At 45.3% G+C, this 57,671-nt stretch carries 48 protein-coding genes (1 of these 48 running past the window's edge); 47 read left to right on the top strand and 1 reads right to left on the bottom strand.

Going from position 1 to position 57,671, the window contains the following annotated elements; translation table 11 throughout:
* The 44 genes from dxr to FQV28_RS07970 form a co-directional block, all read left to right on the top strand.
* Positions 1 to 814 carry the 3' portion of a 1-deoxy-D-xylulose-5-phosphate reductoisomerase gene (gene dxr, locus FQV28_RS08185; RefSeq protein ID WP_146495390.1) on the top strand. The gene continues 332 nt to the left of window position 1, outside the view, so only the last 814 of its 1,146 coding nucleotides appear in the window; the start codon falls outside the window, past its left edge; its stop codon occupies positions 812 to 814.
* A 43-nt stretch (positions 815 to 857) separates the two neighbouring features.
* Positions 858 to 2,117: an RIP metalloprotease RseP gene (gene rseP, locus FQV28_RS08180; protein ID WP_146495388.1), complete on the top strand. Its 1,260-nt coding sequence runs from the start codon at positions 858 to 860 to the stop codon at positions 2,115 to 2,117.
* 168 nt (positions 2,118 to 2,285) lie between these two features.
* Entirely contained in the window at positions 2,286 to 3,989 is a 1,704-nt protein-coding gene (locus tag FQV28_RS08175) for a proline--tRNA ligase (protein WP_146495386.1), read from the top strand.
* 212 nt (positions 3,990 to 4,201) lie between these two features.
* On the top strand, positions 4,202 to 8,509 hold the full coding sequence (locus tag FQV28_RS08170; RefSeq protein WP_146495385.1) for a PolC-type DNA polymerase III: 4,308 nt from the start codon (positions 4,202 to 4,204) through the stop codon (positions 8,507 to 8,509).
* A 252-nt stretch (positions 8,510 to 8,761) separates the two neighbouring features.
* Positions 8,762 to 9,262 carry a ribosome maturation factor RimP gene (gene rimP / locus FQV28_RS08165; RefSeq protein ID WP_146495383.1) on the top strand — a complete coding sequence of 167 codons (501 nt, stop codon included), beginning with the start codon at positions 8,762 to 8,764 and terminating at the stop codon, positions 9,260 to 9,262.
* A gap of 7 nt (positions 9,263 to 9,269) precedes the next feature.
* Positions 9,270 to 10,400 (top strand): transcription termination factor NusA, encoded by a 1,131-nt coding sequence (gene nusA, locus FQV28_RS08160; RefSeq protein WP_146495381.1) that lies wholly within the window; start codon positions 9,270 to 9,272, stop codon positions 10,398 to 10,400.
* A gap of 20 nt (positions 10,401 to 10,420) precedes the next feature.
* On the top strand, positions 10,421 to 10,699 hold the full coding sequence (gene rnpM / locus FQV28_RS08155; RefSeq protein WP_146495379.1) for an RNase P modulator RnpM: 279 nt from the start codon (positions 10,421 to 10,423) through the stop codon (positions 10,697 to 10,699).
* Positions 10,699 to 11,016, top strand: coding sequence for a YlxQ family RNA-binding protein (locus FQV28_RS08150; protein ID WP_146495377.1), 318 nt, complete (start codon positions 10,699 to 10,701; stop codon positions 11,014 to 11,016). Before rnpM ends, FQV28_RS08150 begins: the two co-directional genes overlap by 1 nt.
* 4 nt (positions 11,017 to 11,020) lie before the next feature.
* The gene (gene infB / locus FQV28_RS08145) at positions 11,021 to 13,306 is read left to right on the top strand and encodes a translation initiation factor IF-2 (protein WP_146495375.1); all 2,286 of its coding nucleotides are present in this window, start codon (positions 11,021 to 11,023) and stop codon (positions 13,304 to 13,306) included.
* Positions 13,303 to 13,581, top strand: a complete 279-nt coding sequence (locus FQV28_RS08140) for a DUF503 domain-containing protein (RefSeq protein WP_146495373.1) — start codon at positions 13,303 to 13,305, stop codon at positions 13,579 to 13,581. Before infB ends, FQV28_RS08140 begins: the two co-directional genes overlap by 4 nt.
* Before the next feature lie 18 nt (positions 13,582 to 13,599).
* Positions 13,600 to 13,956 (top strand): 30S ribosome-binding factor RbfA, encoded by a 357-nt coding sequence (rbfA, locus tag FQV28_RS08135; RefSeq protein ID WP_146495371.1) that lies wholly within the window; start codon positions 13,600 to 13,602, stop codon positions 13,954 to 13,956.
* Between the two features lie 71 nt (positions 13,957 to 14,027).
* Positions 14,028 to 14,957, top strand: coding sequence for a tRNA pseudouridine(55) synthase TruB (truB, locus tag FQV28_RS08130; protein ID WP_146495369.1), 930 nt, complete (start codon positions 14,028 to 14,030; stop codon positions 14,955 to 14,957).
* Position 14,958: 1 nt separating this feature from the next.
* A complete protein-coding gene (gene ribF / locus FQV28_RS08125; RefSeq protein ID WP_146495367.1) occupies positions 14,959 to 15,909 on the top strand; it encodes a riboflavin biosynthesis protein RibF in 951 nt (316 codons plus the stop codon).
* Positions 15,910 to 16,044: 135 nt separating this feature from the next.
* Entirely contained in the window at positions 16,045 to 16,314 is a 270-nt protein-coding gene (rpsO, locus tag FQV28_RS08120; RefSeq protein WP_146495365.1) for a 30S ribosomal protein S15, read from the top strand.
* Positions 16,315 to 16,462: 148 nt separating this feature from the next.
* A complete protein-coding gene (pnp, locus tag FQV28_RS08115) occupies positions 16,463 to 18,577 on the top strand; it encodes a polyribonucleotide nucleotidyltransferase (protein ID WP_146495363.1) in 2,115 nt (704 codons plus the stop codon).
* A gap of 65 nt (positions 18,578 to 18,642) precedes the next feature.
* Positions 18,643 to 19,866, top strand: a complete 1,224-nt coding sequence (locus FQV28_RS08110; RefSeq protein ID WP_146495361.1) for a M16 family metallopeptidase — start codon at positions 18,643 to 18,645, stop codon at positions 19,864 to 19,866.
* A 122-nt stretch (positions 19,867 to 19,988) separates the two neighbouring features.
* Complete coding sequence (locus FQV28_RS08105) at positions 19,989 to 21,023, top strand: aspartate-semialdehyde dehydrogenase (protein ID WP_146495359.1); 1,035 nt, start codon at positions 19,989 to 19,991, stop codon at positions 21,021 to 21,023.
* Positions 21,024 to 21,160: 137 nt separating this feature from the next.
* Positions 21,161 to 22,828 (top strand): ribonuclease J, encoded by a 1,668-nt coding sequence (locus tag FQV28_RS08100; RefSeq protein WP_146495357.1) that lies wholly within the window; start codon positions 21,161 to 21,163, stop codon positions 22,826 to 22,828.
* Positions 22,829 to 22,972: 144 nt separating this feature from the next.
* Positions 22,973 to 25,237, top strand: a complete 2,265-nt coding sequence (locus tag FQV28_RS08095; protein WP_186763837.1) for an FtsK/SpoIIIE family DNA translocase — start codon at positions 22,973 to 22,975, stop codon at positions 25,235 to 25,237.
* A gap of 199 nt (positions 25,238 to 25,436) precedes the next feature.
* Positions 25,437 to 26,165: a GntR family transcriptional regulator gene (locus FQV28_RS08090; protein WP_146495353.1), complete on the top strand. Its 729-nt coding sequence runs from the start codon at positions 25,437 to 25,439 to the stop codon at positions 26,163 to 26,165.
* Positions 26,166 to 26,214: 49 nt separating this feature from the next.
* Positions 26,215 to 27,291: a BMP family lipoprotein gene (locus FQV28_RS08085; RefSeq protein WP_146495352.1), complete on the top strand. Its 1,077-nt coding sequence runs from the start codon at positions 26,215 to 26,217 to the stop codon at positions 27,289 to 27,291.
* A gap of 160 nt (positions 27,292 to 27,451) precedes the next feature.
* The gene (locus FQV28_RS08080; RefSeq protein WP_146495350.1) at positions 27,452 to 29,023 is read left to right on the top strand and encodes an ABC transporter ATP-binding protein; all 1,572 of its coding nucleotides are present in this window, start codon (positions 27,452 to 27,454) and stop codon (positions 29,021 to 29,023) included.
* The gene (locus FQV28_RS08075) at positions 29,013 to 30,059 is read left to right on the top strand and encodes an ABC transporter permease (protein WP_146495348.1); all 1,047 of its coding nucleotides are present in this window, start codon (positions 29,013 to 29,015) and stop codon (positions 30,057 to 30,059) included. Before FQV28_RS08080 ends, FQV28_RS08075 begins: the two co-directional genes overlap by 11 nt.
* Position 30,060: 1 nt before the next feature.
* A complete protein-coding gene (locus FQV28_RS08070) occupies positions 30,061 to 31,020 on the top strand; it encodes an ABC transporter permease (protein ID WP_146495346.1) in 960 nt (319 codons plus the stop codon).
* A gap of 266 nt (positions 31,021 to 31,286) precedes the next feature.
* Positions 31,287 to 32,561, top strand: coding sequence for an EF-P 5-aminopentanol modification-associated protein YfmF (gene yfmF / locus FQV28_RS08065; protein ID WP_146495344.1), 1,275 nt, complete (start codon positions 31,287 to 31,289; stop codon positions 32,559 to 32,561).
* A complete protein-coding gene (yfmH, locus tag FQV28_RS08060; protein WP_146495342.1) occupies positions 32,554 to 33,855 on the top strand; it encodes an EF-P 5-aminopentanol modification-associated protein YfmH in 1,302 nt (433 codons plus the stop codon). Before yfmF ends, yfmH begins: the two co-directional genes overlap by 8 nt.
* Complete coding sequence (ymfI, locus tag FQV28_RS08055) at positions 33,852 to 34,571, top strand: elongation factor P 5-aminopentanone reductase (protein WP_146495340.1); 720 nt, start codon at positions 33,852 to 33,854, stop codon at positions 34,569 to 34,571. The genes yfmH and ymfI overlap by 4 nt, the downstream gene beginning before the upstream one ends.
* Before the next feature lie 112 nt (positions 34,572 to 34,683).
* On the top strand, positions 34,684 to 35,481 hold the full coding sequence (locus tag FQV28_RS08050; protein ID WP_146495338.1) for a DUF3388 domain-containing protein: 798 nt from the start codon (positions 34,684 to 34,686) through the stop codon (positions 35,479 to 35,481).
* A gap of 17 nt (positions 35,482 to 35,498) precedes the next feature.
* On the top strand, positions 35,499 to 36,371 hold the full coding sequence (locus tag FQV28_RS08045; protein WP_146495336.1) for a helix-turn-helix domain-containing protein: 873 nt from the start codon (positions 35,499 to 35,501) through the stop codon (positions 36,369 to 36,371).
* A gap of 49 nt (positions 36,372 to 36,420) precedes the next feature.
* A complete protein-coding gene (pgsA, locus tag FQV28_RS08040) occupies positions 36,421 to 36,999 on the top strand; it encodes a CDP-diacylglycerol--glycerol-3-phosphate 3-phosphatidyltransferase (protein WP_146495334.1) in 579 nt (192 codons plus the stop codon).
* A 72-nt stretch (positions 37,000 to 37,071) separates the two neighbouring features.
* Positions 37,072 to 38,325, top strand: a complete 1,254-nt coding sequence (locus FQV28_RS08035) for a competence/damage-inducible protein A (protein WP_146495332.1) — start codon at positions 37,072 to 37,074, stop codon at positions 38,323 to 38,325.
* Positions 38,326 to 38,499: 174 nt separating this feature from the next.
* Positions 38,500 to 39,564 carry a recombinase RecA gene (gene recA, locus FQV28_RS08030; RefSeq protein WP_146495330.1) on the top strand — a complete coding sequence of 355 codons (1,065 nt, stop codon included), beginning with the start codon at positions 38,500 to 38,502 and terminating at the stop codon, positions 39,562 to 39,564.
* A gap of 319 nt (positions 39,565 to 39,883) precedes the next feature.
* Positions 39,884 to 40,096, top strand: coding sequence for a hypothetical protein (locus tag FQV28_RS08025; RefSeq protein ID WP_146495328.1), 213 nt, complete (start codon positions 39,884 to 39,886; stop codon positions 40,094 to 40,096).
* Positions 40,097 to 40,224: 128 nt separating this feature from the next.
* Entirely contained in the window at positions 40,225 to 41,784 is a 1,560-nt protein-coding gene (rny, locus tag FQV28_RS08020; RefSeq protein ID WP_146495326.1) for a ribonuclease Y, read from the top strand.
* A gap of 65 nt (positions 41,785 to 41,849) precedes the next feature.
* Positions 41,850 to 42,647, top strand: coding sequence for a TIGR00282 family metallophosphoesterase (locus FQV28_RS08015; RefSeq protein WP_146495324.1), 798 nt, complete (start codon positions 41,850 to 41,852; stop codon positions 42,645 to 42,647).
* Positions 42,648 to 42,747: 100 nt separating this feature from the next.
* Entirely contained in the window at positions 42,748 to 44,286 is a 1,539-nt protein-coding gene (miaB, locus tag FQV28_RS08010; RefSeq protein ID WP_146495322.1) for a tRNA (N6-isopentenyl adenosine(37)-C2)-methylthiotransferase MiaB, read from the top strand.
* Between the two features lie 4 nt (positions 44,287 to 44,290).
* Positions 44,291 to 44,719 (top strand): YlbF/YmcA family competence regulator, encoded by a 429-nt coding sequence (locus tag FQV28_RS08005; RefSeq protein ID WP_146495320.1) that lies wholly within the window; start codon positions 44,291 to 44,293, stop codon positions 44,717 to 44,719.
* Positions 44,720 to 44,838: 119 nt separating this feature from the next.
* Positions 44,839 to 47,364, top strand: coding sequence for a DNA mismatch repair protein MutS (gene mutS / locus FQV28_RS08000; protein WP_146495318.1), 2,526 nt, complete (start codon positions 44,839 to 44,841; stop codon positions 47,362 to 47,364).
* 4 nt (positions 47,365 to 47,368) lie between these two features.
* Positions 47,369 to 49,234, top strand: a complete 1,866-nt coding sequence (gene mutL, locus FQV28_RS07995; protein WP_146495316.1) for a DNA mismatch repair endonuclease MutL — start codon at positions 47,369 to 47,371, stop codon at positions 49,232 to 49,234.
* 199 nt (positions 49,235 to 49,433) lie between these two features.
* Positions 49,434 to 51,098: a glycerol-3-phosphate dehydrogenase/oxidase gene (locus FQV28_RS07990; protein WP_146495314.1), complete on the top strand. Its 1,665-nt coding sequence runs from the start codon at positions 49,434 to 49,436 to the stop codon at positions 51,096 to 51,098.
* Positions 51,095 to 52,015 (top strand): alpha/beta fold hydrolase, encoded by a 921-nt coding sequence (locus FQV28_RS07985; protein WP_146495312.1) that lies wholly within the window; start codon positions 51,095 to 51,097, stop codon positions 52,013 to 52,015. Before FQV28_RS07990 ends, FQV28_RS07985 begins: the two co-directional genes overlap by 4 nt.
* A complete protein-coding gene (miaA, locus tag FQV28_RS07980; RefSeq protein WP_146495310.1) occupies positions 52,008 to 52,964 on the top strand; it encodes a tRNA (adenosine(37)-N6)-dimethylallyltransferase MiaA in 957 nt (318 codons plus the stop codon). The genes FQV28_RS07985 and miaA overlap by 8 nt, the downstream gene beginning before the upstream one ends.
* Positions 52,965 to 52,975: 11 nt before the next feature.
* Positions 52,976 to 53,200: an RNA chaperone Hfq gene (gene hfq, locus FQV28_RS07975; protein ID WP_146495308.1), complete on the top strand. Its 225-nt coding sequence runs from the start codon at positions 52,976 to 52,978 to the stop codon at positions 53,198 to 53,200.
* A gap of 107 nt (positions 53,201 to 53,307) precedes the next feature.
* Positions 53,308 to 53,607 (top strand): rhodanese-like domain-containing protein, encoded by a 300-nt coding sequence (locus tag FQV28_RS07970; protein WP_146495306.1) that lies wholly within the window; start codon positions 53,308 to 53,310, stop codon positions 53,605 to 53,607.
* A 60-nt stretch (positions 53,608 to 53,667) separates the two neighbouring features.
* On the opposite strand, the gene FQV28_RS07965 is transcribed toward FQV28_RS07970, so the two are convergent.
* Positions 53,668 to 54,273, bottom strand: coding sequence for a trimeric intracellular cation channel family protein (locus FQV28_RS07965; protein WP_146495304.1), 606 nt, complete (start codon positions 54,271 to 54,273; stop codon positions 53,668 to 53,670).
* Positions 54,274 to 54,381: 108 nt separating this feature from the next.
* Between FQV28_RS07965 and FQV28_RS07960 the strand changes: the two genes are divergently transcribed.
* The 3 genes from FQV28_RS07960 to glnA all read left to right on the top strand — a co-directional run bounded on the left by FQV28_RS07960 (position 54,382) and on the right by glnA (position 57,493).
* Entirely contained in the window at positions 54,382 to 55,614 is a 1,233-nt protein-coding gene (locus FQV28_RS07960; RefSeq protein ID WP_146495302.1) for a methionine gamma-lyase family protein, read from the top strand.
* A gap of 121 nt (positions 55,615 to 55,735) precedes the next feature.
* Positions 55,736 to 56,119: a MerR family transcriptional regulator gene (locus FQV28_RS07955; protein ID WP_146495300.1), complete on the top strand. Its 384-nt coding sequence runs from the start codon at positions 55,736 to 55,738 to the stop codon at positions 56,117 to 56,119.
* Positions 56,120 to 56,158: 39 nt separating this feature from the next.
* Entirely contained in the window at positions 56,159 to 57,493 is a 1,335-nt protein-coding gene (gene glnA, locus FQV28_RS07950) for a type I glutamate--ammonia ligase (protein WP_146495298.1), read from the top strand.
* Positions 57,494 to 57,671 lie beyond the last annotated feature (178 nt).

Below are 57,671 nucleotides of genomic sequence, written 5' to 3'. Positions count from 1 at the left end.
GCTTGGACGGATTATTGCCATCGCCAATAAAGAAACTTTGGTAACAGCAGGGCATCTGGTAATGGATAGCGCGAAAAGATACGGCGCGACCATCTTGCCAGTGGACAGTGAGCATTCCGCATTGTTCCAATCATTGAATGGCGAAAAAAGAGAACAAGCGAGCCGCCTTATCTTAACTGCATCCGGTGGAAGTTTCCGTGACCGGACGCGCGCTGAGCTTCAAAACGTTACAGTGCAAGATGCCTTGAATCATCCAAATTGGTCAATGGGCTCAAAAATCACTATCGATTCAGCTACTATGGTCAATAAAGGCCTAGAGGTGATAGAAGCTCACATTTTGTTTGATTTTGACTACAAAGATATCGGGGTTTTGCTGCACAGGGAAAGCATTATCCACTCGATGGTGGAATTCCAAGACACAAGTGTCATGGCACAGCTAGGGACGCCGGATATGCGGGTTCCTATCCAATATGCACTCACTTATCCGGAGCGGTTGCCGCGTTCACAAGCGAAGCGCTTGAACTTGGCAGAAATCGGCAAATTGCATTTTCAGGAAATGGATTATGAACGATTCCGCGCCTTGAAGTTGGCTTTTGAAGCGGGGAAAGCAGGCGGGACTATGACAACTGTTTTGAACGCAGCGAACGAACAAGCAGTTGCCATGTTCCTTGAAGAACAAATCAATTTCTTGCAAATAGAAGAGTTGATTGAGCGGGCGATGGACAAGCATGCGGTAATTTCTTCTCCAGATTTGGAAACGATTTTGCACGTGGATGCTGAAACAAGAAAAACTGTTGAAAACATGATAAAATAGCTAAAGATTAAAACCGAAAACTGGTTTATAAGGATGGGTTCGAATGGAAACAGTTATAGCGTTTATAATAATTTTCGGTGCTTTAGTATTTTTCCATGAATTGGGGCATTTCATTTTTGCCAAGCGTGCAGGCATCCTGGTCCGGGAGTTTGCAATCGGAATGGGGCCGAAAATACTGGGCATTACAAAAGGCGAAACGATTTATACACTTCGCCTGTTGCCAATAGGCGGTTATGTGCGTATGGCCGGTGAAGATTTGGATTCCATTCAGATCCAGCCAGGGCATCGAGTCGGCGTTTTGTTGAACAAAGACGGCCTTGCCGAAAAAGTGATAATGAACCAGAAAACCATGTATCCGGAAATATTGCTTTTGGAAGTGGAAGAAGCCGATCTTGACAAAGAGCTTTACATTAAAGGGTACGATGAAGAAGAAAAATTTGTCAGAATCGGTGTTGCACGTGATGCAGTGATCGAAGAAAACGGCAAAGATACCATTTTAGCTCCATATGACCGCCAATTTGGTTCGAAAAGTGTTAGCCACCGGTTCATGACAATCCTTGCTGGACCGTTGTTCAATTTTATTCTGGCGTTTTTTATCTTTTCAGCTATCGGTTTGATGCAAGGAATTCCGACGAATGAACCTGTTGTAACAGAAGTGACCGAAGACAGCCCTGCTTCAGAGGCGGGCATGCAAAACGGTGATTTGGTAAAAGAAATTGACGGGAAAACTATCGGTACTTGGGATGAACTGGTTAATACCGTCCAAGTGAACGCTGGTAATCCGTTGGCCTTTGAAGTGGAGCGGGAAGGCGAACCGCTCGAGTTTACCATTACACCGGAAGTTTCGGAAGAATCTCCTGAAAAAGTGGGGGTAATCGGTGTGCTTTACCGAAGCCCTCTAGAAAAAGATTTCCTCGGCTCTTTCGCATATGGGGCGGAGCAAACTGTTTTCTGGTTTAAGGAAATTTTCCGTTTGCTAGGCATGCTGGTTACCGGCCAATTTACGATAGATGCATTATCCGGCCCTGTCGGCATTTACAAAACGACGGAAGAAGTAGCAAAATACGGCATCTTTACCTTAATGAGCTGGGCAGGCATGCTGAGCATCAACTTAGGAATTATGAACTTATTGCCGCTGCCGGCATTAGATGGCGGCCGCCTGATGTTCTTTATTGTCGAGGCTGTCCGAGGAAAACCGGTGGATCGCCAGAAAGAAGGAATGGTCCATTTTGTCGGCATCATGCTTCTTATGCTATTGATGATCGTCGTTACTTGGAACGATATTCAAAGATTCTTCTTTTAAAGGAAAAGCACAGGTGGCTGTTTCAGCCCCGGCAAGCTAGGCGCCTCTCTTTGACCCACAAGCGTTGCGGGCTTGAAAGATGGCGCCTTTGCAATGCCCAATAGGTTTAATTGAAATCATATTGCTTTTGCAGTAAAAAAATAATAGTCAGTTGAGGTGTATTTTGGAATGAAACAATCAGCAACTTTTATCCCGACTTTAAGAGAAACACCAGCAGATGCAGAAGTTAAATCGCATCAGCTGTTATTGCGTGCCGGATTTATCCGCCAAAATACGAGCGGAATTTATTCGTTCTTGCCTCTTGGAAAACGTGTCCTCCAAAAAGTGGAAACGGTTATCCGCGAAGAAATGGAAGCTGTCAACAGTGTAGAAGTTTTCCTTCCGGCTATGCAGCAAGCGGAATTATGGCAAGAAACAGGCCGATGGTATTCTTACGGCGATGAGTTAATGCGCTTGAGGGACCGAAATGGACGCGAATTTGCTCTTGGCGCAACGCATGAAGAAGTCATCACTAGTTTGTTGCGCGATGAAGTAAAGTCTTATAAAAAGTTGCCGCTGAATTTATTTCAGATTCAATCGAAATTCAGAGATGAAAAACGCCCGCGTTTCGGTTTATTGCGCGGCCGGGAATTTTTGATGAAAGACGCTTACTCTTTCCATGCGACTCCGGAAAGCTTAGATGAAACATATAACAATATGATGCAAGCCTATACCAACATCTTTACGCGGCTTGGTTTGAATTTCCGTGCAGTTATCGCAGATTCCGGTGCGATCGGCGGAAAAGACAACCATGAATTTATGGTGCTATCGGAAATTGGGGAAGATACCATCGCTTATTCCGACTCATCTTCTTATGCGGCCAACATAGAAATGGCAGCTGTCAATGTCGATTATCCAGCTTCGTCGGAAACACCGAAAGAAGTGGAAAAAGTTGAAACGCCTGACCAAAAAACGATTTCCCAGGTAGCTGAATTTTTGGGAACTGCTGAAGGCCAATGCATCAAGACGCTTGTCTTTAAAGCGGATGAAGATTTGGTGGTTGTCTTGTCCCGCGGCGACCATGACATCAACGAAGTTAAAGTCAAGCATGCAACAGGTGCCAAGATGGTTGAACTAGCCTCTCCAGAAGAAGTGAAGGAGCTGTTGGCTTGTGATATCGGTTCAATCGGGCCGGTGGATCTGCCATCCTCAATCCGAGTATTTGCAGACCATGCAATTAAAACAATTGTTAATGGTGTGGCTGGAGCGAATGAGGACGGATTCCATCTTATCAATGTAACGCCGGACCAAGATTTCACTGTTGAAGCATATGCAGACCTTCGTTTTGTGCAAGAAGGAGACCCATCGCCCGACGGTGAAGGAACAATCCAATTTGCAAAAGGAATTGAAGTGGGGCATATTTTCAAACTTGGTACAAGATACAGTGAAGACATGAAAGCAACTTTCTTGAACGATCAAGGAAGAGCGATGCCTTATATTATGGGATGCTACGGCATAGGTGTTTCTCGGGTCATGGCTGCTGTCGCTGAGCAGTTCCAGGACGACAATGGATTCACATGGCCGGATGCAATTGCGCCATATGAAGTCCATATTGTTCCTGTCAATATGAAAGACGAAGCGCAGCGCGAACTTGGACAAGATTTGTATAAAGAACTCAAAGCTAACCGCTTTGAAGTGCTTCTCGATGACCGCACAGAACGTGCCGGGGTTAAATTCGCCGATGCTGATTTGATCGGTTTGCCACTCCGCATTACTGTCGGTAAAAAAGCTGCTGAAGGAATTTTAGAAGTGAAGAACCGCAGAACTGGCGAGACTTTCGAATGGAAACGGGAAGAATTGCTTGAGCAAGTGCAGCAATTCTTTAAAAAATAATCACAAAATCTGATATGATAGAAAGGAAAGTACTCGTGTACTTTCCTTTCTTTTTCTTCTGCTTGAAGATGGGCGATGTTGATATTTCTTTAAGGAATATGGAGCAATACAAATGAGGCTCCTGCGAAGAAAAAAACTTTAGAATTAGAAAAAATGTTCTATAAGGACCTTTACTATTTTTTATTTTAAATACTGTAACGAAGGGGATTATTATGACCAACCAGCAAGATTCTAAGATGCGATTCAAACTCCTTCTTCAGCATCTCGATTTAACGGACGATGTACATATGCCCTTTTTTGAAGAGGCTGAACTGACACGGATGACCGTCCATAAAAAAGAGCGGACATGGCGATTTATCGTTAAACTGAATAAAGTCCTGCCGCTGCAATTATATCTTCTGCTTAAAGAGCGGCTTCATGCCACCTTTTCTCCTATAGCTTCGATTCAATTGAATATCGAGTGCGATGATGACAAAACAGATAGCCAGCTGATCCAGGATTACTGGAAGCATGTGGTCGATGAATTCTCTGACATGGCGCCGCCGCTTCGCGAACGCCTGCTGACACAGGCTCCTAGCTGGAGCGGCAGCAAACTGATGCTGAAATGTGGCCATGAACATGAAATGATGGCGTTAAAATCGAAATACAGCGAAAAATTAGCGGCTGTTTACCAGCAATTCGGATTCCCTCCTATTGCGGTCGATTTCCAGCTATCTGCTGAAAGCCAAGAAGAAGCACATAACGCATTTATGGAAGAGCGCCGTCTGCAAGAAGAGGAAATGGCGAAAAAAGCGCTAGCGGATATGAAAAAGAGAGAAACAGACCGCAAGGAAAACGGAGCGCCTGTTGGGCCTTTCCAGATGGGGGTTGCCATCAAACCGGATGAGAAAATATTCGAGATCCAGTCGATTGTGGATGAAGAACGCCGGGTAACGATCGAAGGTTATGTGTTTGACGTAGAGGTAAGAGAACTCCGGAGTGGACGTTCATTGCTAACTGTGAAAATGACTGATTACACCGACTCGATCCTTGTAAAGATGTTCTCACGTGATAAAGAAGATGCTGAGTTGATGGCCAATGTTAAAAAAGGCATGTGGCTAAAAGCGCGCGGATCTATCCAAATGGATACATTTGTCCGTGATTTGGTCATGATGGCGCAAGACATGGCTGAAATCAAGCCGGAACTTCGCCAAGATACAGCAGAAGAAAAGCGGGTAGAGTTGCATCTTCATACACCGATGAGCGCAATGGATGCTGTTTCTTCAGTAGATTCACTTGTTGCCCAAGCGGCAAAATGGGGGCACCCGGCAATAGCGATCACAGACCACGCCGGCGTACAGTCATTCCCGGACGCTTATGCAGCCAGTAAAAAGCATGGCATTAAAGCGATTTTCGGTTTAGAAGCCAATCTTGTAGATGACGGGGTGCCGATCGCGTATGAAGAACGGCACGCGCTGCTTGAAGAAGAAACATTTGTCGTATTCGATTTGGAAACGACTGGCTTATCCGCAGTTTACGACACAATAATCGAACTTGCCGCTGTAAAAATCAAAGGCGGCAACATCATTGATAAATTCGAAAGCTTCGCTAATCCGCACCATCCATTGTCCGCAACGACGATTGATCTTACGGGCATCACTGACGACATGGTGAAAAATGCGCCGGAAGTGGAAGAAGTTATCCGCAAATACCATGAATGGGCAGGCGACCACATCATGGTTGCGCACAATGCCTCGTTCGATATGGGCTTTTTGTATGTTGCTTATAAAAAATACGGGATTGATCAAAAGCATGCAACAATCGATACGCTTGAACTGGCCCGTATGCTGCATCCGGAATTGAAAAATCACCGGTTGAATACATTAGCGAAAAAATTTGGCATCGAATTGACCCAGCATCACCGGGCAATTTACGATACAGAAGCGACCTCTTATCTATTGACGCATTTGCTAAAAGAAGCTTACGAAAAAGGCATCCTGTATCACGACCAATTGAATGATTATGTCGGTGCAGGCGACGCATACAAGCGTTCGCGTCCGACCCATTGCACACTGTTGGCCCAAAATGATGAGGGGTTAAAAAATCTGTTCAAGCTAGTGTCTGCGTCACATATAGATTATTTTTACCGCGTCCCGCGTATTCCACGGTCTTTGCTGCAGCGCCACCGAAAAGGGTTATTGGTCGGTTCGGGCTGCGATAAAGGTGAAGTGTTTGAAGCTGTGATGCAAAAATCGATGGAAGAAGTCGAACAGACAGCACAGTTTTACGATTATTTAGAAGTACATCCAAAAGAAGTGTATTCACATTTAATCGAACGTGAATTGATTCGCGATGAATGGAATTTGGAGGACGTCATCCGGAAACTCGTCAAAGTGAGCCGAAAATTGGATTTGCCGCTTGTTGCAACGGGCAATGTCCATTACCTGGATGAAAATGACGCGATTTTCCGGCAAGTGCTAATCGGTTCTCAAGGCGGAGCCAATCCATTAAACCGCCACAAGCTGCCAAAAGTCCACTTTAGAACGACTGATGAAATGCTGGATGCATTCGACTTTTTAGGAGCTGAAACAGCTCATGAAATCGTTGTGGCCAATTCGAATAAAATCGCTGATATGATTGAAACGGTTAAACCGATCAAAGACGATTTGTATACGCCGAAAATTGAAGGAGCGGATGAAGAAGTCCGTGAACTCAGTTATCAAATGGCACATAAAATATACGGTGAGAAGCTTCCAGAAATTGTCGAAGCGCGGATAGAAAAAGAACTCAAGTCGATTATCGGCCACGGATTCGCGGTTATTTACTTGATTTCGCATAAACTTGTTAAAAAGTCGCTGGATGACGGTTATTTGGTTGGTTCGCGGGGATCGGTTGGGTCATCATTAGTAGCGACGTTGACCGAAATCACGGAAGTTAACCCTTTGCCGCCTCATTATATTTGCCCGCAATGCAAGCAATCGGAGTTTTTCGATGATGGTTCCGTCGGTTCCGGATTTGACTTGAAAGACAAAGATTGTCCAGATTGCGGCATCCCGTACAAAAAAGAAGGCCAAGATATTCCGTTTGAAACGTTCCTAGGATTTAAAGGGGATAAGGTCCCCGATATCGATTTGAACTTCAGTGGTGAATATCAGGCACACGCGCATAATTACACGAAAGAATTGTTCGGCGAAGACAATGTATTCCGCGCAGGGACAATCGGCACCGTTGCTGAAAAAACTGCGTATGGATATGTGCGGGGCTATGCGAACGACCATAATATGACGATCCGCGGAGCGGAAGTTGACCGCTTGGTACAAGGCTGTTCCGGCGTAAAGCGGAGCACTGGCCAGCATCCAGGCGGGATCATCGTTGTTCCGGATTATATGGACATTTATGATTTCTCGCCGATTCAGTTCCCGGCGGATGCACAGGATTCGGAGTGGAAAACAACTCATTTTGATTTCCATTCCATCCATGACAATTTGCTGAAACTGGATATTCTCGGGCACGATGATCCGACGGTGATTCGGATGCTGCAGGATTTGTCCGGCATCGACCCGAAAACCATACCAACGGATGATCCGGAAGTTATGAAGATTTTCTCCGGCACCGAATCCCTTGGCGTGACCGAAAAGCAGATCGGCTGTAAAACCGGCACGCTTGGCATTCCGGAATTCGGGACGCGCTTCGTCCGCCAAATGCTTGAAGAAACAAAACCAACCACGTTCTCGGAGCTTGTCCAAATCTCGGGACTGTCCCATGGGACGGACGTATGGCTGAGCAATGCACAGGAACTGATCCAAAACGGCACATGCCAGCTGTCCGACGTAATCGGCTGCCGGGATGACATTATGGTTTATCTGATTTATCAGGGATTGGAATCTTCGCTGGCATTTAAGATTATGGAATCCGTACGTAAAGGTAAAGGGCTGACACCTGAAATGGAAGAAGCGATGAAAAAAGAAGGCGTGCCGAATTGGTATATCGAATCATGTAAAAAGATTAAGTACATGTTCCCGAAAGCCCACGCTGCCGCTTATGTTTTGATGGCGGTGCGCATCGCTTACTTTAAAGTGCATTTCCCGATCCTTTATTACGCAGCTTACTTCACGGTCCGTGCGGAAGACTTCGACGTTAATGCGATGGCGAAAGGATCGCATTCCATCAAAGCGAAAGTCGATGAAATCAACGCCAAAGGATTAGAAGCGTCGACGAAAGAGAAAAACTTGCTGACGGTCATGGAATTGGCGCTTGAAATGGTTGAACGAGGCTACACGTTCCAAAAAGTCGATTTGTACAAATCGTCGGCTGATCAGTTCATTATCGAAGGCAAAACGCTGATCCCTCCGTTCAATGCCATTCCAGGACTCGGAACGAACGCAGCCAAATCGATTGTTGCGGCACGCGAACAAGGCACGTTCTTGTCGAAGGAAGATCTTCAGCAGCGCGGCCGTGTTTCAAAAACGATCATTGAATACATGGATGAACATGGCTGCCTAGAGGGCATGCCGGATGCCAATCAGCTGTCCCTGTTCTAGTCATTTGCATTGTGCCGGGCTCTATGGTATTATTGTAGTAACATTTATTGATAGCTCTGTCGCAGAAGAGTGGGATTTCCCGCTCTTTTCTGTTGTTATGGCATAAAGTTAAACTCGTCTCAGTGGAAGTTTTTCTCGTTTTACACTGAGCGGCAATTGAACCAATCAGCTTTTAAGGTCTGTTGATTTCCCGCTTTTGAAAGTGTGAAGCTACTGACCGTTGAAGCGGGACAAAATTGGCAGGAGGCATGTATGAGCAAAATCACAGAAACTGTCGAACAAATCGCTCAGCCGATCATCGACGAACTAAATTTAGAACTTGTTGACGTAGAGTTTTTGAAAGAAGGCCGCAATTGGTTTTTGCGGGTATACGTAGACAATCCGGAAGCGCCCATTGATATTGACCAATGCGCATTGGTGAGTGAAAAGTTGAGTGAAGTATTGGACAAGCAAGATCCGATTGAGCAGAACTACTTTTTGGAAGTTTCTTCGCCGGGTGCTGAACGGCCGTTGAAGAAAGAAAAAGACTTTGCAAAGGCTCTAGGCCGGTATATTTACATCAAAACTTATGAACCGATTGAAAATGTGAAAGAATTCGAAGGCTATTTGATTTCGTACAATGATGAAGAAGTTGAAATTGAGATCAAAATCAAGACAAGAAGAAAAACAATTGTGGTTGAAAGAAAGAAAATTGCAGTCATCCGGCTCGCCATTGATTTTTCTGCAAAACCTGATTTAAGAACTTGGGAGTGAATATAAGATGAGCAGTGAGCTATTAGATGCTTTAGATGCATTGGAGAAACAAAAAGGGATTTCACGCGATGTACTGATTGAAGCGATTGAAGCGGCGTTGGTAACTGCGTACAAGCGCAATTTCAACCAAGCGCAAAACGTGCGGGTCGATTTGAATTTGAACACAGGCACGATGCTTGTTTATTCCCGTAAAGACGTTGTAGAAGAAGTGGAAGACGAACGCCTGCAAATTTCCCTGGAAGATGCACAAGCGATCAACCCTGCTTATGAAGTAGGCGATGTTGTGGAAGAAGAAGTGACGCCTCGCAATTTTGGGCGCATTGCTGCCCAAACAGCAAAGCAAGTGGTGACACAACGAGTGAGAGAAGCAGAACGCGGATTGATCTTTGAAGAATTCGTCGACCGCGCCGATGATATTGTCAACGGAATCGTTGAACGCATGGACGCACGCAATTTGTATGTCGGCTTAGGCAAAGTGGAAGCGGTTCTTCCGCAGACTGAGCAAATGCCGAACGAATCCTATCAGCCGCATGACCGCATCAAAGTGTATATCACGAAAGTGGAACGCACAACGCGCGGGCCGCAAGTGTTTGTGTCGCGTACCCATCCTGGTTTATTGCGCCGCCTTTTTGAAACAGAAGTTCCAGAAATCTATGACGGCATTGTTGAAATCAAATCAATTGCTCGCGAAGCAGGCGACCGCTCGAAAATTTCGGTTGTCGCACACCGCGAAGATATTGATCCGGTAGGTTCTTGCGTAGGAGCTAAAGGTGCTCGTGTCCAAACAATCGTCAATGAACTTAATGGTGAAAAGATCGATATTGTTGAATGGTCCGAAGAGCCGGTGGTATTTGTCGCAAACGCGCTTAGCCCGTCCAAAGTACTAGATGTACAAGTCAACGAAGAAGAAAAATCGACTACTGTTGTTGTACCGGATTACCAATTGTCACTGGCAATCGGCAAACGCGGTCAAAACGCACGTCTCGCTGCGAAGTTGACAGGCTGGAAAATCGATATTAAAAGTGAAACAGATGCCCGGGAAATGGGCATCTATCCGAATCCGAACGCTAGTATTGAGCTAGTGGAATCGGACGAAGAAGATCTTGACGATTTTGATTTTTACAACGAAAAAGAATAACAGAGAAAAGGTGATGTCCGGTGGCTCTGCAAAAGAAAATTCCGCTTCGGAAATGCGTAGCAACAGGCGAGATGCATCCTAAAAAAGAAATGATCCGCGTAGTCCGGTCAAAAGAAGGCGAAGTATTTGTCGATTTGACTGGGAAAAAATCAGGCCGTGGGGCGTATGTCTCTAAGACGGAAGAAGCCATCGCGGTTGCACGCAAAAAGAAAGTGCTGGAAAATCAGCTGGAAGTTAAAATTCCAGAAGCAATATACGATGAATTGATTCGCGTCGTTCTCAGAGAGCAGCTGAAATAATGATCAAACAAAAAATTCTTCAATTTTTAGGTTTAGCTACGCGCGCCCGAATGACTGTGACCGGGGAAGAACTGGTAGTCAATGAAGTGCGCAGAGGAAACGCGAAAATGGTCATATTAGCAGAAGATGCTTCTGCCAATACGAACAAGAAATTGCATGATAAATGCAAAACATACGGTGTCAAAGTACATGTTTTTGGCACAAGGTTTGAACTTGGCCAAGCAATCGGCAAAGATGAACGAGTCGTTATCGCAATAACAGATGCAGGATTTGCTAAAAAATTGACTAGCTTATTCGACGAAAATAACCGGGGGTGAGCAGATGACCAATATTCGAGTACATGAATACGCCAAAAAAGTAAACAAGCCGAGCAAAGAGATCATTCAAGAGTTATCCAAGCTAAACATTGAAGTGGCAAACCATATGGCTACATTAGAGCCTACTGCTATTTCAAAATTGGACAGCATTTATAAAAACTCTGCCAATGGACAAGGTTTGCAAACACAGACACGCCAACAGCACCAAAGCCAGAACCGTCCTACAGGCGGCGGGAACCGTCCGTCACAAGGGCAAAACCGTCCTGCTGGATCTGGGCAAGGCAATCGCCCATCTGGACAAGGCCAGTCACGTCCATCTGGCTCAGGGCAAGGACAAAACCGTCCTGCTGGACAAGGCCAGAACCGTCCGACTACAGGATCGAATTTTACGCCAAAAGCGGCGAAACCGACTGCTGGCCCAGGCCAACGTTCGAACAACCGTCCAGGCGGCAACCGCAACAATCAAAACCGCAACAAAAACAGACAACAGGCACCGGTAAATCCGATGCCGCCAATGCCAAGAAAAGAAAAAGAATTGCCGGCGAAAATAACGTTCTCCGAGTCTTTGACTGTAGCGGAACTGGCAAAAAAATTAGGACGCGAACCATCAGAAATCATCAAAAAATTATTCATGCTCGGCGTGATGGCGACCATCAACCAAGAATTGGATAAAGATGCGATTGAATTGGTTTGTGCAGAATATGAAGTGGAAGTAGAAGAAGAAATTCTGGTCGATAAAACAGACCTTGAAGTTTACTTCGAACCTGAAGACGAGGACCTTCAACAAGAGCGCCCACCGGTTGTTACGATCATGGGCCACGTTGACCACGGTAAAACGACGTTGCTGGACTCTATCCGCAATACGAAAGTAACTGCAGGCGAAGCAGGCGGCATCACGCAGCATATCGGCGCTTATCAAGTTACGGAAGCCGGCAAAAAAATTACATTCCTGGACACTCCAGGGCACGCAGCGTTTACGACAATGCGCGCACGTGGAGCCAAAGTCACTGACCTTGCGATTATCGTAGTAGCAGCTGATGACGGCGTTATGCCACAAACAGTTGAAGCAATCAACCACGCAAAAGCGGCTGAAGTTCCGATCATTATCGCGGTCAACAAAATGGACAAGCCAAGCGCAAATCCGGACCGCGTAATGCAAGAGTTGACTGAACACGGATTAGTGCCGGAAGCTTGGGGCGGCGATACAATTTTCGTTCCAATTTCGGCTTTGAAAGGCGAAGGCATCGATTCGCTTCTTGAAATGATTTTGCTTGTTTCAGAAGTTGGAGAACTGAAAGCGAACCCTGCACGACGTGCAATTGGTACCGTTATTGAAGCGGAGCTTGATAAAGGCCGCGGCTCGGTAGCTACATTGCTAGTGCAAGATGGAACGTTGAATGTTGGAGACCCAATTGTTGTCGGCAACACGTATGGCCGTGTCCGCGCAATGGTCAATGACCTTGGGCGCCGCGTTAAAGATGCAGGCCCTTCAACTCCGGTTGAAATTACAGGATTGAACGATGTTCCACAAGCAGGAGACCGTTTTGTTGTTTTTGAAGATGAAAAGACAGCGCGCCAAGTGGGCGAAACCCGCGCCGCTTCAGCGCTTCAAGTTCAGCGTTCAGAGAAAACACGTGTTACGCTTGATAATTTGTTTGACCAGATGAAACAAGGGGAAATGAAAGAACTAAACTTGATTGTTAAAGCTGACGTTCAAGGTTCAGTAGAAGCCATGGCTGCTTCCCTTATGAAAATTGATGTAGAAGGCGTAAATGTGAAAATTATTCACACCGGCGCTGGCGCAATTACTGAATCGGACATCGCCCTTGCTGCTGCATCCAATGCAATCGTCATCGGCTTTAACGTCCGGCCGGATGTAAACGCGAAGCGTGCTGCAGAAGCTGAAGGCGTAGATATTCGTCTGCATCGCATCATTTACAAAGTGATCGAAGAAATCGAGTTCGCAATGAAAGGATTGCTTGATCCTGAATTTGAAGAAAAAATTATCGGCCAAGCAGAGGTCCGCAGCACATTTAAAGTATCGAAAGTCGGTACAATTGCCGGCAGTTATGTAATAGAAGGCAAAATCACAAGAGATAGCGGCGTTCGTGTTATCCGTGAAGGCATTGTTGTTTTCGAAGGTGAAATCGATACGTTGAAACGATTTAAAGATGACGCTAAAGAAGTTGCTCAAGGATATGAGTGCGGGATTACCATCAAAAACTTCAATGATGTTAAAGAACTTGATATTATTGAAGCTTACGTAATGGAAGAAATCAAACGGAAATGATCGTTTACATGGAATGCGAATTTTTCATTCCAACCGCACATTCCTTGAAAGAAAAACGGGCAGTTTTAAAAAGCATGTTAACCCGTTCAAAGCAAAAATTTAACGTTTCCGCTGCGGAAGTCGACCACCAAAATGTATGGCAGCGAACGCGCATCGCTTTTGTCACTGTTTCTTCCTCGAAAGAAATGGCGGATAAGGAAATGGAGCAAGTGCTGCACTACTTGGAAAGCAATCCGGAATGGGAATGTTTAGAGATTCAAAAAGAATATTTGTGAGAACGAGGTGAAATAGTGATGACGATGCGTTCGAATCGTGTAGGTGAACAAATGAAAAAAGAGTTGAGCGATATCATCAGCCGCAAACTGAAAGATCCAAGAATCGGTTTTGTAACCGTAACGGATGTTGAAGTAACGGGTGACCTGCAAATGGCTACAGTCTATATCAGTGTTTTAGGCGATGATAAGACAAAAGAGCAAACATTGCTCGGGTTATCCAAATCCAAAGGGTTTATCCGTTCGGAAATCGGACAACGGATCCGGTTGCGGAAAACTCCGGAATTATCGTTTGAATTTGATACTTCTGTAGCATATGGCAATCGCATTGACTCTTTGTTGCGCGACATAAAAGAAGAACCTAAAGAAGAAGAATAAAACTCGAGCCTGCGGTCTATTTTCTTAGATTAGCAGGCTTTTTTTACATAGAAATTAAGGGGCTGAAATGGATGGCGATCAACGGCATTTTGCCATTATGGAAAGAACGTGGCATGACTTCCCATGACTGTGTGTTCAAACTGCGAAAAATTTTAAAAACGAAGAAAGTCGGCCATACAGGCACACTCGATCCTGAAGTGGACGGAGTTTTGCCGATTTGCATCGGAAATACCACAAAAGTGGCTGAATACATCACGGACCAAGGGAAATCGTATGAAGCGGAAGTGACCATCGGCTATTCGACTGAAACAGAAGACGCGACAGGAAGTGTTGTGGCAACCGATGACAGCGAAAAGCATATTACGAAAGAGCAATTGCTTGATGTGTTTGAAAAATTAACTGGAGAAATCACTCAAATTCCACCGATGTATTCAGCGGTTAAAGTGAAGGGCAAAAAGCTCTATGAATATGCGCGGCAAGGCATCGAAGTGGAGCGGCCTTCGCGCATCGTCCGCATCGACGCTATTGAGCTGCTGGATGACCAGCAGGAGTGGACTGGCAAAAGCATAAAGTTCAATATACGGATCCGCTGCGGCAAAGGAACGTACATCCGGACACTGGCTGTTCAAATTGGACAGGCACTGGGTTATCCGGCTCATATGTCTAGGCTGACAAGGACACAGTCAGGAAAATTCAGCCGTGAAGATTGCGTAACACTTGCTCAAGTGGCTGAACTTGCGCAAAATGATAATGTAAATACTATCTTGAAACCGCTAAGTTATGGCCTCAGTGTCTTTCCTTTTGTCGAAATCGAAGAAAAAAATATATTTGCGATCAAAAACGGCCAGGTGCTCGAGCGCCACTCGATTCTTGCCGAACAAGAATTTGTAGTATTTACTGTCAAGGGGCATCCGTTAGCATTATACAAAAGGCATCCTGAAAAAGCGGATAAGATGAAGCCGGAAAAAATGTTTAGCATACCGACAATGGACGAGGTGTAAAATGAAGATTTTTTACTTGAACTATCCAAACCAAATGAAAATCGAAGAAGATTTAGGAGCTTTGTCTATGGCTCTTGGTTTTTTTGACGGTGTACATAAAGGGCATCAACGCGTTATCGGCGAAGCTATCGAACGGGCGAAAGAACAAGGCATCAAATCTGCGGTCATGACATTTGATCCGCATCCATCGCTAGTTTTAGGGGGGAGAAAAGAAGAAGTCTTCTATATAACTCCTCTACGGCAAAAAATGGAAATATTAAAAGAAATCGGAGTCGACGTTTGCTTTATCGTGCGCTTCACATCGGAATTTGCCCAGTTGACGCCGGAGCAGTTTATTCAGCATTTTATCAAGGACCTTAACGTTGTCCACGTTACTGCCGGATTTGATTTTTCATTCGGCAATTTTGGCAAAGGCGATATGGAGACAATGAAAGAGTGCAGCGAAGGTGCATATGGCATCACAGTCATTCCAAAGCAAGAAGATGGAGAAGAGAAAATCAGTTCGACGCGCATTCGCGGTTTATTGAAAGAAGGCGCAGTCGGGGAAGTTTGCCGTCTTCTTGGCCGTCCGTTCAAAATCGTCGGCACTGTAGTCAACGGGGATAAGCGAGGACGGACGATCGGGTTTCCAACTGCGAATGTCGAACCGGAACTCGGAACTTTTGTGCCAGGCCGCGGCGTTTATGCTGTCCGGATCCGTGTACAGGAAAACCTCTACGATGGTGTCTGCAACATTGGCTACAAGCCGACGTTCAACAATCCAGAAGTGAAAAAGCTGAGCATTGAAGTGTATATTCTTGATTTCAACAAAGATATCTACGGGGAACAAGTGACGGTCGAATGGCATCAGCGAATCCGCGACGAAAAGAAATTTTCAGGAATCGACGAATTAAAAGCGCAAATTCAGCGGGACAAAGAAACAGCAATCCGGTTTTTCGAGAGCTTAAACTAAACGGAGCAGTTGATTTTGAAAAAGCGATATGCTATGATTTACAAGTACTAAAAGTACGAACCATTGCTTGGCAATACGAATCACCAACGTTTGCTCGGTAATTGGGGATATTCGAAATTAGGAGGTGGAAACAGTATGGCTATCACTCAAGAGCGTAAAAATGAATTGATCAATGAATTTAAAGTGCATGAAACAGATACTGGATCTGCAGAAATTCAAATCGCCATTCTTACAGAAGACATCAACAACTTGAACGAGCACTTGCGTACCCACAAAAAAGATCACCACTCACGTCGTGGACTTTTCAAAATGGTAGGACGCCGTCGTAACTTGCTTAAATACTTGCGCGAGAACGATGTACAGCGCTACCGTGAGTTAATCTCAAAACTAGGCTTACGCCGATAATAGCAACTAGCAAAAGCGGGACTTGTCCCGCTTTTTCTTTATGCATAAAAGTTTTAACATTCAATCGCACTAAAGGTGCTTTTTTGATACACTACTAAAAGATACATAAAGTAGTTTTTGAAAGATTGTAAGAGAGAGGAGCTCGATTATGGAGCAAACGAAAAAAGTTTATACACTTGATTGGGCAGGCCGGAAATTGCAGGTCGAAGTCGGTCAATTGGCAAAACAGGCAAACGGAGCAGCATTGATCCGTTATGGCGATACGGCAGTACTTTCTACAGCAACAGCTTCAAAAACACCGAAAGCGACGGATTTTTTCCCGCTTACAGTTAACTATGAAGAACGCCTTTACGCCGTCGGCAAAATTCCAGGCGGTTTTATTAAACGCGAAGGGCGTCCATCAGAAAAAGCGACTTTGACGAGCCGTTTGATCGACCGTCCGATTCGCCCACTATTTCCGGATGGTTTCCGCAACGAAGTACAGGTCATCTCCATGGTCATGTCCGTAGACCAGGATTGCCCTTCTGAAATGGCAGCAATGTTTGGTTCTTCACTTTCTTTGATGATCTCCGATATTCCGTTCGATGGACCAATTGCGGGAGTAATCATCGGAATGATCGACGATGAATTTATCATCAACCCGACAAACGAACAGTTGGAGCAAAGCTTGATCAACTTAACGGTTGCGGGAACGAAAGACGCTATTAACATGGTTGAAGCAGGTGCAAAAGAAGTATCTGAAGAAACGATGTTAGAAGCAATTATGTTCGGCCATGAAGAAATTAAGAAATTGATTGCGTTCCAAGAAGAAATTGCGGCAGAAGTAGGAAAAGAAAAAACGGAAATCCAACTTTATGAGTTAGATGCCGATCTTACCGAAACAATCAGAGCCGCAGCTGAAACCGATTTGAAAACAGCGGTTCAAGTAAGTGAAAAACAAGCACGTTCTGAAGCAATCAACGTTGTCAAAGAACGCGTTCTAGTTACTTACGAAGACGCTGATGATGATGTCAAAAAACAAGTCAACCAAATCTTGGATAAAATGGTCAAAGAAGAAGTCCGCCGCTTGATCACGGATGAAAAAATCCGTCCCGACGGCCGCACGCCTTCTGAAATTCGGCCACTGTCTTCAGAAGTCGGCATCTTAAACCGTACCCATGGTTCGGGCTTGTTTACTCGTGGACAAACTCAGGCAATGAGCATTTGTACGTTAGGGGCTCTTGGCGATGTCCAGATCATTGACGGCCTTGGAATTGAAGATACAAAGCGCTTTATGCACCATTACAACTTCCCGTTGTTCTCAGTAGGGGAAACTGGTTTTCTTCGTGGCCCAGGCCGGCGCGAAATCGGCCACGGGGCTCTTGGTGAACGTGCATTGGAAGCTGTTATTCCGAACGAAAAAGACTTCCCTTACACAATTCGCTTGGTTGCTGAAGTTCTTGAATCGAACGGTTCGACTTCACAGGCGAGTATTTGTGCATCAACTTTGGCAATGATGGATGCAGGGGTGCCATTGAAAGCGCCGGTTGCCGGCATTGCCATGGGTCTTGTGAAAAAAGGCGATAACTATACAGTGCTTTCAGATATTCAAGGCATGGAAGACCATCTTGGCGATATGGACTTTAAGGTGGCTGGTACTGCAAAAGGCATCACGGCACTTCAAATGGACATCAAAATCGAAGGCCTGTCCCGCGAAATTCTGGAAGAAGCATTAACACAAGCTCAAATTGGGCGTATTCATATCTTGGATTCGATGTTAGCGACGATTTCTGAACCGCGTGAACGTTTATCACAATATGCGCCGAAAATCATCATGGTGAAGATTAATCCGGACAAGATCCGTGACGTAATCGGGCCTGGTGGCAAAGTCATCAACAAAATTATCGATGAGACTGGCGTTAAAATTGATACAGAGCAAGATGGCACAATCTTTATCTCTTCCGTTGATCAAACAATGAACGAAAAAGCGAAAGCGATGATTGAAAATATTGTCCGCGAAGCGAAAGTCGGAGAATATTATGAAGGCAAAGTAAAACGAATTGAAAAATTCGGTGCATTTGTCGAATTGTTCCCTGGCAAAGATGGCCTTCTCCACATTTCTGAAATCCAGGAAGAACGGACAAAAGAAGTGGAAGATGTGTTAAAGCTGGATGATGTCGTGAAAGTAAAAGTGATTGAAATAGACCGCCAAGGCCGTGTTAACTTGTCACGGAAGATTGTTTTAAAAGAAGAAAAAGAAGAGGCTGAAAAAGCCAACCAATAAAATTAAGAAATACGGGAAATTGCCAGCTTCTGTTGGCAATTTTTTCGTATGGGAGGACGGTTAGAGTGGTTACAACACATACTTGCGAAAATGGATTGCGCATCGTGTCAGAACATATTCCGCATTTTCGCTCGGTGGCTGTCGGCGTTTTTGTGAAAGCGGGATCGCGCGATGAATCGCCTGAAGAAAACGGTATTACACATTTTATCGAGCATATGTTGTTCAAAGGAACCGAAACGCGTACAGCTAAACAAATTGCCCGTGAATTTGACCGCATCGGCGGAGACATCAATGCTTACACATCAAAAGAATATACGTGCTACTATGCGAAAGTTCTTGACCATCATGCAGAGCATGCGGTACAGGTAATTGCAGACATGTTTTTCAACTCGGTGATGGACCCCGCTGAAATTGATAAGGAACGGCAAGTGGTTTTGGAAGAAATCAGTATGACCGAAGACATGGCGGATGACGATGTCCACGAACAGCTATGGAAAGTGATGTATCCACACCACTCAATCGGTGCTCCCATTCTAGGGACCACTGAAACGCTTCCAAGGTTTACTAAAGAAAAAATCATAGAGTTTATGGACCGCTTCTATACGCCGAAAAATACGGTCGTCTCCATAGCGGGAAATATCACGCCGCAATTGTTAAAAGTGGCCGAAACTCTTTTTGGTTCATTTAAAAAACCGGAAAACAAAAAAATTCATATGCTGCCGGATTTTTCTGCCGGATTTTCCTATAAAAATAAAGACACGGAACAAGGCCATCTATGTTTAGGGTATCCAGGACTTTCGTTGAACGACCCTAATATTTATAGCTTGTCGGTGTTAAACAATATATTAGGCGGTTCGATGTCTTCGCGCCTGTTCCAGGAAATCCGGGAAGAGCGGGGGTTGGCCTATTCGGTATACTCCTATCATTCAGCCTATTCCGACCATGGCACATTAGCCATTTACGGCGGTACGGCTGATGAGCAAATCCCCGAATTGCAGGAAGTGATTCTGCAATCGCTTGAAGAAATGCGCTTGCAAGGACTAGGGCGGGAAGAAGTTACGGATTCCAAGGAACAGCTAAAGGGCAATTTAATGCTTGGCCTAGAAAGCACGAGTTCACGCATGAGCCGCAATGGCAAACAAGAATTGATGCTTGGCCGGCATTTGGACTATGATGAAGTATTAGCACAAATTGATGCGGTCTCCCAAGAAAAAGTGGAATCGCTGATGAGCTTGATCACCGGTCAACCAGCAATTTCAATCATTCGGTCAAAAGAAGCTTCCTCTTAACGAGGGAGCTTCTTTTATTTTTTCTTCCAACGGTATTTGCCCGAAGCTTTTTGTTTAATTCAATACTGCAGTAGGCTAAATTATGGTACAATTACGCCAATATCATTGAAGGAGAGAAGCTTGTGAAATCGTATAATATAGCAATTATGGGGGCCACTGGAGCAGTCGGCCAACAAATGAAAGAACAACTTGAAAAAAGAAACTTTCCAGTTAAAACTATCGTATTTTTGGCATCCAGCCGTTCTGCTGGCCAGGAAATAGCTTTTAAAGGCGAAACATATATCGTTCAAGAAGCAGTGCCGGAATCATTTGAAGGCATTGATATGGCCTTATTCAGTGCTGGAGGCAGCATTTCCGAAAAGTTTGCGCCGGAAGCCGTTAAACGTGGAGCAGTTGTTATCGACAATACCAGTGCTTTTCGCATGGACAAAGAAGTGCCGCTTGTTGTGCCAGAAGTAAACAAAGAGGACATTCATGCCCATAAAGGGATTATCGCGAATCCGAACTGTTCTACAATACAAATGGTTTGCGCCCTTCAACCCCTCAAAGAACAGTACGGACTATCGAAAATTGTCGTTTCAACTTACCAAGCCGTATCAGGTGCAGGCGTAAATGCCATCAACGAGTTGAAAAACCAAAGTGCCGACTTTGATAATGTGAAAAATGCGGAAGCGAGTGTATTGCCGGTGAAATCGGCAGACCGCCATTATCCGATCGCTTTTAATGCAATTCCGCAAATTGATCAATTCACTGACAATGGATACACGTTTGAAGAAATGAAAATGATCAACGAAACGAAAAAGATCATGCACGATGAAAACCTATCGGTAGCCGCTACTTGCGTCCGCCTTCCAGTCGTGACTGGCCATTCGGAATCGGTGTATGTCGAGCTTGAAGGAGTTCCGACGGTTGAGGATGTAAAACAGTCGATCGCACAAGCACCAGGCGTAGAATTGATGGACGATCCAGCAAACCAAGTATATCCGATGCCCCTAATGGCTGCTGGGAAAGACGAAGTTTTTGTCGGCCGGATTCGCCAAGATCTGGACAATCCAAGAGGCTTCCATCTATGGGTCGTATCCGATAATTTGGTAAAAGGAGCAGCGCTGAACTCGGTTCAAATCGCTGAAGCTTTAGTAAAAGAACAAATCTTATAATTGTACGAAACAACTGGATACAGCTTGGTAGATGAACCGGGGCTTGCCCCGGTTTGTTTTTTCTTTGGACTGTTTCCTATAATTCCCGTATAATAATATCCATGGATATGTACGGGTAAATTTTAGGAGGAAATTAAGTGGCTAAAATAAAAAATGAATTGATTAGAGTAATACCGTTAGGCGGAGTCGGCGAAATCGGCAAAGCAATGTATGTCATTGAAATTGATGAAGACTTATTCGTAGTGGACAGCGGATTGATGTTCCCGGAAGATGAAATGTTCGGAGTCGATATTGTTATCCCGGATATGAGTTATTTGGAAGAAAACAAAGAGCGGGTCAAAGGGATTTTCTTGACACATGGTCATGAAGACGCGATCGGCTCGATTGCTTACCTATTGAAAAAAATCCAGGCGCCGGTTTACGGATCAAAGTTGACGATTGCGTTAGCGAAAGAACACGTTAAAGAGCAGGGCTCTTTGAAGCATGTGAAGTTTTTTGAAGTTACAAATAAAAGCCGTATGAATTTCGATACTACACATGTAACTTTTTTCCATACAACACATAGCATTCCGGATGCTTTGGGAATTGTATTCCATACGTCGGAAGGTGCGATTGTGCATACAGGCGAATTTAAGTTTGACCAATCGGCGAAAGGCAGCTACAGACCGGATATCGCGAAAATGGCCAAATTGGGAGAAGACGGCGTTCTCATGCTCTTATCAGATTCGACCGAAGCTGAACGTCCAGGCCATACAACTTCTGAGACAGTGATTGCTGATCATTTGTTGACGGCATTCCATGCTGCTGAAGGAAGAATTCTTGTTTCTCTTTACTCTTCAAACTTCATCCGCATTCAGCAAGTGTTTGATCTTGCCAAAATGACCGGGAAAAAAGTGGCGGTTGCCGGAAGAAGCCTGGAGAGCAGCTACGAAGTGGGCTTGCGCCTCGGCTATCTGACGGTTGATGAAGATACCGTCATTTCGTTGAAAGATCTGGAGCAATACCGTGATGACGAAGTTGTCATCATCGTTACCGGCAATCAGGGCGAACCATTAGAAGCGCTTGACAAGATGGTTCGCAAACAACATAAAGACGTGAAGATCAAGGATACGGACACGGTATTAATCACGTTTACGCCATCTCCTGGAATGGAAGTTCCAATGTTCCAGACGATGAACAAATTGGCGAAAGCTGGCGCGAACGTATTGACTTCCAGCAAGAAAGTCCACGTTTCCGGCCATGGCAGCCAAGAAGATTTAAAAATGATGTTGAATATGATGAAACCCAAATACTTTATTCCAATTCAAGGCGAATACAAGATGCTGATCGCCCATTCGAAATTGGCCCAGCAAGTCGGCCTGCAAAAATCGGAAATCTTCATTGCGGATAAAGGCGATATTGTTGAATACAAAAATGGCAAAGTACGCATGAGCGGACGCGTAACAGCAGGCAATGTACTGATTGACGGCATTGGAATCGGTGATGTAGGCAACATCGTTCTTCGTGATCGCAAGCTTTTGTCGCAAGATGGTATTTTCATCGTAGTGGTCACTTTGAACCGCAAAGAAAAGAAAATTGCATCCGGCCCAGAAATGATTTCCCGCGGATTTGTTTATGTGCGTGAATCTGAACAGTTGATGGATGAATCGGCTCAATTGGTCCGTAAAATTGTAGATAAGTATGTAGCGAAAGAAACGTTCGAATGGAATAACATCAAACAGGAAATTCGTGATGCATTAAATTCTTACCTGTTCCAACAAACAAAACGCCGTCCGATGATCATCCCGATTATCATGGAATATTAAGAGAGAAAAAAGTGAAAGGATTTCCAAGCCGACCGATCGGCGGAAATCCTTTTTCGATTATCTGAGAAATGAGGGATTAGAGTGCCACGGACTCGTCCAAAGAAAAAGCAACAAGTGAAAACAAAAACAAAAAAGAAACAGCCGATGCCGATGATCGCATTTGAAGTGATTGGCCTCGTATTGATTGGGCTTTCCGCATTCATGGCTTTTCAGCTTGGAATTATTGGGAAGATGCTCTACAATACGGCCGAACTTTTTGCGGGTTATTTGGCTTTCCTAGTGCCGATCGCATTACTGTTTACAGCTGTCCACGTCATGATCAAGCGCAGCTGGCCGCGCCCTAAACTGAAAGCGGCAGCAGGCGCCTTTTTCCTATTAACGGGGACATTACTGATTTGCCATTTGATTTGGGCCGCAGGGTCCATATTGCCGATCACATCGGCTAATGTCATGGCTGAAACGATCAGGTCGACGAAAGTGACCGGGACAATATGGGAAAGCTACTCAGCGAGCGGCGGCGGGTTTTTAGGAGCTATCCTATATTCGATATTCCACGTATTGTTCGCTACTGCAGGCACTTGGATCATTGCGCTTATTTTATTGTCTATCGGCGCCATTATCTTGACTGGCAAAACAGCAGCTCCATTTATTGCAGAAAAAGTTCCTAGCCTGAAGCCGTTAATGCTTTCGGCTCTTAACCGCTTTAAAAAGAAAAAGCCGAAACGGAAAAAGATCTCATCCACGCGCAGCAAGCCGGTTCTTGACCAGCCTCTTGAAGTTGACGAAGAGCTGGATGACTATGAAGAAGATCCATTAGTTGTGCCGATGGAGCACCATGAAGAACCGATCATTTCGGCGTTCACAGAAAACGTGAAGCCGAAAAAAGTGGAAGTGATGGAAGAACCGGATGAAGTAATAACCGGAGAAGCGCCCCCTCGGGAAGACGGGGATATCACGTTGATGTCGGCTACAGAAGAAATGGAAAACGAAGAATATCAATTGCCTCCGATCAATTTGTTGGCCTTGCCGCCCCATAGCGACCAAAGTGGGGAATATGCAGGCATCCAAAAGAATGCAAAAAAATTGGAGAAAACATTTCAAAGTTTCGGCGTCCGCGCAAAAGTGACGCAGGTCCATCTTGGGCCAGCTGTAACAAAATATGAAGTCCTGCCTGACACAGGCGTTAAAGTCAGCAAAATTGTCAGTCTCTCCGACGATTTGGCACTCGCTTTAGCTGCTCGGGATATCCGGATCGAAGCGCCGATCCCTGGAAAATCAGCAATCGGAATTGAAGTTCCGAACAGCGAAGTGGCCGTTGTTTCTTTAAGAGAAGTGCTGGAATCGGAGGAAAACGACAAACCCGACAAAAAACTGCTATTCGGTTTGGGAAGGGACGTATCTGGCCAGGCGGTTATGACTGAACTCAACAAAATGCCGCATTTATTGGTTGCTGGCTCTACGGGAAGCGGGAAATCGGTATGCATCAATGGCATCATCACCAGCATCATCATGCGGGCAAAACCGCATGAAGTGAAAATGATGATGATTGACCCGAAAATGGTGGAATTGAATGTCTACAATGGTATTCCGCACTTGCTTGCACCGGTTGTCACTGATCCTCGAAAAGCGGCTCAGGCGCTAAAGAAAATTGTTTCGGAAATGGAGCGGCGCTACGAATTGTTTTCCCATACCGGAACGCGCAATATCGAGGGCTATAACGATTATGTCCAAACCTTTAATGATGAAAATGAAGAAAAACATCCGAAATTGCCTTACATTGTCGTCATTGTTGATGAGTTGGCGGATTTAATGATGGTTGCATCAAACGAAGTTGAAGATGCCATTACACGTATAGCCCAGATGGCGCGGGCGGCAGGCATTCATTTGATCATTGCGACACAGCGCCCAAGCGTCAATGTCATCACTGGAGTAATCAAGGCGAACATCCCTTCACGAATTGCGTTTGCTGTTTCTTCATCAATTGACTCACGCACTATTTTGGATATGGGCGGAGCAGAGAAATTACTCGGACGTGGCGATATGCTGTTCCTCGGCGCAGGCCAATCAAAACCCGTCCGCGTGCAAGGCGCATTCTTATCAGATTCAGAAGTGGAAAAAATTGTGGATTTCTGTATTGAGCAACAAAAAGCGCAATACCAGGAAGACATGATTCCAACCGAAGTTGATGAAACCAAACTGGAAGAAGAGACTGATGAAATTTACGACGAAGCTGTACAATTGGTATCTGAAATGCAAACAGCTTCCGTTTCAATGCTGCAACGGCGCTTCCGGGTTGGTTATTCCCGCGCTGCGAGAATTATTGACCAAATGGAACAGCGCGGCGTAGTCGGTCCGTATGAAGGCAGCAAACCAAGAACGGTTCTTGTTCCAAAACAAGAGGACTATTAAACTGAAAAATTCAGTTAGAGTAGCATATATATTGGTTTTTTTGTGTCAGAATATCACATTAAAGAAATAGTATGTTATATTAATTCGCAAATTTCGACAAAAGGCTATTTATTTCCACTAAATTTAGTGTTATAGTATTTCTGGTTAGTAGGAATGTTTTACATCAGATGTCTGATCTCTGTCATTGGTGGTGAATCTCATGACAATTAAATCGGATCATCGTGCATTGTATCTCCAAGTGATCGATCGAATGAAGCAAGATATTGCAGCTGGTGTCTACAAAGAAAAAGAGAAGTTGCCATCAGAATTCGAATTGGCCAAATCATTGGGAGTAAGCCGCGCCACTCTTAGAGAAGCGCTGCGGCTATTGGAAGAAGACAGTATCATTATCCGGCGCCATGGAGTGGGTACATTTGTCAACCCGAAGCCTGTTTTTTCATCAGGCATTGAGCAATTGACCAGTGTGTCCGACATGATTCGCCAAGCGGGAATGGAACCAGGGGCCATTTATTTGAGCACCACGGAGTCCATTTCTTCGGAAGATGATATAAAACGCTTTCAATGCAATAGCGATGATACTATTATTAAAATTGAACGGGTCCGTACAGCAAATGGGGAACCGGTCGTTTATTGCATCGACACAGTTCCATCGGGCTACTTGCCTGAAAACTATTTAGGACGGACTGAAAGTTCTATTTTCTCTGCGTTAGAGGAATCTGGAGATACCCATATTGCTTATGCAGTATCGTTCATTGATGCAATTGGGTACCATGAAGATGCATCTCCGATACTCGAATGTGATCCAGAAACCGCATTGTTGGTGTTAAAACAAATCCACTATGATGAAAACGATCAAGTGGTGCTGTATTCTAAGAACTATTTTAAAGCTGATAAATTCAGTTTTCATGTAGTTCGAAAACGTGTGTAAAACTGAAAATTCCTGCTACTATGAAAAAAATACCTTGGGGGTTATTACATTGACAAAACGTAAATTTGGTCTGGGTCTATCATTAATGCTTGCTGCGGGAACAATGCTTACAGCTTGCGGCAGCAGCAGTGATGAAGGTTCTTCTACTAGTGGTTCTTCAGAAAGCGGCGGCGGAGAAGCAAGTGATTTTTCTGTAGCGATGGTTACAGATGTCGGCGGCGTGGATGATAAATCGTTCAACCAATCTGCATGGGAAGGGCTTCAGCAGTTTGGAGAAGAAAACGGACTTAAAAAAGGAGATGGCGGTTTCGACTACCTGCAATCTGCTTCAGACGCGGATTACAACACCAACTTGAACAACTTGATCCGTCGTGACTTTGATGTTGTATTCGGTATTGGTTTCTTAATGGAAGGCGCTGTTAAGGAAATCGCTGAGCAGCAGAAAGACGCTCAACTTGCGATTATTGATGCAGTAGTTGATGCACCAAACGTAGCTAGCGTATTGTTCAAAGAACAAGAAGCTGCCTATCTTGCAGGTGTTGCTGCAGCATTGATGACTGAAACGAATAAAGTTGGATTTGTCGGTGGCCAGGATATTCCGGTTATCGAGCGTTTTGAAGCCGGTTTCCTTGAAGGGGTTGCCGCTGTAGACAATACGATTGAAGTCGATGTGCAATATACAGGTGCTTTTGATAAAGCGGAATTAGGTAAAACAACTGCAAACCGCATGTACTCAGCTGGAGCAGACATTGTATTCCACGCTGCTGGCGGTACAGGAAACGGCGTGTTTACTGAAGCAAAAGAACGTAAAGAAGCAGATCCAGATGCAAACATTTGGGTTATCGGGGTTGACGCTGACCAATACGATGAAGGCCAAGTTGGCGATGCAAACGTAACGTTGACTTCAGCTTTAAAAGAAGTTGACCAAGCGGTAATCGATATTGCCAACAAAGCGAAAGCTGGAGAATTCCCTGGCGGTGAAACGATTGTTTATGGTTTAGCAGAAGACGGAGTCGGTCTTGCTGATTCACGCGGAGCTATTCCAGAAGACAAAATGGCTCAAATCGAAGAATACAAAGAAAAAATTGCAAGCGGTGAAATCACAGTTCCAGAAACAGTAGAATAAGCCACATTTACTTGCGGTCATCATAAAGACCGGTTCAGCCGGTCTTTATGATTTTTTTTCGTCTAATTTTAGAAGATTAATAGACGAAAGGCTTTAACCAATAGAAGCCTTTCCTGTATTAATTAATACAAAAGTACCAGTTTTCAAGGGAGTGAAAACCGTGGAATATGTAATCGAAATGCTCAATATCCGAAAAGAATTTGGAACGTTCTTAGCTAATGACAACATTACGCTGCAATTGAAAAAAGGCGAAATCCATGCCTTATTAGGTGAAAACGGAGCAGGAAAATCAACATTGATGAATGTACTCTTTGGCTTATACCAGCCAGAAGGCGGAGAAATTCGGGTGCGTGGGGAGAAAGTCAATATTACCGACCCCAATGTTGCGAATGATTTAGGGATTGGGATGGTCCATCAGCATTTCATGTTGGTTGAAAACTTCTCAGTTACAGAAAACATTATTTTGGGAAGCGAGCCGACCAAATACGGCGTCACCAACAAAAAAGACGCCGCGAAAAAAGTGCAGGCACTTTCTGAGCAGTATGGGCTAAATGTAGATGCGAATGCCATCATTGAAGATATTTCTGTGGGTATGCAGCAGCGTGTTGAAATATTAAAAACCCTATACCGCGGTGCGGAAATTTTGATTTTTGATGAACCTACAGCTTCACTCACACCTCAAGAAATTACTGAATTGATCCAAATCATGAAACGGCTTATTGCAGAAGGCAAATCGATTATTTTGATTACCCATAAGCTGAAAGAAATTATGGATGTTTCTGACCGAGTTACAGTGATTCGCAAAGGGCAAGGGATTGGTACAGTGACAACAGCTGAAACAAATCCGGATGAGTTGGCGGCGCTTATGGTTGGCCGCCAAGTAGAATTTAAAACAAACAAAGGCAAGGCTTTCCCGAAAGAGAATATTTTAATGGTTAAGGACTTGACGGTGGAAGATTACCGAGGCGTGGAAAAAGTTAAAAATTTGAGTTTGAACGTCCGTCAAGGAGAAATTGTCGGAATTGCAGGAATTGACGGCAATGGACAAACTGAATTGATCGAAGCGATTACTGGATTGCGAAAAATAAAACGTGGAACCGTTTCAATCCATGGGAAAGATATTACAAATCTTAAGCCGCGCCAAGTAACAGAATCCGGGGTTGGCCATATCCCGCAAGATAGACACAAGCATGGATTGGTACTGGATTTTCCAATTGGCCACAACATTTCTTTGCAGACATATTATAAAGGACCGATTTCGAAATCGGGCATCATCGATTACAACAAAATTGATAAAAAAGCGTTGGATATCATTGAAGCTTATGACGTCCGGACACAAGGGCCGCACACTCCAGCACGCGCTTTATCTGGTGGAAATCAGCAAAAAGCGATTATCGGACGCGAAGTCGACCGCAATCCTGAATTATTGATTGCGGCACTCCCGACACGTGGACTTGATGTAGGAGCAATTGAATTTATCCATAGCCGCTTGATTGAGCAGCGTGACAATGGAAAGGCCGTTCTTTTAATCTCATTTGAGCTTGATGAAGTTATGAACGTTTCCGACCGTATTGCAGTAATCCACGATGGTGAAATTGTGGATGTCGTTCTTCCGGAAGAAACGACCGAGCAGCAGCTTGGTTTGTTGATGGCAGGCCATCATATCCGCAATGACGATGATAATAATGGTAATGGTTTGACGAAGAGAGGTGAGGGTCAGAATGTCGAATAGAGCAATAAATCTCCTGGTCCCGATCGTTTCCGTTATTTTAGGGCTTGTGGTAGGCGCAATTATCATGCTTGTCAGTGGCTTTAGCCCAATTGCAGGCTATTCAGCTCTTTGGAACGGGATCTTTGGAGATCTGTATACAATCGGAGAAACAATCCGGCAAATCACACCGTACATTTTAGCTGGCCTAGCGGTGGCATTTGCTTTTCGCTCTGGGCTGTTCAATATCGGAGTTGAAGGGCAATTGATCGTCGGTTGGTTTGCGGCCGCATACGTAGGGATGGCAGTGGAATTGCCGAAAGTCATCCACTTGCCATTGGCCATTCTAGCGGCAGCAGTGGCAGGGGGGCTTTGGGGGTTTGTGCCAGGGCTGCTTAAAGCCAAGTTCCATGTCCATGAAGTTATTGTAACGATTATGATGAACTATATCGCGTTACATACTACGAACGCATTGATTAAAACTGTATCGGATGGCGGAGACAGCACGGAACCAGTTTTTGCAAGTGCTTCTTTGCGCTCTGAGTTTTTCGAAAACTTAACGGATTTCTCCCGTCTCCATTATGGGATTTTCGTTGCTTTGTTAATGGTTATGGTGATGTGGTTTATTTTGGACAAAACTACGCTCGGTTTTGAATTGAAAGCAGTAGGCTTTAACCAAAATGCTTCTCAATATGCTGGGATGAATGTCAACAAAAACATTATTCTTGCCATGGTTATCTCAGGTGCTTTTGCCGGCCTTGGCGGGGCGATGGAAGCTCTTGGTACATTTGAATATGTTTCATCTAAAGGTGGATTTACCGGTATTGGCTTTGATGGTATCGCGGTTGCCTTGCTTGGAATGAATACACCGCTCGGCGTTATTTTTGGGGCCACATTGTTCGGCTCTTTGAAATACGGTGCGTTAAATATGCCAAATGCTGCTGGAATCCCAATTGAAATTGTTGAAATTGTTATCGCAGTCATTATTTTCTTCGTAGCGTCTGGCTACATAATCCGCTTGCTCTTGCTGCGGGCGGCTACTAAGAAGGAGGCGAAGTAATATGAGTTTCTTGGAAGTTTTGTATTTCATCGTTCCTTCAGCGATATTTTATGCAGCTCCTCTTATTTTTGTAGCAATTGGCGGGGTATTCTCAGAAAGATCGGGAGTCGTCAATATCGGGCTTGAGGGACTTATGGTTATCGGTGCCTTTATCGGTATTTTGTTTAATTTGTTTTTTGCAGACACGTTCGGTGGCGCAACGCCATGGCTGGCTTTAATTGCGGCGATGGTTGCTGCGTTGCTGTTATCGCTTTTCCACGCGGTCGCTTCTATTTCTTTCCGTGCTGACCAAGTGGTGTCGGGGGTTGCCATCAACTTATTGGCAATTGCTTTGGCGTTGTATTTGGTACAAAAAATATTCGGGAAAGGCCAAACGGATTTCATTACAGAGCGATTTGGACGCTACAACGTCCCGTTCCTGCAAGATATTCCAGTTATTGGGCCAATGTTCTTTAAATCCGTTTATAATACATCGATTTTGGCAATTGTGGTTGCCATTATTGCCTGGTTCGTGATTTACAAAACACCATTCGGTTTGCGTCTGCGTTCAGTAGGAGAACACCCGATGGCTGCTGATACAATGGGAATCAATGTCAGCAAAATGCGTTATATCGCAGTGATGATTTCCGGGGCATTGGCAGGAATCGGCGGGGCGATTTACGCGCAGACCATTTCTGGAGACTTTGGCCATGCAACAATTAATGGACAAGGATTCATGGCGCTTGCAGCAATGATTTTCGGCAAATGGCACCCGCTTGGCGCGATGGGAGCAGCCATTTTCTTCGGATTTGCTCAATCATTGAGTATTGCTGGCCCATCCATTCCTTACGTTCAAGATATTCCAAGTGTGTTTTTATTAATTCTTCCTTATGTGCTTACGATTCTAGCGCTTGCCGGTTTTATTGGACGTGCCAATGCACCAAAAGCGAGTGGGAAACCGTATATTAAAGGGGAACGTTAATTCCTAGTAAAAGCCGTCCTTCCGACGGCTTTTTTTTATGGCGGAAAAGTCGGCCCACTACGGAAATCAGGATTTCCTGCGTGTTCTGCCCAAAACCGTTGTGTTCCTGCATCGCTTCACTGCTTCGTCGCAAAGAGATGGCCCAAACTGCCTTTGGTCCATCTCTTGCCTGTCGGGGCTAGGCGGCTGCTTCCGCTTTTCTTTATTTGCATTTAGTTGAAAAGGTTCGGTATAGTTAGAAGATGAACGATGAGAGGGGATTTTGCATGTTTCAGACGATAAATGTGGCTAAAGGCGTGAATGTGCACGTTAACAAAACTACACAATTCAAGACGATAAATTTTTCAATCCGCTTCAAAGATAAATTGACGAAAGAAAAAGCGTCTGCACGATCGATTTTGGCGAATATGCTTCAGCATAGCAACGAAGTCTATCCTTCTCATACCGCGTTGCGGATGGTATTAGATGATTTGTATGGAACTTCTTTGTACATGGACTCGACAAAAAGAGGAAATGAACATATCGTCACGCTTAATGTGGAAACGGTAAATGATGAGTATTTGTCGGAAACTGGAGTTTTGGAAAAAGTAATGAATTTGATGTATATCGTCTTGTTCAAACCGAATTTCGAAGACGGTTTGTTCAAACAATCTATATTCGAGCGGGAAAAAAGCGCCATCAAAGAGCGTATTGAATCGGTATTTGATGAAAAGACCCGCTATGCGCAACAGCGTATGTTGGAGCATGCTTTGCCAGACCACCCGGCTTCAATCAGCCCGAACGGCACAATTGATGATGTGGAAAGCGTGACTAATGAACTGCTGGTGGCGGAATACCGTACTATGATTGAAGAAAATGAAATTGAAATTTATGCTGTCGGCGATATTGAGCCGGAAACAGTCGCTTCTTACATCCGGGAATTTTTCCATTTCGGTGACCGTGAAAAGTCCATTGCAGCGCCTCCACTTGAATTGAAAAAGCCGGAAGAGCCGCACGTGCGGGAATTTGAAGTTATGAAGCAAGGAAAACTTCATTTGGCATTCTATACGCCTATTACCTTCAAAGATGAAAAATTTCCAATCATGCAATTGATGAATGGTGTTTTGGGCGGTTATGCCCATTCTAAATTGTTTGTAAATATCCGTGAAAAAGAAAGCATGGCTTATTATGTTTCCAGCTCTTATGCTTCTCAGTTCGGCTTGTTGTTTGTTCTTGCAGGAATTGATGCGAATCTGGAGGAAAAAGCGGTCAAGTTGATTCTTGAGCAGTTGGAAGAAGTGAAAAAAGGCAATATAACCGATACAGAACTCGATCAGACAAAAGCGTTATTGACCAATCAACTAAAAGAAGCGCTCGATTCGGCTCGTGGCCAAATCGAAATATACGACCAATACATGGAGTTGTCTGATTCTTTTGAACCGGACGACCTCATTATAAGATGGAAGAACGTCACAAAAGAAGACATTGCCGCAGTGGCTCGGGACATTTCGTTGGAAATGACCTATTTCTTATCAGGCAAAGAGGAGGATTCGAATGAATAAAGTCCAATTCGAACAATTAGACGAAACACTTTATCATGAAAAGCTTGAAAATGGGCTTGAAGTATACATCTTGCCGAAAAAAGGTTTTTCGAAGACCTACGCCACATTCACAACCAAATACGGGTCGATCGACAATAATTTTGTGCCGCTAGGTGAAACAGAACCGATCAAAGTTCCTGACGGCATCGCCCACTTTCTTGAACACAAAATGTTTGAAAAAGAAGAAGGGGATATTTTCCAGCAGTTCAGCAAGCAAGGCGCATCCGCAAATGCATTTACATCGTTTACCCGGACGGCTTATTTGTTCTCAGCAACAGGAATGATCAAAGAGAATGTCGAAACCTTGCTCGATTTCGTGCAAGAACCGTATTTCACGGAAAAGACGGTAGAGAAAGAAAAAGGGATCATTGCACAAGAAATCACCATGTACGATGATCAGCCCGATTGGCGTTTGTATTTCGGCATCATTGAAAATCTCTACAAGAATCATCCGGTGAAAATTGATATTGCAGGAACAGTCGAATCCATACAAGATATTACGGCAGAGCATCTTTACACCTGCTACCACACGTTTTACCACCCATCCAACATGATGCTATTCATCGTTGGAGCAGTTGAACCGGAAAGCATGATGGCTTTTGTTCGAGAAAATCAAATGAAAAAAACGTTCGAAAAGCCGGAAAACATCCAACGCATTTTCCCGGACGAACCGGTCGAAGCTGCCATAAAAGAACGCACGCTTGAAATGAGCGTCCAAAAACCGAAAGTCTTTGTCGGCATTAAACCGGAAGCGGTAAATTTGTCAGGCCCAGAAATGTTAAAACACGAACTGGCTGCCCAACTAGCGTTCGAATTGCTGTTTGGCCGCACGTCTGACTTTTATCACCATACGTACGAGAGCGGTTTAATCGATGAATCGTATTCGTTCGACTATTCACTGGAGAATGGTTTTGGCTATGCCCTTATCGGATCTGATACACAAAAACCGGAACAGCTAGCTGAAGAAATCCAGAATACGATCGAGCGTGCAATAGAAATGTGGCCGTTCGGTCAAACGGATTTGGATCGGGTACGGCGGAAAAAGATCGGCTTTTTCCTGAGAGCGCTAAACTCACTTGAATACATTGCCAACCAGTTTACGCGTTATGCGTTTAATGAAATGAATTTATTCGATGTTGTCCCAACACTTGAAGCGTTAAGCGTTGAGGATTTACAAGCCGCCTTTTATACAGTCAGCAGAGAGAGCCAGCGTTCCGTTTTCACTATCGTCCCGCCGAAAAAGGACAGCGAATGAAAAAGTTTGCCGTTATTCTCGGGGCTTCCGGGGAAATCGGAGAACAGATAGCCCGTCAACTTGCAGATGCCGATTGGTCTTTGTATTTGCATTGGAACTCCAAGTCTCTCGACAACTTGGCAGAAGAAATGAAAGCCAGTTATCCAAACCAGGAGTTCATTCCCGTGAGAGCGGATTTTTCAAAAAGCGATGCAGCGGATAAATTAGCGGAGCAGGTTTTCGATGCATCATGCGTCATCATAGCAAGCGGACATGCGCTATATAAAATGCTGATTGATACAACAGATGCGGACTTAGAAGAGCTCTGGCAAGTGCATGTGAAAAACCCCATGAGTGCCGTTCGGCTTCTTTCCCCTTATTTTCATCGGCATTCGAAATCGTATGTGGTTTTCATTTCTTCTATTTGGGGAGAAATAGGGGCTTCGATGGAAACAGCATATTCAGCGGTAAAAGGGGCGCAGCTATCGTTCGTTAAAGCATATGCGAAAGAAATGGCGGCATCCGGAACACGTGTCAATGCAATTTCGCCAGGATTTATCAGGACAAAAATGAATCGGGCATGGTCTGAAGAAGAGCTGGCTGCAATTGAAGAAGAAATTCCGCTTGGGCTTGGGACTCCGCAAGATGTCGCTAATGCAGTGGACTTTTTAGTTAATGGTAAAGCGGATTATATGACGGGCCAAACTTTGCGGGTCAATGGCGGCTGGCATACATGAAAATGGCAAAGCATTGCTCCTATAGTCCCCCTTTTCTTGAAGCGGTAAATCCGCTATTATAAGAGAGGGGAACTAGAAGGTTGATACTCCGAAGTGAAAGGACGGATTAGCGATGATAGAGTGGTATTTTGAATATGAGATCCAAGTGAACCGTCCTGGTTTATTAGGAGATATTGCTTCGCTTCTCGGTATGCTGCGAGTTAATATTGTGACCATTAATGGCGTGGACCAAGGCAGGCGCGGAATGCTGTTGCGTGCGGAACATTACGTTCAATTGGAGCGCTTTGAGCAAATTGTATCTACGATTGAGACTATTGTCGTAACCAAGTTCCGTGAACCGAAGCTGCGCGATATTCTGGCTGTGCGCCACGGACGGTATATCCAACGGGATGTTGATGACCGCAAGACGTTTCGTTTTGTGCGGGATGAACTCGGTCTTTTGGTGGATTTTATGGCTGAAATCTTTAAACAGGAAGGCCATAAATTAGTCGGATTGCGGGGAATGCCGCGGGTCGGAAAAACCGAATCCATTGTCGCTGCAAGCGTCAGCGCGAACAAGAAATGGATTTTCCTGTCTTCGACGATGATTAAGCAAACAGTGCGCAATCAGCTGATGGGCGATGAGCGCAGTGACAACAATATTTTTATTTTGGATGGCATCGTAACACGCAAAGCGTCAGATGAACGCCATATGCAGCTTGTCAGGGAAATGATGCGAATGCCAACCATCAAAGTAGTTGAGCATCCGGATATGTTTGTTCAGCAATCAGATTACAGCATTGAAGATTTTGATTACATTATTGAGTTGCGCCATCATCCTGACGAAAAAATTACATACGAAGTATTGGAAAAAAATGATTTTATGAACGAAGAGAACCAAGCAGATATGTTTGGTGGATTTAACTTTTAGGTAGGCAGGTGGTTGTGTTGAGCGAATTAGGTACTCGTTTGAAAGAAGCGAGAATCGCAAAAGGATATAGTTTAGAGGATTTACAAGGTGTTACGAAAATACAAAAGCGCTATTTGGCTGGAATCGAAGAAGGCGATTACAGCATGATGCCAGGTCCGTTCTACGTACGGGCTTTCATCAAGCAATATGCAGAAGCAGTCGGCTTGAATTCGGATGAACTGTTGGAGCAGCATAAATCAGAAGTGCCTGAAAAAGTGAAAGAAGATGTTCGGCCGCCAATGGCACCACCGACACCTTCACGCAGGCAAACTTTTGCAAGAAGTTCTTCAAGTGGCATCGGTGAAGTGATGCCGAAAATCATTGTTGCACTATTTATTGTTGTTATCATTGGTGTTGTCTGGTTTTTTTATCAGTTTCTTGCGACAAACAATCCTACGGAAGAAGTAGCGGAAGACGGCGGCGTTCAATACGAAGAGCCGGCAACTTCTGAAGAAGAGGAAGCTCCGGCAACTGAGGAAGAGCCGGCTGAAGAAGAAGCAGCACCTGAAGAGCCAGAAGAAGAACCTGAGGCAAGTTTAGCAGAAGAAGGCACTCAAGGCGAAACGACGACATATGTGTATACAGGTCCTGCAGAACGAGAATTGCAAATTGAGGCATCTGGCGCTTCATGGGTATCGGCGACTGATCAAAACCAAAAGGAATTGATGGAGCCGGCCCGTACGATGCAAGATGGTGACAGTGAAACCATCGATTTGGAAGGAGTCACACAAGTCCGTGTCCGGATTGGTGCAACATCTAACGTGACGTTGACAGTGAATGATGAACAGGTTGAGTACGCACAAAACGCTATTACCCAAAATATTGTGATTCGTTTTGAAGACGAAGAATAGCCATCAACAGATGGCTATTTTTCTTGAAAGGCAGAAAGGAGATGCATCTATGAATATTCCAAACAAGATTACCATATCCCGCATATTGCTGATCCCCCTTTTCATGGCAGTCATGTTGATTGATTTTAATTGGGGGACGATGACGCTTTTCGGAGCAACTATGCCGGTCGCACATTTTATAGGGGGAATGATTTTCCTCTTCGCTTCTTTGACTGACTGGGTGGATGGCTATTATGCAAGAAAATACAATTTAGTGACGACGTTCGGCAAATTTTTAGATCCGTTGGCAGACAAGCTGCTGGTTTCTGCAGCTTTAATTATTTTGGTGGAACTTGGATTTGCCCCTTCTTGGGTCGTTATCTTGATCATTAGCCGTGAATTTGCTGTTACTGGGCTCCGCTTGGTGCTTGCTGGAGAAGGAGAAGTAGTGGCGGCAGGGGGCCTTGGGAAAATCAAGACTACGGCTCAAATCGTTGCCATTATTACGTTGCTGCTTCACAATATCGTTTTCACAGCAATCAATATCCCGTTCGCGGAAATCATGCTCTATATCGCTTTGATTTTCACGATATGGTCCGGCTGGGATTATTTTTATGCAAACCGGCGTGCATTGCTGGCTTCAAAATAAGTTTTGTATGGCGGAAGTGCTTTATCAAGCAATTGATTTCCCCTTTGGACGGGGCAGAAGGAGTGGTTATGGGTGAATGCAGAAATTATTGCTGTTGGATCTGAACTATTACTAGGGCAAATCACAAATTCAAATGCGCGTTTTTTGTCGAGCCATCTTGCAGAACTTGGCATTAATGTTTACTATCACACCGTCGTTGGAGACAATGCCGATCGGTTGAAAAGTGCCATTGAGATTGCGGAACATCGGGCAGACTTGATCATCTTCACCGGTGGGCTCGGACCCACAAAAGACGATTTAACAAAGGAAACCATTGCCCGGCATCTAGGCACCACTTTAGCAATGGACGAAGAAGCGCTTGAATCCATCGTTGCGTTTTTTGAGCGTGCCGGCCGCTTCATGACGGAAAACAATAAAAAACAGGCACTCGTTTTATCAGGCAGCGAAGTACTCGTCAACCACCATGGAATGGCACCTGGCATGCTGTATAAAACCGACAGCCACCTGTATATGCTGCTTCCTGGGCCGCCAAAAGAAATGGAGCCAATGTTCCAATTTGAAGCGAAGCCGAAGCTTGCAAAAATCTTAAACAAAGAAGACGTTATTTTATCGCATGTACTGCGTTTTTATGGCATTGGCGAAGCGGAACTTGAAGACCGCCTTCAAGACATATTAGACAGTCAGACCAATCCGACTATTGCGCCGCTGGCTTCAGATGGAGAAGTGACACTGCGGATCACGGCGAAAACAAATACGGAACAAGAAGCGTGGACATTGATCGACGGCGCCAAAGCTCAAATCCTGGAACGGGTTGGCCAGCACTTGTATGGCTATGACGACGATTCGCTAGCTTCAAAAGCCGTGGAGCTTTTAAAAGAACAAGGTAAAACAATTTCGGCGGCAGAAAGTTTGACCGCAGGGTTGTTTCAATCAGAACTTGCTTCTGTGCCAGGGGCCAGTGCTGTTCTGGCAGGCGGCGTAATCACTTATAATGAAGAAATGAAAATCGCGCACCTCGGATTACCACAAGAGTTGCTGACGGAGTACGGTGTGGTAAGCGAACAGACCGCACTGGCTATGGCAGACGGGGCGCGGGAGAGATTCAACACCGATATCAGTGTCAGTTTGACAGGAGCCGCTGGGCCGGATGCTCATGGCGACCAGCCGGCAGGAACCGTTTGGATCGGCATAGCGACAGCAGAAGAAACAACAGCTTACCGCCTTCAGTTATCGGGAATGCGCAACACCAACCGCCTAAGAGCAGTTAAATTGGCCCTTTCATATGTAATCCGATCGCTTACAGACGGCAACGCACGCAAAATTTAATTTTGCGTGCGTTTTTTCGTCTAAATCCTGATTTTGCCCCGCAAATCCAGGGTAAATATAATATATGCAAATAAAAAACCGAATAAACGTTCGCTTTTTTCTTGTGTATTTCTCAATAACCTAGTATACTAGAGACAGGTAGAAAAAATGGTTTTAATTAGAGGAGGATTTCTTTTGAGCGATCGTAAAGCAGCGTTAGAAATGGCTTTAAAAGGTATAGAAAAACAATTTGGTAAAGGCTCAGTCATGAAATTGGGCGAAAAAAGCGACCGTAATGTATCTTCGGTTTCAAGTGGTTCACTGGCGCTTGATTCTGCGCTTGGAATAGGCGGATACCCGCGCGGACGTATTATTGAAGTATACGGACCTGAAAGTTCAGGTAAAACAACAGTATCTCTTCATGCAATTGCAGAAGTTCAGGCAACTGGCGGAACTGCTGCTTTCATCGATGCGGAGCATGCACTAGATCCGCTTTATGCCCAAAAACTTGGCGTGAACATCGATGAATTGCTGTTATCTCAGCCAGACACTGGAGAGCAGGCGCTTGAAATCGCAGAAGCTCTTGTGCGAAGCGGTGCGATTGACATCGTAGTAGTCGACTCTGTAGCGGCACTTGTGCCAAAAGCGGAGATCGAAGGGGAAATGGGCGACTCGCATATGGGCTTGCAAGCACGCTTGATGTCCCAAGCTCTTCGTAAGTTATCAGGAGTAGTCAACAAGTCAAACACAATCCTTATTTTCATCAACCAGATCCGCGAAAAAATCGGCGTTATGTTCGGTAACCCGGAAACAACACCAGGCGGCCGCGCGTTGAAGTTCTATTCGTCTGTCCGTTTGGAAGTGCGCCGTGCAGAAGCGTTGAAATCCGGAGCAGAAATCATCGGTAACAGAACGAAGATCAAGATTGTGAAAAACAAGGTTGCGCCGCCGTTCCGCACAGCGGAAGTGGACATTATGTACGGAAAAGGGATTTCGCGTGAAGGTGAAATTGTCGATATCGGTTCAGAATTGGATATTATCCAAAAGAGCGGTTCTTGGTATTCTTATAATGAAGAGCGCATCGGCCAAGGCCGCGAGAACGTGAAGCAATTCTTGCTTGCGCACCCGGAAATCCGCAATGACATCGCAAATAAAATCCGTGAATCTTATGGCATGGCAGCTGCTTCATACACGATTGCAGCCAATAATAAAGAAGAAGAACCGGAAGATTTCGGTCTATTGATCGATGACGAAGAATAAGAAAAGAGTCAGCACAACCTGACTTCACGGAAAAGCCGTTCAGCCTATGCTGAATGGCTTTTCTGCATTTCTTTTGAAGTAGCCGCCGGATATCCGGACGGAGTTTGAAGTTTACTGAAAACCTGCACGGCCGCCTGCGCTTTTCAGTGTTGTCTAGACTCCAGTGCCTGGCTCCTCGAGTCGTTTCGGTCTTGAAGCCATGGCAAGGGACGCCATGGCTTCAAGACCTCCAACGCTTGCCGCAACTGGCCAGGCGCTTCCGCTTTTCAGTGTCTAGACTCCGGCGGCCAGATTCTCGGGGTCATAAGCCGTTTCGGCTATGCGGCAAAACGCGCCGCTTCGCCGAACCGTCTTATGCCCGTCGAATCTGCACGGCCGCCTGCGCTTTTCGGTGTTGTCTAGACTCCAGTGCCTAGCTCCTCGAGTCGCTTCGGTCTCGAATCCATGGCAAGGAACGCCATGGCTTTCAAGCCCTCCAGCGCTTGTCGGAGCTGACCAGGCACTTCCGCTTTTCCATCGCTCCATGGGTTGACATGGTATAAGTCCATCTATACAATTAAAATTGTATAATTTAATTTTTTTTAAACGATTTATAGGTAAAAAATCTTTTATTATTCATCTTTTGAAAAGGTAATACGAATAGCAAGAGGAGGTGTCCGAATGGGTTTTACTGAGATCATCTTCGCTTTGCTTGGCATCATTGTCGGTGTAGTTGTTGGATATTTTGCGTTGAAAAAATCAAATGATTCCAAAGTGGCAGGCGCCAAAAACTCCGCAGAGCAGATTCTTGAAGATGCGAAACGAGAAGCGGAAGCGCTGAAAAAAGAAGCCTTATTGGAAGCGAAAGACGAAAATCATAAATTGCGTACTGAAACAGAATCTGAAATTCGGGAACGCCGATCTGAACTTCAAAGACAAGAAAATCGGTTGTTGCAGAGAGAAGAAAATTTAGATCGCAAGGATGATGCTTTAAACAAAAGAGAAGCGAGTCTTGAACGCAAAGACGAAGCGCTCGCAGAAAAACAACAGCATATTGTACAGATGGAGAGCAGAGCTGAAGAGTTAGTCCGTCAGCAACAGGCCGAAATGGAACGCATTTCAGCTTTAACACGCGAAGAAGCGAAAGGCATCATCTTGCAGGAAGTTGAAAATGAACTTTCAACCGATATTGCAGCAATGATCAAAGAAACTGAAGCGCGTGCAAAAGAGGAATCGGACAAAAAAGCCAAAAACATTCTTTCATTGGCAATGCAGCGTTTTGCTGCAGACCATGTTGCAGAAACTACTGTTTCTGTAGTCAACTTGCCGAACGACGAGATGAAAGGCCGGATTATCGGACGTGAAGGACGGAATATCCGGACGCTTGAAACCTTGACTGGCATCGATTTGATTATCGATGATACACCAGAAGCGGTTATCTTATCCGGCTTCGATCCAATCCGCCGAGAAACAGCGCGTCTGGCACTTGAAAAACTAGTGTCTGATGGCCGTATCCACCCGGCACGCATTGAAGAAATGGTTGAGAAGTCAAGACGAGAAGTAGACGAACAAATCCGCGAAATTGGGGAACAAACCACTTTTGACGTAGGCGTCCACAATCTGCATCCGGACTTGATCAAGATTCTAGGCCGTCTGCGTTACCGCACAAGCTATGGACAGAATGTCTTGAAGCATTCTGTCGAAGTAGCCTTCCTCTCCGGCTTAATGGCAGCAGAACTTGGCGAAGATGTAACTTTGGCAAGACGTGCTGGCCTTCTTCACGATATAGGGAAAGCCATCGACCATGAAGTAGAAGGAAGCCACGTGGAAATCGGCGTGGAACTTGGCACGAAATACAAAGAGCATCCGGTTGTCATCAACAGCATCGCTTCCCATCACGGAGACACAGAACCGACATCAATCATTTCGGTGATTGTCGCAGCAGCTGATGCCTTGTCGGCAGCGCGCCCTGGTGCACGAAGCGAGACTTTGGAAAATTACATCCGCCGCTTAGAAAAGCTTGAAGAAATCTCCGAATCATACGAAGGCGTTGAGAAATCCTTCGCGATTCAAGCAGGCCGCGAAATTCGCATCATGGTCCGTCCAGAACAGATTGACGATATGACGGCGCATCGCCTTGCCCGTGACATCCGTAAACGGATTGAAGAAGAGCTGGATTATCCTGGCCATATCAAAGTTACGGTGATTCGGGAAACAAGAGCAGTTGAATACGCAAAATAATACGATAAAGGCTTCGATGAATGTCTATTCAAAGAAGCCTTTTTCTTATGGAAAAAGGTGACTAAATGAAAATCTTATTTATTGGTGACATCGTCGGCTCGATTGGCAGAGATGCACTGGAATCTTATTTACCCCGCTTAAAAAGAAAATATGCACCGGATGTAGTAATTGCGAACGGCGAAAACGCTGCAGCTGGCCGAGGCATCACAAAAGCCATTTACCAAGACCTGTTGTTTATGGGCGTGGATATGGTGACGATGGGCAACCATACATGGGACCAGAAAGAAATATTCGACTTTATCGATGAAGTCGATTATTTAATCCGCCCTGCAAACTTTTCGGAAGAAGCGCCTGGGCGCGGCATGGCGACTGTAACAAAAAACGGCCAAACCTTATCTGTCATCAATTTGCATGGCCGCGTGTTCTTGCCGCCGCATGAGGACCCGTTTAAAACGGTGGACGCGCTGATAGAAGAAGCAAAAGCCATTTCGCCGCTTGTCTTTGTCGATTTCCATGCAGAAGCGACCAGTGAAAAAATTGCCATGGGCTGGCATTTGGATGGACGCGCTTCGGTTGTCGTTGGGACGCATACACATGTCCAAACGGCCGATGCCCGCATTTTGCCGAACGGCACTGCATACATCTCAGACGTTGGCATGACCGGACCTTACGATGAAATTCTGGGCATGACAAAAGAATCGGTGCTATACCGTTTCAAAACCAATATGCCGACACGTTTTGAAGTGCCGAAAAAAGGCCGTTCCGTTGTCAGCGGCTTTTATACCGAAGTGGACGACCAAACAGGCAAAACCACATCTTTCGAACGCATTTACATCAATGAAGATTACCCGTTCGAAAACTAAACGGGGTCTTCTTGTCGATTCTCCGACAATTCAGGCGCGCATCTTGTAGAGCAGCGGCCTTATTCAGTATAATAAGGTATTGATTGAAAGGGGTTTTTTCATGAATGAGGAACAGCGATTGCAGTCAACTCAAGTGGCAGCGACACCGGCCAAGCCTGAAAAGGATTATAGCCAATACTTCCAAAGCGTTTATACGCCTCCTTCATTGAAAGACGCTAAAAAACGAGGAAAAGAAGAAGTCGCTTATTTTGATAATTTTAAGATTGATCCTAGATTTGCGGACATGGGCAAGGGCCGCAAATTTTATATCCGTACTTATGGCTGTCAAATGAACGAGCACGACACGGAAGTAATAGCCGGAATCTTGATGCAGCTGGGTTATGAAACTGCAAATTCCGTTGAAGATGCAAACGTCATTTTGTTGAATACATGCGCCATTCGTGAAAACGCCGAAAACAAAGTGTTCGGTGAACTTGGCCATCTAAAACCATTAAAACTTGAAAATCCGGATGTTCTTATCGGGGTTTGCGGCTGTATGTCCCAAGAGGAATCGGTGGTCAATAAAATTCTGAAGACGTATGACCAAGTCGATATGATTTTCGGGACGCACAATATCCACCGCTTGCCCGAAATTTTAAACGAAGCGTATATGTCAAAAGAAATGGTCATCGATGTCTGGTCAAAAGAAGGCGATGTCATTGAGAACTTGCCGAAAGTGCGTAAAGGCAAGATTAAAGCCTGGGTGAACATTATGTATGGCTGCGATAAGTTCTGTACATATTGCATCGTGCCTTATACGCGCGGCAAAGAACGTTCACGCCGTCCTGCTGACATTATCCAGGAAGTCCGGCATCTGGCCGCACAAGGCTACAAGGAAGTAACGCTGCTTGGGCAGAACGTCAATGCCTACGGCAAAGACTTTGCAGATCTTACCTATGGCCTTGGCGATTTGATGGCTGAACTGCGGACGATTGACATTCCGCGCATCCGGTTCACAACAAGCCACCCGCGCGATTTTGACGATCATTTGATCGAAGTGCTTGCAAAAGGCGGAAACCTTGTGGACCACATCCATTTACCTGTACAATCAGGTTCGACAAGTATGTTGAAAATCATGGCGCGAAAATATTCACGCGAGCATTACCTGGAGCTTGTCCGCAAAATTCGCGAAGCGATTCCGAACGTTTCCTTGACTACTGACATCATCGTCGGGTTCCCGAACGAGACCGAGGAGCAATTCGAAGAAACCTTGTCATTGTTCAAAGAAGTCGGCTATGAAATGGCGTTTACGTATATCTATTCGCCGCGAGAAGGAACTCCGGCAGCGAAAATGGAAGACAATGTGCCGATGGAAGTGAAAAAAGAACGCCTCCAGCGCTTGAATGCCGTCGTGAATGAATACGCAGCGGCCGCTATGAAAGCATACGATGGCCAGATTGTCGAAGTACTCGTCGAAGGGGAAAGCAAGAAAAACCCTGATGTTTTGTCGGGCTATACGGCGAAAAATAAACTCGTCAACTTTGTCGGTCCGAAGTCCATAATTGGAAAACTTGTCAAAGTGAAAATAACAACAACAAAAACATGGTCTTTAAACGGAGAATTACTAGAAGTCGTTTCAGGCCAAGAAGTGGGTGTCTAAAAGAATGGCATATTCAAAAGAAGAAATTATCGCAAAAGCCCGTGAAGTGGCGGACATGATCGCTGAAACAGAAGAAGTGGAATTTTTCAAACGGGCAGAAGCACAAATTAACGAAAACCAGAAAATCCGCGAAAAAATTGCGAGCTTGAAAAGTTTGCAGAAACAAGCAGTCAATTTCCAAGCCTATGGCAAAGAACGCGCATTAGAATTGATTGAAGGCAAAATCAAAAAAATTGAAGAAGAAATCGACGCTGTGCCGATTGTCCAAGAATTCAAGCAATCGCAAACAGATGTCAACTCCCTTCTTCAAATGGTTTCAACTGCCATTGCCAACCAAGTGACAAACAAAATTATCACGGATACGGGCGGAGACATTCTTCGCGGCGAAACCGGTTCTAAAGTAGAAGCCAGCAAACCGAAGAAGCTGTCATAAGAACAGTGAAGCGTGAGAATTAAAAACTGAAAGAGCAAACGCTCTTTCAGTTTTTTCTTTTCCCTTCCCAAATTTGATATAATGAAGAAATAAAGAAATACCGTGAAAGAGGTTTTGAAATGGCACCTACACCAATGATTCAACAATATTTGCAAGTGAAGGCTGATTACCAGGATGCTTTTTTGTTTTTCCGCCTGGGAGATTTTTATGAGATGTTTTATGACGACGCCTTAAAAGCGTCCCAGCTTTTGGAAATCACGTTGACAAGCCGTGGCGGCAATGGCGATGAGCGCATTCCGATGTGCGGTGTTCCGCACCATGCAGCAAAAAATTACATTGATCAATTGATTCAAAAAGGGCATAAAGTCGCCATTTGCGAACAAGTGGAAGACCCGAAACTGACAAAAGGTGTCGTTAAACGGGAAGTGGTTCGTCTGATCACACCCGGCACCCATACAGAAGGTAAAAGCATCGATTCGAAATCTAACCATTTTATTGCAGCGGCTGAAGAACTTGAAGGCGGCTTTGCTTTGTCGTATGTCGACATCAGCACCGGTGAAGCGACGGCCACATACATAACAGGAGCTGGAAACGCGCTTCTGCAGGAATTGCAGTCCCTGCATATTCGGGAACTGGTAGTATCAGATCAACTGTTTTTATTGTTGAACGAAGAAGCGCAGGACGTTGTGTTGTCGATAGAGCCGATGGAATTTGCCTACAAGGCCGATGAAACACTGTTGACGGAATGCCCAGAAGAATTGAAAATGGGCAGCCGGCGGTTGTTGACCTATATCGCAAGAACCCAGCAGCAATCGCTTCAGCACATTCAGCCGTTTTCTTATAACGAAAATGGACAGCTTTTGACAATCGACTTTCATTCCAAGCGAAATTTGGAGCTTTTGCAGTCGATCCGCGGCGGCGAAACAAAAGGCACGCTTCTTTGGCTGCTCGATGAAACAGTAACAGCAATGGGCAGCCGAAAACTTAAGCAATGGCTGCATCAGCCACTCGCAAACAGACGGTTGATCGAGAACCGGCAGCGCATGGTGGAAGCCTTGATGGCGCAATATTTTACCCGAGTTGAACTTCAAGGGTTACTAAAGGAAGTCTACGATTTGGAACGGTTAAGCGGACGCATTGCATTCGGCAGTGCGAGCGGACGGGATTTGGCACAGTTGCGGAGCTCGCTTGAAAAAGTGCCGGCTATTATCAGCGAGTTGGCCAATTCAGGAAGTGATGTGCTAGCGAGTTTTGGAGAGAAGTTGGACCGCTGCGGTGAAGTTTGCGAATTGCTGGAAGCCATCAGTGAAAACCCGCCGCTATCCGCCAAAGAAGGCGGCGTCATCCGTGAAGGCTATAACGAACAACTTGATCAATATCGCTACGCTTCCCGCAACGGCAAAGACTGGATTGCGGAACTGGAACAAAGAGAACGCCAATTAACAGGCATTAAAACCCTGAAAATCGGTTATAACCGGATTTTCGGCTATTATATTGAAGTATCGAAAGCGAATATGCATTTGGCTGATCTCGATCGCTATGAACGGAAACAGACGCTGGCGAATGCAGAACGCTATATCACACCGGAACTAAAAGAAAAAGAAACCCTTATTTTGACTGCGGAAGAAGAGAGTTTGTCGCTGGAATACGAATTGTTTGTGAAAATCCGCGATGAAGCGAAGCAATACATTTCGCGCATCCAAAAGCTCGCTTCTACATTAAGCGAATTGGACGTGTTCCAGAGCTTTTCCGGCGTTGCAGAGAAATACCGTTTTGTGAAACCGCAATTCAACGACTCACGAGAGATTTCGATTATTGAGGGCCGTCACCCGGTCGTCGAGAAAATGCTCAACAAACAGCATTACGTTCCGAATGACTGCGTATTGACGGAACAGCAAAATATGATGCTAATTACGGGGCCGAATATGTCCGGTAAAAGTACTTACATGCGCCAAGTGGCGTTGACGATTGTTCTAGCGCAGATTGGCAGCTATGTTCCGGCAGAATCCGCCAACTTGCCGATTGTCGACCAGATTTTCACACGGATAGGTGCGGCGGATGACCTTGTTTCTGGTCAAAGTACATTCATGGTCGAAATGCTCGAGTCGCAGTACGCCATCACGCACGCCACTGAACGCAGCTTGTTGCTGTTTGACGAAATCGGGCGTGGAACTTCCACCTATGACGGTATGGCGTTAGCCCAATCAATGATCGAATACATCCATGATCATATCGGGGCCAACACACTGTTTTCAACGCATTACCATGAATTGACGGCACTTGACCAGTCGCTTGATAAATTGTGCAATGTCCATGTAGCGGCGATGGAGCAGTCTGGAAAAGTAGTTTTTCTGCACAAAGTGAAACAAGGGCCGGCAGATAAGAGCTATGGTATCCATGTGGCTGAACTTGCCAATTTGCCGCAAGCCATTCTCGGCCGTGCACGCGATCTTTTAAGAAGTTTTGAAGAAGACAAAAAACAGCAAGTCAGCCATGTCGAGCAGTTATCGTTTTTTGATGAGCGCGATACCGACAGCGAGGAAGTGCTTCAGTCGATTGCGGATGTCAACATTGCAGCGATGACGCCGCTTCAATCGCTGCAGCTGTTGAATGATTTACAGGCGAAACTAAGCAAGAAAGGATGAGACGATGGGCCAAATTCGCTTAATGGAGGAAAACTTATCCAATAAAATCGCGGCGGGGGAAGTGGTCGAGCGGCCGACCTCTGTCGTAAAGGAATTGGTGGAAAATGCCATTGATGCCGGCAGCATGGCGATTGAAGTGCTGCTTCTTGAAGCTGGCTTGACGTCAATCCAAATCATCGACAACGGGGCCGGGATGGACGATGACGATGCGTTGCTGTCGTTTTCAAGGCACGCAACGAGCAAAATCGCAAATGAACACGATTTGTTCCGCATTCGGACGCTTGGCTTCCGCGGAGAAGCGCTGGCCAGTATTGCATCGGTTTCTAAAGTGACGCTCCATACGTCTACCGGGGATTCTGGTACATTTATTCGCCTCGAAGGCGGCCGGCTGGTGGAACATCGGGCTGGATCGCTGCGAAAAGGAACCGACATTAAAATCGAACAGCTGTTTTTCAATACACCCGCCCGTCTTAAGTATATGAAGACCTTGCAGACGGAACTGGGGCACACCATCGACCTTCTCAACCGGTTTGCGCTCAGCTATCCAGCCATCTCGTTTAAGTTGTCGCATGAAGGGAAGACCATTCTCCAGACAGCAGGCAGCGGAGAGATGAAGCGCGTGCTCGCTGATATTTACGGTGTGGCGATCGCTAAAAAGATGATTCCATTTGAAGGTGAATCCCACGATTACAAAATATCCGGATTTGCTTCGTTGCCAGAAATCACCCGGGCCAACAAAAATTACATTTCTTTGTTCGTCAACGGCCGCTGGGTCAAGCATTATGCCATCGCGAACACGGTGCATCAAGCGTATCATACATTTTTGCCGCTTGAGCGGCAGCCGATTGTGGTCATGAATATCGAAGGCGACCCCTATTTGACGGATGTCAATGTCCATCCGGCGAAGCAGCAAATCCGCTTGAGCAAGGAAAAAGAGCTGATGGAACTGATCCATGCGACCATTCGCCAAACGGTCAGCGGAACGGTTCGCGCACCAGTAATCGAAAAACCGAAAGCGCCAAAGCAAATGCCTTCCAAGCAATTGGATATTTGGAAAGCTGCCTATACCGTGCAAGAACCGGTTGCGCCAAGCACTGCTTCTTTTACAAGGCCAACAGAGATGGTTAATGCAGTGACCGAAACCAAGAACGAGCCCGATCCAGAACCCGAAATTTTCCCTGAAGCACTTCCTGTTGAAGAGGTTCCAAGCAATGAGCTTCCGGTTAGAGAACTGCAGGAGGAGGAACTGGAACAAACAGTCGGATTTACGGAAGAGGAAAGCCCGCAATTTCCTGAACTGGAAGTGGTCGGCCAAATACACGGTACTTATATTGTGGCCCAAAGTTCAGACGGCTTTTATTTGATCGACCAGCACGCCGCACAAGAACGCATCAAATATGAATACTTTAGGGAAAAAGTCGGGCATATTAATGCGGCGGAGCGCCAAGCGCTGCTCTTGCCGATGACATTCCACTATAGCCGTGATGAAGCGCTGCGCTTGAAAGAAAACCTTGAAGTGTTATACGAAAGCGGTGTGTTCCTTGAGGAATTCGGCGATACTTCTTTCATTGTCAGAGATCATCCGACCTGGTTTCCGGCAGGCTTCGAACAGGAAGTCGTCGAAGACTTGATCGAGCAAGTATTGAACGAGCGCAAAGTGGACGTCAAAAAACTGCGGGAAGAGGCAGCGATTATGATGAGCTGCAAACGATCCATCAAAGCCAACCACTATTTGCAGAAACATGAAATGGAACGCCTGCTGGCTGATTTGAAAAATGCAGAGCAGCCGTTCACTTGTCCGCATGGCCGGCCGGTCATCATTCATTTTAAAACGTACGATGTTGAAAAAATGTTCAAACGCGTAATGTAATTTCCCTCTTTGGTCGATCTGCGCCTTTATTTGTCTTTATTGATGCCCTGCTGTTTTATCCTGATTCGGGAAGGGTAGAGCATAATGACAGGGCATTTTTTGCCCTTTAAGGAGTAAAGACGCAGGACCAAGGTTTATTCTGGTTGAAAGCAAGTCAGTACATCAACTCGACATTTAAAATGAGGGAGAGGGAATGCTTATGTTTTCTGCAAAACGACGATTACAGCAAGTTGCACATTTATCTAATCACCAGTACGATATTGTTATTATTGGAGGGGGCATTACCGGAGCGGGAATGGCACTCGATGCCACTTCCCGCGGACTAAGTGTCGCGTTGATTGAGATGCAGGATTTTGCAGCGGGAACGTCCAGCCGGTCGACAAAGCTTGTCCATGGGGGCCTGCGCTACTTGAAGAATTTTCAAGTGAAGATTGTGGCTGAAGTTGGCAGGGAACGTGAAATCGTCTACGAAAACGCGGTGCATGTAACCGAACCTAAAAAGATGCTGCTGCCGTTTTATAAAGGCGGTACATTCGGTCCGGTATTCATGAATATAGGGCTGCGTGCGTATGATATTTTGGCGAACGTCAAAAAAGCGGAACGCCGGACGATGTTAGAGCCAGCAGAAACATTGCATAAAGAACCTTTATTGAAACGGGACGGCCTTGTAGGAGGCGGTTATTACGTTGAATACCGGACGGACGATGCCCGGCTGACCCTTGAAACGATGAAAAAAGCGGCAGAACTTGGAGCGGTCTGCCTGAATTATGTAAAAGCAGAAGGCTTCATCTATAATACCGATGGCAAAGTGGGCGGGGTGCAAGCAACCGATCTTGTAGACGGCACGCAAATGGATATCTTCGCTAAAAAAGTCATCAATGCCACAGGTGCTTGGGTGGATAATGTGCAAGATTTTGATGCGGAAACACCGGAAAAAGAGATGCGGTTGACAAAGGGTGTACATATCGTTGTCGATCAGAAAACATTCCCGCTTAGCCAAGCGGTGTATTTTGACACGCCGGACAAACGAATGGTCTTTGCGATTCCACGGGATACCAAAGTATATGTCGGCACAACCGATGATTTCTACGATGAGGACCCTATTTCGCCAGCTGCTGACAAGAAAGATGTCGATTATCTGATCCAGGCTGTCAGACGGACATTCCCTTCTGTCCAATTAACTTCAGATGATGTCGAATCGACTTGGGCAGGTGTTCGGCCACTTATTTATGAAAGTGGAAAAGACCCTTCCGACATATCAAGAAAAGATGAAATTTGGATATCGGATTCCGGGCTGATTTCCATCGCTGGCGGAAAGTTGACCGGTTACCGGAAAATGGCGGAAACGACTATGGACCGAGTAGTCAAGCTTTTGAAACGGGAAACTGGCAGTAAATATGGAAAAAGCGTCACAAAAAATCTGCCGTTATCTGGCGGAGATTTTGGCGGTTCTAAAAATTTCGCTGAATTTGTCCATAACATGGCTGTTCAAGCTCCCCAATATGGTTTGAGTCCTGAAGAAGGCCGATTGTATGCCCAATTTTTCGGCACCAATGCCAAAAAAGTGTTCCATTTCTATCGTGGTCTTCCTGACAACGTTCCAGGAGGGATTCCAAAGACGCTGGCAGCTGTCGTTGAGTACGCAATAGAAGAGGAAATGGCACGGACGCCAAGCGATTTCTTCATCAGAAGAACAGGTGACTTGTATTTCCATATTCAGGATGTTGTCCGGTATCAGGATGGGGTGCTGGAATATATGAGCAAGGCATTAAAGTATACACCGGAACAAAAAGAGGCTTACCGTCAAGAGTTGTTAGCTGAAATCGAGCAAGCGACCCGCTATGGAAGGAAGGTACTTGAATGAAAGTGACCCGGAATTTTCTCGAAGCTTCAGACGGCCATGAAATTTTTTGTGAATTGTTTGAAGCGGAAAATCCGAAAGCGCATGTCCATCTCATACACGGGATGGCTGAACATATAGGGCGCTATGAGAGCTTCGCCAGATTTTTAGTAGGGAACGGCTACACGGTTTCAGGCCATGACCAGAGAGGGCATGGCCGCACTGCAGAAAGGAATGGCACGCTAGGATTCTTTGGAGATGACAAAGGTTTTGACCGCGTTGTAGAAGACGTAGAAGAAGTGGTTATGGCCGTGCAAAGCCAAATCGGTGAACTGCCGCTTGTGATATTCGGCCATAGCATGGGTTCGTTTGTCGCCCGCCGTTTTATGCAGCTGCATAGCGGAGACTTGAGCCGTGTCGTGCTGTCGGGAACCGGGGGGAATCCAGGGGCGGCCGGAAAAATCGGTCTTGTCTTTGCCGGGGCCGCTGCTAAAAGAAAAGGCAAAACAGAAGTTAGCCCATTACTTGGGAAAATAACTTTTGGCAGTTTTAATAAAGCGTTTAAAAAAGAAGAATCCCCTTTTGCCTGGCTAAGCAGCGATACCGGTGAAGTCGCTAAATACGAAAGCGATCCATTATGCGGATTTCCTTCCACTAACCAGTTTTATGTGGATTTGTTCACAGGGATCGGAATGATTCATAAAGCTGCTGAAGTGGATAAAATCCGAAAAGATTTGCCGGTTTTGCTGATCAGCGGTGCAAAAGATCCGGTCGGCGGAAATGGCAAAGGCATTTTTAGTTCCGCGGAGCAGTATGCGAAAGCTGGTCTGAAAGACGTAACGGTTTTTCTTGCTGAAGAAGGCCGCCATGAATTGCTCAACGAACAAAATAAAGAAATGCATTATCAAACAATAGTAGGATGGTTGAAAAAATATGATTGATGTAGTAGCAATTGTCGGTCCGACAGCCTCTGGAAAAACCGCGCTTAGCCTGGAATTGGCCAAGCGCTTGGACGGAGAAATCATCAATGGGGATTCTATGCAAATCTACCGTGATATGTCGATTGGAACGGCAAAAATAAAGCCTGAAGAAATGGCGGGCATTCCGCACCATCTGCTGGATATCAAAGATCCGGACGAAGCATTTTCTGTTGCAGAATACCAGAGGGTGGTACGCGGAAAAATCGAAGAAATCAAATCAAGGAAAAAACTGCCAATCATCGTAGGCGGCACTGGTTTATATGTGCAGGCGGTATTGTTTGATTACCGATTTACAGAAGCGCAAGTGGATGAAAACCTAAGGAAAAGCTTGTATGAGGAATTGGAGAATTTTGGCCCCGTACATATGCACGCCAAACTTTTGGCACTGGATCCGGAAGCGGATATCCATCCGAACAATACACGGCGGGTGGTACGGGCAATCGAGATTCTGCTGAGCGACGAAGAGAAGACCGACCGCAGCCTTGCTTTGTCCCCGATGTACAACGAAGTCATTATCGGTCTGGATATGCCGAGGGATGTGCTGTATGACCGCATTAACAAAAGGGTGGACAACATGGTGGGAGAGGGATTGCTGGCAGAAGTCAAGTCTCTTTATGAACGCGGAATCCGGGATGTCCAATCGATTCACGCAATCGGCTATAAGGAACTCTATGCTTATCTGGATGGGAAATTGGAGTTTGCGGAAGCTATCGAACAGCTCAAGCAAAACTCACGGAAGTACGCCAAAAGGCAATTCACCTATTTCAAGAACAAATTGCCGATTTTTTGGATTGATGCTATGGCTGACCCTGAAAAAAACTTTCAGGAAATTCTTGCCTTTATGCAGGAGAAAGAGCGAAAGCGTCGAATTCAGAAAGTGGATGTACAAAATAAAGAGCAGGGGATATAAGGGGGATTTTCATGAAACCGGTTAATATTCAAGATGTCTATTTGAATCAGCTTCGTAAAAACAATATTTTTGTTACTGTTTTTCTACTGAATGGCTTCCAATTGAAAGGGACCATCAAATCATACGATAATTTTACGGTGCTGGTTGAAACAGAAGGCAAACAACAGCTTATCTACAAACACGCTATCTCCACTTTTTCTCCGGCGAAAGCAGTCGCAATCGAACATCAAGAGTGAAATCAGGAACCAGCCAGGTCATTCGGCTGGTTCTTTTCATTGACAGCGGAAAGGCTGCAGTATACGATTTCAAAGTGAATAGATTTTGAATCAGGGGGTATTAAGTAGTGAAATCCATAACGACAGACGATTTGCAAAAACTTGTGGAATCCGGAGCAGAATTGAACTTGATCGATGTCCGCGAAGCGGAAGAAGTAGCTTATGGAATGGTACCGGGGGCAGTTCATATCCCACTTGGCCAATTGCCTGAGCAAGTTGGCGCTTTGGAGCAAGAAAAAGAATATCATGTAATTTGCAAAGCAGGCGGGCGCAGCGCAATGGCTTGCGACTATCTGGCGAACAACGGCTTTCAGACAGTGAACGTTGAAGGCGGCATGATGGAATGGAACGGAGAAGTCATCGCTTAATATCTACTTTAGGCAAAAAAAAACAGATCGAAGAGCTGATCAGCTCTTCGATCTGTTTTTTTAAAGCGATTGAATTTGGCGCGTTGGCAGTCTCCATTTGAAGGTATATGACAATATGCGCAAAACGGTGATGGCGAGGAACAAAAGGTATAAGCCCAAATCGATGCGAATAATTTCAAAACTGATTACCAATCCGGCACAGGCAGCCCATACCGCATAAATTTCGGCTTTGAAGACCAGCGGTTTTCTGCCGGCAAACACATCGCGGATAATTCCGCCGCCCGAACCCGTCAAAATGGCAGCGACGATGACGGCGTAAATCGGCAATTCCAATTCAACGGCGTACATAGCGCCTTGTACGGCAAAAGCCGACAAACCGATGGCGTCAAAAAAATTCCCCCATCGGTTCCAATGCCCGAGTAACCTATGAGGAAACAAAAATACGATAGTTATCGAGGCCAAAGCCAACTGGAACATCATTTCCTGTTCCCAAAGCGCCGAAACGGGTACACCTATCAAAAGATTTCGGATTGCGCCTCCGCCAAAAGCGGTGACTACACCGAGAATATAAACACCGAAAATATCATACTCTTCTTCCATAGCGACAATCGCGCCTGACACGGCGAACGCAATTGTTCCAATGGCACTTAATACTTCCCAAGCCATTACTTGTATCCTCCTAAAAAATGCAACTCTATGAATTGTAGCAGAATTTGACGCAATTTCAAGTAGTCGCGATAATAGAATAGTGACCAAAACAGAACGGAGAATTTGATGCAAACTACAATAAACACAATAGAAGAACTGATTCAGCCTCAATTGAAAAAAGCGGACGACATCGCTTTTATTAACCAGCGGAAAGTGCTGGAAGCATTCCAGCAGCAGCAAGTCAGCGACCACCATTTTAATCCTTCAACTGGCTATGGGTATGACGATGAAGGCCGCGATACGCTTGAGCGTGTCTATGCAGATGTCTTTAAAGCAGAAGCGGCGCTTGTCCGGCCACAAATCATCTCTGGCACCCATGCCATCACCATATCGTTATTCGGTGTTTTGCGGCCGGGAGATGAACTGTTGTATATAACAGGAAAACCGTATGATACGCTTGATTCCATTGTTTCGGGAGGTGAACGCGATACAGGATCGCTCCGGGATTTCGGCATCATGTATCAGCATGTCGATCTGACTTCTGAAAACCGCGTGGACTGGAATGCGGTAGAACGAGCGATCCATGAACGCACCAAAGTGGTTGCGATCCAACGGTCGCGTGGTTATGACACGCGGCCATCTTTTACCATCGGCCAAATTGAAAGCATGATTGAAAAAATCCGTCAGCTAAAGCCGGAAGCAATTGTTTTTGTCGACAATTGTTACGGAGAATTTGTCGAAGAGCGAGAACCGATTGAAGCCGGAGCGGATTTGATTGCGGGGTCGCTTATCAAAAATCCAGGCGGCGGCCTTGCTAAAATCGGCGGCTATATTGCCGGTAAGCGGGAGCTGGTGGAGAAATGCGCGTTTCGAATGACTTCGCCGGGAATCGGCGGGGAAGCTGGAGCATCGCTTAACACCTTGCCGGACATGTACCAAGGGTTTTTTATGGCTCCGCACATTGTGGCGCAAGCTTTAAAAGGCGCCATATTTACAGCTGCGCTGCTTGAGTCGGTTGGCATGGCTTCCACTCCGCATTATTCCGATAAGCGGACGGACCTGATTCAATCGGTGTCATTCAAAACTGCAGAGCAAATGATTGCTTTCTGCCAAACAATCCAAGCAAGCTCACCGGTCAATGCCCGTTTTAAACCGGAACCGGCATATATGCCCGGCTATAAAGATGACGTTATTATGGCGGCTGGGACATTTGTACAAGGATCGAGCATTGAACTGACGGCAGATGGCCCAATCCGTCCGCCCTATACCGCTTTTGTCCAAGGTGGCTTGACGTATGAACATGTTAAAATCGCCGTATTGAATTCAGTCGAAGCGTTAAAAAAGCAAAATCTATTATAAAAATATCCCCACGCGAAAATGTGGGGATATTTTTGTGTAAGGAAATGTAACATCGAGTTGACAAGTAATCTGACATCTATTACACTAAAATAGTAGTACAATATAAAGTGGGTGAAACAAAATGACGAATCGCGTTCGACGGTCGATGCCGCTTCTGCCCATCAGCATAGTCATGCAGCTGACGGATTTGACAGCGCGCCAAATCCGGTATTACGAAGAGCACGAGTTAATTCGCCCGGCCCGCACGGAAGGCAACAAACGCATGTTTTCATTAAATGACGTGGATGTTCTTTTGGAGATCAAAGAGTATTTGGACCAAGGCCTCAATATGGCCGGCATCAAGAAGATTTTTGAACTGAGAGTGCAGCCGAAAGCGGAAGTGGCAGAGCAAAAAACGGTAAGTGATACTGAACTGCGCCAGATTTTGCGGGAAGAGATTCTGCAATCCCGTTCTTATGAACGCGGCGGCTATCGACAAGGTGATTTATCCCGTTTCTTTCATTAAAGAGCGGGCTTACATAAACATACATAGGAGAGTGAAACCATGGCAAAGTACACAAAAGAAGACATTAAACGTTTAGTGCAAGAAGAAGAAGTAAATTTTATCCGTTTACAGTTCACTGATATTCTAGGAATCATCAAAAACGTTGAAATTCCTATTTCTCAGCTGGATAAAGCGCTTGACAATAAAATGATGTTCGACGGCTCTTCGATTGACGGATTTGTCCGCATCGAAGAATCAGATATGTACTTATTCCCTGATTTGGATACTTGGGTGGTATTTCCTTGGATCACAGGCAAAGGAAAAGTTGCCCGTTTGATCTGTGACATCTACCGTCCGGACGGCACTCCATTCGAGGGGGATCCACGCAATAACTTGAAGCGTGTCCTTAAAGAGATGGAAGAACTTGGTTTCACTCATTTCAACCTAGGGCCTGAACCGGAATTTTTCCTTTTCAAATTAGATGAAAAAGGCGAGCCTTCACTCGACTTGAACGACAATGGCGGCTATTTCGACTTGGCGCCAGTCGACTTGGGGGAAAACTGCCGCCGCGATATCGTATTGGAATTGGAAGCAATGGGCTTTGAAATTGAAGCTTCCCACCATGAAGTGGCTCCAGGACAACACGAAATCGATTTTAAATACGCGGATGCAATCAAAGCATGTGACGATATCCAAACATTTAAACTGGTTGTAAAAACGGTTGCACGCCAACACGGCCTGCATGCGACATTCATGCCAAAACCATTGTTCGGCGTGAACGGTTCGGGAATGCACATGAACGTTTCATTGTTTAACGGCAAAACAAATACATTCTTGGATGAAGATGGCGATTTGAAATTGAGTGAAACAGCGTACCAGTTCCTAGCAGGAATTTTGGAGCACGCACAAGGCTTCACGGCAGTAACCAACCCGACAGTCAACTCGTATAAGCGCCTGGTGCCTGGTTACGAAGCGCCTTGCTACGTGGCTTGGTCAGGGCAAAACAGAAGCCCGCTTATCCGTATTCCGGCTTCACGCGGATTGTCAACACGCGTTGAAATCCGTTCAGTTGATCCAGCTGCCAACCCATACCTGGCGATGGCTGTTCTTTTGAGCGCTGGCCTCGATGGCATCCGTAAAAAAATGACGCCGCCAAAAGCGGTAGACCGCAACATCTATGCGATGAACAGAAGAGAGCGCGAAGCAGTCGGCATTCAAGATTTGCCAGCAACGTTGTATGCAGCCCTTCAGGAATTGCAAGATAACGAAGTGATGAAAAAAGCGCTTGGCGAACACATCCTGCACAATTTCATTGAAGCGAAAGAAATTGAATGGGACATGTTCCGCGTCAATGTACATCCATGGGAACGCGAACAGTACTTGAAAATGTATTAATAGTAAAACCGTTGGGGCTCTAGTAGAGTGACCCAATAAAATGAGACAAGGAAAAACACCGCCATCGTCGTATGTAGTTATCCACGACAAATTGGAGGTGTTTTTCTGTATGGGTTCAAAAAAGGGATCAACCAAGCGATTCTATCCAGAAGAAATTAAGCAAGCGGTCATTCAACTG

This window comes from Planomicrobium sp. CPCC 101079, assembly GCF_007859275.1.
Lineage (GTDB): Bacteria > Bacillota > Bacilli > Bacillales_A > Planococcaceae > Planococcus.
Note: the sequence above shows the minus strand (reverse complement) of the source record. Positions and strands in the feature narration are given on the sequence as shown.

What these genes read in the sequence shown, in the direction of transcription:
- rimP (WP_146495383.1), top strand. Translation starts at nt 8,762, where the DNA reads ATGAGCAAAATCACAGAAACTGTCGAACAAATCGCTCAGCCGATCATC.
- truB (WP_146495369.1), top strand. Translation starts at nt 14,028, where the DNA reads ATGGCGATCAACGGCATTTTGCCATTATGGAAAGAACGTGGCATGACT.
- rseP (WP_146495388.1), top strand. Translation starts at nt 858, where the DNA reads ATGGAAACAGTTATAGCGTTTATAATAATTTTCGGTGCTTTAGTATTT.
- glnA (WP_146495298.1), top strand. Translation starts at nt 56,159, where the DNA reads ATGGCAAAGTACACAAAAGAAGACATTAAACGTTTAGTGCAAGAAGAA.
- FQV28_RS08090 (WP_146495353.1), top strand. Translation starts at nt 25,437, where the DNA reads ATGACAATTAAATCGGATCATCGTGCATTGTATCTCCAAGTGATCGAT.
- miaA (WP_146495310.1), top strand. Translation starts at nt 52,008, where the DNA reads ATGATTGATGTAGTAGCAATTGTCGGTCCGACAGCCTCTGGAAAAACC.
- mutL (WP_146495316.1), top strand. Translation starts at nt 47,369, where the DNA reads ATGGGCCAAATTCGCTTAATGGAGGAAAACTTATCCAATAAAATCGCG.
- FQV28_RS07990 (WP_146495314.1), top strand. Translation starts at nt 49,434, where the DNA reads ATGTTTTCTGCAAAACGACGATTACAGCAAGTTGCACATTTATCTAAT.
- FQV28_RS08150 (WP_146495377.1), top strand. Translation starts at nt 10,699, where the DNA reads ATGATCAAACAAAAAATTCTTCAATTTTTAGGTTTAGCTACGCGCGCC.
- FQV28_RS08175 (WP_146495386.1), top strand. Translation starts at nt 2,286, where the DNA reads ATGAAACAATCAGCAACTTTTATCCCGACTTTAAGAGAAACACCAGCA.
- ymfI (WP_146495340.1), top strand. Translation starts at nt 33,852, where the DNA reads ATGAAAAAGTTTGCCGTTATTCTCGGGGCTTCCGGGGAAATCGGAGAA.
- FQV28_RS08025 (WP_146495328.1), top strand. Translation starts at nt 39,884, where the DNA reads ATGCGGCAAAACGCGCCGCTTCGCCGAACCGTCTTATGCCCGTCGAAT.
- mutS (WP_146495318.1), top strand. Translation starts at nt 44,839, where the DNA reads ATGGCACCTACACCAATGATTCAACAATATTTGCAAGTGAAGGCTGAT.
- infB (WP_146495375.1), top strand. Translation starts at nt 11,021, where the DNA reads ATGACCAATATTCGAGTACATGAATACGCCAAAAAAGTAAACAAGCCG.
- pnp (WP_146495363.1), top strand. Translation starts at nt 16,463, where the DNA reads ATGGAGCAAACGAAAAAAGTTTATACACTTGATTGGGCAGGCCGGAAA.
- FQV28_RS08005 (WP_146495320.1), top strand. Translation starts at nt 44,291, where the DNA reads ATGGCATATTCAAAAGAAGAAATTATCGCAAAAGCCCGTGAAGTGGCG.
- FQV28_RS07960 (WP_146495302.1), top strand. Translation starts at nt 54,382, where the DNA reads ATGCAAACTACAATAAACACAATAGAAGAACTGATTCAGCCTCAATTG.
- FQV28_RS08070 (WP_146495346.1), top strand. Translation starts at nt 30,061, where the DNA reads ATGAGTTTCTTGGAAGTTTTGTATTTCATCGTTCCTTCAGCGATATTT.
- pgsA (WP_146495334.1), top strand. Translation starts at nt 36,421, where the DNA reads ATGAATATTCCAAACAAGATTACCATATCCCGCATATTGCTGATCCCC.
- FQV28_RS08095 (WP_186763837.1), top strand. Translation starts at nt 22,973, where the DNA reads ATGCCGATGATCGCATTTGAAGTGATTGGCCTCGTATTGATTGGGCTT.
- FQV28_RS07985 (WP_146495312.1), top strand. Translation starts at nt 51,095, where the DNA reads ATGAAAGTGACCCGGAATTTTCTCGAAGCTTCAGACGGCCATGAAATT.
- miaB (WP_146495322.1), top strand. Translation starts at nt 42,748, where the DNA reads ATGAATGAGGAACAGCGATTGCAGTCAACTCAAGTGGCAGCGACACCG.
- FQV28_RS07965 (WP_146495304.1), bottom strand. Translation starts at nt 54,273, where the DNA reads ATGGCTTGGGAAGTATTAAGTGCCATTGGAACAATTGCGTTCGCCGTG.
- FQV28_RS08075 (WP_146495348.1), top strand. Translation starts at nt 29,013, where the DNA reads ATGTCGAATAGAGCAATAAATCTCCTGGTCCCGATCGTTTCCGTTATT.
- rpsO (WP_146495365.1), top strand. Translation starts at nt 16,045, where the DNA reads ATGGCTATCACTCAAGAGCGTAAAAATGAATTGATCAATGAATTTAAA.
- FQV28_RS08170 (WP_146495385.1), top strand. Translation starts at nt 4,202, where the DNA reads ATGACCAACCAGCAAGATTCTAAGATGCGATTCAAACTCCTTCTTCAG.
- FQV28_RS08015 (WP_146495324.1), top strand. Translation starts at nt 41,850, where the DNA reads ATGAAAATCTTATTTATTGGTGACATCGTCGGCTCGATTGGCAGAGAT.
- nusA (WP_146495381.1), top strand. Translation starts at nt 9,270, where the DNA reads ATGAGCAGTGAGCTATTAGATGCTTTAGATGCATTGGAGAAACAAAAA.
- rny (WP_146495326.1), top strand. Translation starts at nt 40,225, where the DNA reads ATGGGTTTTACTGAGATCATCTTCGCTTTGCTTGGCATCATTGTCGGT.
- yfmH (WP_146495342.1), top strand. Translation starts at nt 32,554, where the DNA reads ATGAATAAAGTCCAATTCGAACAATTAGACGAAACACTTTATCATGAA.
- ribF (WP_146495367.1), top strand. Translation starts at nt 14,959, where the DNA reads ATGAAGATTTTTTACTTGAACTATCCAAACCAAATGAAAATCGAAGAA.
- FQV28_RS07955 (WP_146495300.1), top strand. Translation starts at nt 55,736, where the DNA reads ATGACGAATCGCGTTCGACGGTCGATGCCGCTTCTGCCCATCAGCATA.
- yfmF (WP_146495344.1), top strand. Translation starts at nt 31,287, where the DNA reads ATGTTTCAGACGATAAATGTGGCTAAAGGCGTGAATGTGCACGTTAAC.
- FQV28_RS08050 (WP_146495338.1), top strand. Translation starts at nt 34,684, where the DNA reads ATGATAGAGTGGTATTTTGAATATGAGATCCAAGTGAACCGTCCTGGT.
- hfq (WP_146495308.1), top strand. Translation starts at nt 52,976, where the DNA reads ATGAAACCGGTTAATATTCAAGATGTCTATTTGAATCAGCTTCGTAAA.
- rbfA (WP_146495371.1), top strand. Translation starts at nt 13,600, where the DNA reads ATGACGATGCGTTCGAATCGTGTAGGTGAACAAATGAAAAAAGAGTTG.
- FQV28_RS08140 (WP_146495373.1), top strand. Translation starts at nt 13,303, where the DNA reads ATGATCGTTTACATGGAATGCGAATTTTTCATTCCAACCGCACATTCC.